67 protein-coding genes and 2 pseudogenes (1 of these 69 running past the window's edge) are annotated in these 57671 nt (G+C 45.2%); 62 read left to right on the top strand and 7 right to left on the bottom strand.

Translation table 11 applies throughout. From position 1 onward, the window contains the following. The 55 genes and pseudogenes from rpoC to carB all read left to right on the top strand — a co-directional run. Window positions 1-1604, top strand: the 3' end of a protein-coding gene (gene rpoC / locus DOT_RS09565) for a DNA-directed RNA polymerase subunit beta' (protein WP_040411752.1). It extends 1831 nt beyond the left edge of the window; 1604 of the gene's 3435 nt are visible here — the last part of the coding sequence; the start codon falls outside the window, past its left edge; the stop codon is at window positions 1602-1604. 65 nt (window positions 1605-1669) lie between these two features. Then, window positions 1670-1921, top strand: a complete 252-nt coding sequence (locus DOT_RS09560; protein WP_009617615.1) for a ribosomal L7Ae/L30e/S12e/Gadd45 family protein — start codon at window positions 1670-1672, stop codon at window positions 1919-1921. Between the two features lie 110 nt (window positions 1922-2031). Next, the gene (rpsL, locus tag DOT_RS09555; protein ID WP_009617608.1) at window positions 2032-2451 is read left to right on the top strand and encodes a 30S ribosomal protein S12; all 420 of its coding nucleotides are present in this window, start codon (window positions 2032-2034) and stop codon (window positions 2449-2451) included. Between the two features lie 53 nt (window positions 2452-2504). Further along, entirely contained in the window at window positions 2505-2975 is a 471-nt protein-coding gene (rpsG, locus tag DOT_RS09550) for a 30S ribosomal protein S7 (protein ID WP_009617606.1), read from the top strand. Window positions 2976-3014: 39 nt separating this feature from the next. Beyond that, on the top strand, window positions 3015-5093 hold the full coding sequence (gene fusA, locus DOT_RS09545; RefSeq protein WP_009617604.1) for an elongation factor G: 2079 nt from the start codon (window positions 3015-3017) through the stop codon (window positions 5091-5093). A gap of 80 nt (window positions 5094-5173) precedes the next feature. Then, entirely contained in the window at window positions 5174-6376 is a 1203-nt protein-coding gene (gene tuf / locus DOT_RS09540; RefSeq protein WP_009617602.1) for an elongation factor Tu, read from the top strand. 307 nt (window positions 6377-6683) lie between these two features. Next, entirely contained in the window at window positions 6684-6989 is a 306-nt protein-coding gene (gene rpsJ, locus DOT_RS09535) for a 30S ribosomal protein S10 (RefSeq protein WP_009617600.1), read from the top strand. Window positions 6990-7186: 197 nt separating this feature from the next. Further along, window positions 7187-7816 (top strand): 50S ribosomal protein L3, encoded by a 630-nt coding sequence (gene rplC, locus DOT_RS09530; RefSeq protein ID WP_009617598.1) that lies wholly within the window; start codon window positions 7187-7189, stop codon window positions 7814-7816. A 23-nt stretch (window positions 7817-7839) separates the two neighbouring features. Then, window positions 7840-8463 (top strand): 50S ribosomal protein L4, encoded by a 624-nt coding sequence (rplD, locus tag DOT_RS09525; RefSeq protein WP_040411750.1) that lies wholly within the window; start codon window positions 7840-7842, stop codon window positions 8461-8463. Next, window positions 8463-8750 carry a 50S ribosomal protein L23 gene (locus DOT_RS09520; protein WP_009617595.1) on the top strand — a complete coding sequence of 96 codons (288 nt, stop codon included), beginning with the start codon at window positions 8463-8465 and terminating at the stop codon, window positions 8748-8750. Before rplD ends, DOT_RS09520 begins: the two co-directional genes overlap by 1 nt. Before the next feature lie 33 nt (window positions 8751-8783). After that, window positions 8784-9611: a 50S ribosomal protein L2 gene (gene rplB / locus DOT_RS09515; RefSeq protein WP_009617594.1), complete on the top strand. Its 828-nt coding sequence runs from the start codon at window positions 8784-8786 to the stop codon at window positions 9609-9611. A gap of 18 nt (window positions 9612-9629) precedes the next feature. Continuing rightward, window positions 9630-9911 carry a 30S ribosomal protein S19 gene (gene rpsS / locus DOT_RS09510; RefSeq protein ID WP_040411748.1) on the top strand — a complete coding sequence of 94 codons (282 nt, stop codon included), beginning with the start codon at window positions 9630-9632 and terminating at the stop codon, window positions 9909-9911. A gap of 22 nt (window positions 9912-9933) precedes the next feature. Further along, window positions 9934-10275: a 50S ribosomal protein L22 gene (gene rplV / locus DOT_RS09505; protein WP_009617593.1), complete on the top strand. Its 342-nt coding sequence runs from the start codon at window positions 9934-9936 to the stop codon at window positions 10273-10275. 3 nt (window positions 10276-10278) lie between these two features. Beyond that, the gene (gene rpsC, locus DOT_RS09500; protein WP_009617592.1) at window positions 10279-10941 is read left to right on the top strand and encodes a 30S ribosomal protein S3; all 663 of its coding nucleotides are present in this window, start codon (window positions 10279-10281) and stop codon (window positions 10939-10941) included. Then, window positions 10942-11379: a 50S ribosomal protein L16 gene (rplP, locus tag DOT_RS09495; protein ID WP_009617591.1), complete on the top strand. Its 438-nt coding sequence runs from the start codon at window positions 10942-10944 to the stop codon at window positions 11377-11379. Further along, window positions 11369-11572: a 50S ribosomal protein L29 gene (rpmC, locus tag DOT_RS09490; protein ID WP_009617590.1), complete on the top strand. Its 204-nt coding sequence runs from the start codon at window positions 11369-11371 to the stop codon at window positions 11570-11572. Before rplP ends, rpmC begins: the two co-directional genes overlap by 11 nt. Window positions 11573-11595: 23 nt before the next feature. Continuing rightward, window positions 11596-11856, top strand: coding sequence for a 30S ribosomal protein S17 (rpsQ, locus tag DOT_RS09485; protein WP_009617589.1), 261 nt, complete (start codon window positions 11596-11598; stop codon window positions 11854-11856). Between the two features lie 36 nt (window positions 11857-11892). After that, a pseudogene (rplN, locus tag DOT_RS09480) lies at window positions 11893-12257 on the top strand (50S ribosomal protein L14). 13 nt (window positions 12258-12270) lie between these two features. Then, window positions 12271-12639: a 50S ribosomal protein L24 gene (gene rplX, locus DOT_RS09475; RefSeq protein WP_050809855.1), complete on the top strand. Its 369-nt coding sequence runs from the start codon at window positions 12271-12273 to the stop codon at window positions 12637-12639. Between the two features lie 20 nt (window positions 12640-12659). Next, a complete protein-coding gene (rplE, locus tag DOT_RS09470; RefSeq protein WP_009617579.1) occupies window positions 12660-13199 on the top strand; it encodes a 50S ribosomal protein L5 in 540 nt (179 codons plus the stop codon). A 20-nt stretch (window positions 13200-13219) separates the two neighbouring features. Further along, a complete protein-coding gene (locus tag DOT_RS09465; protein WP_014182804.1) occupies window positions 13220-13405 on the top strand; it encodes a type Z 30S ribosomal protein S14 in 186 nt (61 codons plus the stop codon). Window positions 13406-13433: 28 nt separating this feature from the next. Next, window positions 13434-13832, top strand: coding sequence for a 30S ribosomal protein S8 (rpsH, locus tag DOT_RS09460; RefSeq protein ID WP_040411741.1), 399 nt, complete (start codon window positions 13434-13436; stop codon window positions 13830-13832). A 23-nt stretch (window positions 13833-13855) separates the two neighbouring features. Continuing rightward, on the top strand, window positions 13856-14410 hold the full coding sequence (gene rplF / locus DOT_RS09455; protein ID WP_009617573.1) for a 50S ribosomal protein L6: 555 nt from the start codon (window positions 13856-13858) through the stop codon (window positions 14408-14410). Between the two features lie 55 nt (window positions 14411-14465). Further along, window positions 14466-14834, top strand: a complete 369-nt coding sequence (rplR, locus tag DOT_RS09450) for a 50S ribosomal protein L18 (RefSeq protein WP_009617571.1) — start codon at window positions 14466-14468, stop codon at window positions 14832-14834. A 27-nt stretch (window positions 14835-14861) separates the two neighbouring features. Beyond that, on the top strand, window positions 14862-15362 hold the full coding sequence (gene rpsE / locus DOT_RS09445; protein ID WP_009617570.1) for a 30S ribosomal protein S5: 501 nt from the start codon (window positions 14862-14864) through the stop codon (window positions 15360-15362). Window positions 15363-15374: 12 nt separating this feature from the next. Next, a complete protein-coding gene (gene rpmD, locus DOT_RS09440) occupies window positions 15375-15557 on the top strand; it encodes a 50S ribosomal protein L30 (protein ID WP_009617568.1) in 183 nt (60 codons plus the stop codon). An 18-nt stretch (window positions 15558-15575) separates the two neighbouring features. Beyond that, window positions 15576-16016: a 50S ribosomal protein L15 gene (rplO, locus tag DOT_RS09435; protein ID WP_009617567.1), complete on the top strand. Its 441-nt coding sequence runs from the start codon at window positions 15576-15578 to the stop codon at window positions 16014-16016. A gap of 1 nt (window position 16017) precedes the next feature. Continuing rightward, window positions 16018-17304 carry a preprotein translocase subunit SecY gene (gene secY, locus DOT_RS09430; RefSeq protein ID WP_009617565.1) on the top strand — a complete coding sequence of 429 codons (1287 nt, stop codon included), beginning with the start codon at window positions 16018-16020 and terminating at the stop codon, window positions 17302-17304. Window positions 17305-17317: 13 nt separating this feature from the next. Next, window positions 17318-17956, top strand: coding sequence for an adenylate kinase (locus DOT_RS09425; protein WP_009617563.1), 639 nt, complete (start codon window positions 17318-17320; stop codon window positions 17954-17956). Window positions 17957-17961: 5 nt separating this feature from the next. Continuing rightward, the gene (gene map / locus DOT_RS09420) at window positions 17962-18708 is read left to right on the top strand and encodes a type I methionyl aminopeptidase (RefSeq protein ID WP_009617561.1); all 747 of its coding nucleotides are present in this window, start codon (window positions 17962-17964) and stop codon (window positions 18706-18708) included. 39 nt (window positions 18709-18747) lie between these two features. After that, the gene (gene infA / locus DOT_RS09415; protein WP_007778476.1) at window positions 18748-18966 is read left to right on the top strand and encodes a translation initiation factor IF-1; all 219 of its coding nucleotides are present in this window, start codon (window positions 18748-18750) and stop codon (window positions 18964-18966) included. A 21-nt stretch (window positions 18967-18987) separates the two neighbouring features. Then, window positions 18988-19101, top strand: a complete 114-nt coding sequence (rpmJ, locus tag DOT_RS09410; RefSeq protein WP_009617550.1) for a 50S ribosomal protein L36 — start codon at window positions 18988-18990, stop codon at window positions 19099-19101. Window positions 19102-19193: 92 nt separating this feature from the next. Continuing rightward, window positions 19194-19565 carry a 30S ribosomal protein S13 gene (gene rpsM / locus DOT_RS09405; protein WP_009617546.1) on the top strand — a complete coding sequence of 124 codons (372 nt, stop codon included), beginning with the start codon at window positions 19194-19196 and terminating at the stop codon, window positions 19563-19565. 18 nt (window positions 19566-19583) lie between these two features. Continuing rightward, window positions 19584-19973, top strand: coding sequence for a 30S ribosomal protein S11 (rpsK, locus tag DOT_RS09400; protein WP_009617544.1), 390 nt, complete (start codon window positions 19584-19586; stop codon window positions 19971-19973). Between the two features lie 13 nt (window positions 19974-19986). Next, window positions 19987-20616, top strand: coding sequence for a 30S ribosomal protein S4 (gene rpsD / locus DOT_RS09395; protein WP_009617542.1), 630 nt, complete (start codon window positions 19987-19989; stop codon window positions 20614-20616). A gap of 69 nt (window positions 20617-20685) precedes the next feature. Next, the gene (locus tag DOT_RS09390; protein WP_009617540.1) at window positions 20686-21633 is read left to right on the top strand and encodes a DNA-directed RNA polymerase subunit alpha; all 948 of its coding nucleotides are present in this window, start codon (window positions 20686-20688) and stop codon (window positions 21631-21633) included. Window positions 21634-21659: 26 nt separating this feature from the next. Further along, window positions 21660-21998: a 50S ribosomal protein L17 gene (gene rplQ, locus DOT_RS09385; RefSeq protein WP_009617538.1), complete on the top strand. Its 339-nt coding sequence runs from the start codon at window positions 21660-21662 to the stop codon at window positions 21996-21998. A gap of 111 nt (window positions 21999-22109) precedes the next feature. Next, window positions 22110-23585: an ATP-binding cassette domain-containing protein gene (locus tag DOT_RS09380; RefSeq protein ID WP_009617536.1), complete on the top strand. Its 1476-nt coding sequence runs from the start codon at window positions 22110-22112 to the stop codon at window positions 23583-23585. 57 nt (window positions 23586-23642) lie between these two features. Beyond that, entirely contained in the window at window positions 23643-24368 is a 726-nt protein-coding gene (locus DOT_RS09375) for an energy-coupling factor transporter transmembrane component T (protein ID WP_009617534.1), read from the top strand. Window positions 24369-24405: 37 nt separating this feature from the next. Further along, the gene (gene truA / locus DOT_RS09370; protein ID WP_009617532.1) at window positions 24406-25197 is read left to right on the top strand and encodes a tRNA pseudouridine(38-40) synthase TruA; all 792 of its coding nucleotides are present in this window, start codon (window positions 24406-24408) and stop codon (window positions 25195-25197) included. Window positions 25198-25417: 220 nt separating this feature from the next. Then, window positions 25418-25849 (top strand): 50S ribosomal protein L13, encoded by a 432-nt coding sequence (rplM, locus tag DOT_RS09365; RefSeq protein WP_009617530.1) that lies wholly within the window; start codon window positions 25418-25420, stop codon window positions 25847-25849. A 23-nt stretch (window positions 25850-25872) separates the two neighbouring features. Beyond that, window positions 25873-26268, top strand: coding sequence for a 30S ribosomal protein S9 (rpsI, locus tag DOT_RS09360; protein ID WP_009617527.1), 396 nt, complete (start codon window positions 25873-25875; stop codon window positions 26266-26268). A gap of 1163 nt (window positions 26269-27431) precedes the next feature. Continuing rightward, a complete protein-coding gene (locus DOT_RS09355) occupies window positions 27432-28163 on the top strand; it encodes an N-acetylmuramoyl-L-alanine amidase (protein ID WP_009617521.1) in 732 nt (243 codons plus the stop codon). Window positions 28164-28460: 297 nt separating this feature from the next. Beyond that, a complete protein-coding gene (locus tag DOT_RS09350) occupies window positions 28461-28928 on the top strand; it encodes a response regulator transcription factor (RefSeq protein ID WP_009617517.1) in 468 nt (155 codons plus the stop codon). After that, window positions 28925-29407 carry an endolytic transglycosylase MltG gene (locus tag DOT_RS09345; RefSeq protein ID WP_009617516.1) on the top strand — a complete coding sequence of 161 codons (483 nt, stop codon included), beginning with the start codon at window positions 28925-28927 and terminating at the stop codon, window positions 29405-29407. Before DOT_RS09350 ends, DOT_RS09345 begins: the two co-directional genes overlap by 4 nt. 619 nt (window positions 29408-30026) lie before the next feature. Beyond that, on the top strand, window positions 30027-30929 hold the full coding sequence (gene rocF, locus DOT_RS09335; protein WP_009617514.1) for an arginase: 903 nt from the start codon (window positions 30027-30029) through the stop codon (window positions 30927-30929). A 166-nt stretch (window positions 30930-31095) separates the two neighbouring features. Then, a complete protein-coding gene (locus tag DOT_RS09330; RefSeq protein WP_009617512.1) occupies window positions 31096-31674 on the top strand; it encodes a sigma-70 family RNA polymerase sigma factor in 579 nt (192 codons plus the stop codon). Then, the gene (locus DOT_RS09325; RefSeq protein ID WP_040411734.1) at window positions 31628-32089 is read left to right on the top strand and encodes a hypothetical protein; all 462 of its coding nucleotides are present in this window, start codon (window positions 31628-31630) and stop codon (window positions 32087-32089) included. Before DOT_RS09330 ends, DOT_RS09325 begins: the two co-directional genes overlap by 47 nt. Before the next feature lie 89 nt (window positions 32090-32178). Next, a complete protein-coding gene (locus tag DOT_RS09320) occupies window positions 32179-33345 on the top strand; it encodes a M20 family metallopeptidase (RefSeq protein ID WP_009617510.1) in 1167 nt (388 codons plus the stop codon). Window positions 33346-33606: 261 nt separating this feature from the next. Further along, window positions 33607-34632, top strand: coding sequence for an N-acetyl-gamma-glutamyl-phosphate reductase (gene argC / locus DOT_RS09315; protein WP_009617509.1), 1026 nt, complete (start codon window positions 33607-33609; stop codon window positions 34630-34632). 24 nt (window positions 34633-34656) lie between these two features. Further along, window positions 34657-35916, top strand: coding sequence for a bifunctional glutamate N-acetyltransferase/amino-acid acetyltransferase ArgJ (argJ, locus tag DOT_RS09310; protein ID WP_009617508.1), 1260 nt, complete (start codon window positions 34657-34659; stop codon window positions 35914-35916). 17 nt (window positions 35917-35933) lie between these two features. Further along, the gene (argB, locus tag DOT_RS09305) at window positions 35934-36827 is read left to right on the top strand and encodes an acetylglutamate kinase (protein WP_009617507.1); all 894 of its coding nucleotides are present in this window, start codon (window positions 35934-35936) and stop codon (window positions 36825-36827) included. A 90-nt stretch (window positions 36828-36917) separates the two neighbouring features. Then, window positions 36918-38123, top strand: coding sequence for an acetylornithine transaminase (locus DOT_RS09300; protein ID WP_009617506.1), 1206 nt, complete (start codon window positions 36918-36920; stop codon window positions 38121-38123). Window positions 38124-38266: 143 nt separating this feature from the next. Next, window positions 38267-39367 carry a glutamine-hydrolyzing carbamoyl-phosphate synthase small subunit gene (gene carA / locus DOT_RS09295; protein WP_009617505.1) on the top strand — a complete coding sequence of 367 codons (1101 nt, stop codon included), beginning with the start codon at window positions 38267-38269 and terminating at the stop codon, window positions 39365-39367. Further along, window positions 39357-42554, top strand: coding sequence for a carbamoyl-phosphate synthase large subunit (gene carB / locus DOT_RS09290; protein WP_009617504.1), 3198 nt, complete (start codon window positions 39357-39359; stop codon window positions 42552-42554). The genes carA and carB overlap by 11 nt, the downstream gene beginning before the upstream one ends. 262 nt (window positions 42555-42816) lie before the next feature. Here the strand turns inward: carB and DOT_RS09285 are convergent, their stop codons facing one another. The 3 genes from DOT_RS09285 to DOT_RS32655 form a co-directional block, all read right to left on the bottom strand. Continuing rightward, the gene (locus tag DOT_RS09285; RefSeq protein WP_009617502.1) at window positions 42817-43995 is read right to left on the bottom strand and encodes a zinc ribbon domain-containing protein; all 1179 of its coding nucleotides are present in this window, start codon (window positions 43993-43995) and stop codon (window positions 42817-42819) included. Window positions 43996-44030: 35 nt separating this feature from the next. After that, window positions 44031-44222, bottom strand: coding sequence for a Uma2 family endonuclease (locus DOT_RS32660; RefSeq protein ID WP_009617500.1), 192 nt, complete (start codon window positions 44220-44222; stop codon window positions 44031-44033). 158 nt (window positions 44223-44380) lie between these two features. Next, window positions 44381-44506: a hypothetical protein gene (locus DOT_RS32655; protein ID WP_009617496.1), complete on the bottom strand. Its 126-nt coding sequence runs from the start codon at window positions 44504-44506 to the stop codon at window positions 44381-44383. 453 nt (window positions 44507-44959) lie between these two features. Between DOT_RS32655 and argF the strand changes: the two genes are divergently transcribed. The 7 genes and pseudogenes from argF (at window position 44960) to DOT_RS09250 (ending at window position 52732) form a co-directional block, all read left to right on the top strand. Continuing rightward, entirely contained in the window at window positions 44960-45904 is a 945-nt protein-coding gene (gene argF / locus DOT_RS09280) for an ornithine carbamoyltransferase (RefSeq protein WP_009617494.1), read from the top strand. 150 nt (window positions 45905-46054) lie between these two features. Continuing rightward, on the top strand, window positions 46055-47263 hold the full coding sequence (locus DOT_RS09275) for an argininosuccinate synthase (protein ID WP_009617492.1): 1209 nt from the start codon (window positions 46055-46057) through the stop codon (window positions 47261-47263). Window positions 47264-47478: 215 nt separating this feature from the next. Further along, window positions 47479-48858: an argininosuccinate lyase gene (gene argH, locus DOT_RS09270; protein WP_009617491.1), complete on the top strand. Its 1380-nt coding sequence runs from the start codon at window positions 47479-47481 to the stop codon at window positions 48856-48858. Continuing rightward, window positions 48855-49268, top strand: a complete 414-nt coding sequence (locus DOT_RS09265; protein ID WP_040411732.1) for a hypothetical protein — start codon at window positions 48855-48857, stop codon at window positions 49266-49268. Before argH ends, DOT_RS09265 begins: the two co-directional genes overlap by 4 nt. 635 nt (window positions 49269-49903) lie before the next feature. Further along, window positions 49904-51351, top strand: a pseudogene (locus DOT_RS09260) (nicotinate phosphoribosyltransferase). A gap of 18 nt (window positions 51352-51369) precedes the next feature. Next, the gene (gene nadE / locus DOT_RS09255; RefSeq protein WP_009617476.1) at window positions 51370-52143 is read left to right on the top strand and encodes an NAD(+) synthase; all 774 of its coding nucleotides are present in this window, start codon (window positions 51370-51372) and stop codon (window positions 52141-52143) included. 1 nt (window position 52144) lies between these two features. Beyond that, window positions 52145-52732, top strand: coding sequence for a hypothetical protein (locus DOT_RS09250; RefSeq protein WP_009617474.1), 588 nt, complete (start codon window positions 52145-52147; stop codon window positions 52730-52732). Between the two features lie 33 nt (window positions 52733-52765). On the opposite strand, the gene murC is transcribed toward DOT_RS09250, so the two are convergent. From murC to DOT_RS09230, 4 genes are all read right to left on the bottom strand, one after another. After that, window positions 52766-54118: a UDP-N-acetylmuramate--L-alanine ligase gene (gene murC / locus DOT_RS09245; protein WP_040411730.1), complete on the bottom strand. Its 1353-nt coding sequence runs from the start codon at window positions 54116-54118 to the stop codon at window positions 52766-52768. Between the two features lie 97 nt (window positions 54119-54215). After that, the gene (locus DOT_RS09240) at window positions 54216-54869 is read right to left on the bottom strand and encodes a cytochrome b/b6 domain-containing protein (protein ID WP_009617470.1); all 654 of its coding nucleotides are present in this window, start codon (window positions 54867-54869) and stop codon (window positions 54216-54218) included. A 169-nt stretch (window positions 54870-55038) separates the two neighbouring features. Continuing rightward, window positions 55039-56442: a nickel-dependent hydrogenase large subunit gene (locus DOT_RS09235; RefSeq protein ID WP_009617467.1), complete on the bottom strand. Its 1404-nt coding sequence runs from the start codon at window positions 56440-56442 to the stop codon at window positions 55039-55041. 37 nt (window positions 56443-56479) lie between these two features. Further along, window positions 56480-57604 carry a hydrogenase small subunit gene (locus tag DOT_RS09230; RefSeq protein WP_009617465.1) on the bottom strand — a complete coding sequence of 375 codons (1125 nt, stop codon included), beginning with the start codon at window positions 57602-57604 and terminating at the stop codon, window positions 56480-56482. Window positions 57605-57671 lie beyond the last annotated feature (67 nt).

Here is a 57671-nt window from a genome sequence, read left to right as displayed (position 1 = left end):
TGACCGTCGGTTTGACGGACATTACGGTTCCCGAGGAGAAGACTCAGATTCTCGCTGACGCGGACGCAGCGGTTGCCAAAACGGAGCAACAATATCGCCGCGGTTTGATTACAGATGAAGAGCGTTATAACTTGGTCATTGATACATGGGCTAAAGCGACTAAAACTGTGACGCAGGCTTTGATGGATACACTTGATCAGTTTAACCCGGTGTATATGATGGCGACTTCAGGGGCGCGGGGTAATATTCAACAGCTCAGACAATTAGCAGGGATGCGGGGACTGATGGCTGACCCATCAGGACGGACAATTGAGTTGCCAATCAAGGCGAATTTCCGGGAAGGGTTAACCGTTTTGGAATACTTTATTTCCTCTCACGGTGCTCGGAAAGGTCTGGCGGATACTGCTTTGCGGACAGCTGACTCTGGTTATCTGACTCGTCGTTTAGTTGATGTATCTCAAGATGTGATTGTTCGTGAAGAAGATTGCGGAACTTTAGCAGGTATTATGGTTGAAGATATCAAAGACGGTCCTGAAATCATTGAACCTTTAGTAGAGCGTCTTGTCGGCCGATTTGTTCTGGAAGAGATTCGCCATCCAGAGACAGGAGAGATGCTCGCTACACCTGAGTCTGAAATAACAGAGGAGCAGGCAGCCGAGATTGTCAGGGTATTTGATTCAGCTATAATCCGTTCGGTTCTCACATGTAAGTCACGTTATGGTGTTTGCAAAAAGTGCTACGGGCGAAACCTTGCAACCGGACGCCCGGTTGAGATGGGTGAAGCTGTTGGTATCATTGCGGCTCAATCCATTGGTGAACCTGGGACCCAATTAACCATGCGTACGTTCCATACAGGTGGTGTTGCGGGGGATGACATAACCCAGGGTCTTCCACGGGTAGAAGAGCTGTTTGAAGCCCGTAAACCTAAAGGGCAAGCGATCATCGCAGAGACAATTGGTAAGGTGTCGATCAGTGAAGTTAAGGGACGACGTGAAGTAGATCTACTCACTGACACCGACGAGCATATAACCTATTCCATACCTTATGGATCACGCCTTTGTGTAAAAGAAGGGCAGATGGTCGAAGCGGGTGACGAGCTGACAGAAGGAAGCATTAATCCCCATGACATGTTGAAAGTCAAAGGTCAACGTGGGGTGCAAGTCTATCTGGTTGGCGAAGTTCAACGAGTATATCGACTTCAAGGGGTGGATATTAACGACAAGCACATTGAAGTTATGGTTCGGCAGATGCTGCGGAAGGTGAAAATTGACGATGCTGGAGATACAAGCTTGCTTCCAGGCGGTCTAATTGACGTCTTTGACTTCCAAGACGAGAACGCGCAAGCTATTATTGAAGGTGGGGAACCGGCCGTAGCTCACCCAGTACTTTTAGGTATTACTAAAGCTTCTCTGGCGACGGATTCCTTCCTCTCCGCGGCTTCTTTCCAAGAAACGACCCGAGTTCTTACAGAAGCAGCTATTAAAGGAAAAGTTGATCCGTTACTTGGCTTAAAAGAAAATGTAATTATCGGGAAATTAATTCCCGCTGGCACAGGCATGACGAGGTATCGGACAATTAAAACTTTGGATCCGAAATTAATTTGAATTATTGACACCTCTGAATGCAAATGATAGACTACAATAGTGTGATTAAGGGGGAAAGCATTTTGATGCTTGATGAAACCTTGAAACGCGCCAAACAGAAAACAGTTGGGTTGAAACAAACCCAACGAGCCCTAGAAAAAGGGCTCGTTCGGCGTGTGTATGTTGCCAAGGATGCTGAAACACATGTTCTTCGTCCAATTTTAGAATGGTGCAGTAACCATCATGTTGAACACATTGAGGTTCCGACTATGAAGGAATTGGGAAAAGCGTGTGGGATCGAAGTAGGCACAGCAGTAGCAGCTGTGTTGGAAGATTAGTGGTTTACAAGAGTTCTAAGTTTGCCAAAATGCAGGTTTTGGAATTGCTTGCATAATGCTGCTGCAAGCAATTCCTTGTATATTGATTTGATTAGAAAGGAGGTGGAGATATGCCGACAATTAACCAACTCATCCGTAAAGGTCGTGCCACAATTGAGCAAAAATCGACAGCTCCAGCTTTACAGTGGGGCTATAACTCACTTAAACGTAAGCAATATCCATCAGGAGGATCACCTCAAAAACGGGGAGTTTGCACCAGGGTTTATACTACAACTCCTAAAAAACCTAACTCTGCACTGCGAAAGGTTGCTCGTGTGCGCTTGACTAATGGGCTTGAGATCACCTCTTATATCCCAGGAATTGGACACAACTTGCAAGAACACTCCGTGGTTCTCGTCCGTGGTGGTCGTATTAAAGACCTTCCTGGCGTACGATATCACGTCGTTCGTGGAGCTTTGGACACAACTGCTGTTCAAAAACGCGCTCAAGGGCGCTCGAAATATGGAGCAAAACGTCCGAAAAAAGCCTAGGTTTATGAGCCTATTAAAAGCTAATAGAAATACGCTACAAAGGAGGGAAATAAATGCCACGTAAAGGATATATTGCGAAACGCGAAGTTCTGCCCGATCCGATTTACAAAAATCAGACCGTAACGAAGTTTATCAATCAAATTATGTTAGATGGTAAAAAAGGTACGGCAGAGGCTATTTGCTACAACGCATTTAATATTATTCAAGATAAAGTCGGTAAAGACCCACTTGAAGTTTTTGGCACTGCGTTGAAAAATGTTATGCCAGTATTAGAAGTGAAGGCCCGCCGTGTTGGTGGTGCAAACTATCAAGTTCCTATCGAAGTACGAGCTGAGCGTCGCTCGACACTAGCTCTGCGTTGGCTTGTTGCCCAGGCGCGTAAGCGCGGCGAGAAGACCATGCAGGAAAAGATTGCCGGAGAATTGCTCGATGCCTCTAACAACACTGGTGGTTCTGTCAAGAAGAAGGAAGATATGCATAAAATGGCTGAAGCGAATAAGGCTTTTGCGCATTACAAATGGTAGTTTGAGGCACACTGATTTTGACAGAAAGGGGGATTCACAGTGGCAAGGCAATTTTCGCTAGAAAAAACGCGTAATATTGGAATTATGGCCCACATCGATGCTGGTAAAACGACCACAACGGAACGCATACTTTTTTACACTGGACGAGTGCATAAAATTGGAGAAGTTCACGATGGTGCGGCTACAATGGACTGGATGGTTCAGGAGCAAGAGCGTGGTATAACTATTACTTCTGCGGCGACAACCTGCCAATGGAGAGATAATCGTATCAACATCATTGATACACCAGGGCACGTGGACTTCACTGTAGAAGTTGAGCGTTCTCTGCGGGTACTTGATGGTGCAGTAGCGGTATTCTGTTCTGTCGGCGGAGTTGAACCACAATCCGAAACCGTCTGGCGTCAAGCGGATAAATACAAAGTTCCACGGATTGCTTTCATTAATAAAATGGACCGGATGGGCGCTGACTTCTTCCGTGGTGTTTCGATGATAGCTGACCGGTTAGGTGCTAATCCTGTTCCGATCCAATTACCAATTGGCGTCGAGGAAAACTTCAAAGGTATCGTGGATTTAGTAACGATGACGTCCACTGTCTATATGGATGACTTAGGCACAACTGAAGAACACAGTGCGATCCCTGAAGACTTGGCCGAATTAGCCACCGAGTATCGTGAGAAGCTGATTGAAGCTGTCGCTGAAACAAGTGAAGAGCTCATGATGAAGTATCTCGAAGGGGCAGAAATCTCTGAGCAAGAAATTCGGGACGGTATACGTCGCGGAGTTGTCGGGAACAAATTTATCCCGGTTCTTTGTGGTTCAGCGTTCAAGAACAAAGGGGTACAACCCCTGCTTGACTGTGTCGTCGATTACATGCCGTCTCCGCTTGACGTGCCACCAATTAAAGGGGTACATCCGGATACAGGCGCAGACGATCAAAGAACAGCTTCGGATTCAGAACCATTTTCAGCACTGGCCTTCAAAATCATGGCTGACCCATTCGTAGGTAAATTGGCCTTCTTTAGAGTGTATTCTGGTGTGTTAAGCGCAGGTTCTTATGTTCATAACTCGACTAAAGGTAAGAAAGAGCGTATTGGACGTATTCTGCAAATGCACGCTAATCACCGTGAAGATATCCAAGAAGTACGTTCAGGGGATATTGCAGCTGCAGTTGGTTTGAAAGACACCACAACCGGAGATACCTTGTGCGATGAGAAAACGCCTATTATCTTAGAAAAAATGGTGTTTCCTGAGCCTGTAATTGATGTGGCGATTGAGCCTAAGACGAAAGCTGACCAGGAAAAAATGGGCGGCGCGCTATCTCGTCTTGCTGAAGAAGATCCGACGTTTAGAATGCGCACGGATATAGAAACTGGGCAAACGATTATTGCTGGGATGGGTGAGCTCCATCTGGAAATTATTGTTGACCGCTTACAGCGGGAATTTAAAGTACAGTGCGACGTAGGTCGTCCACAAGTTGCTTATAAAGAAACCATTCGTAAGACGGTTAAAGCTGAAGGGAAGTTTGTTCGCCAATCTGGTGGTCGTGGACAATACGGTCACTGTTGGGTCGAACTAATGCCTCTTGAGCCAGGCAGCGGTTTTGAGTTTGTCAACAAAGTGGTTGGGGGAGTTATTCCTAGAGAATACATTAACCCGATTGGTGCTGGTATAGAAGAAGCCTTGCAAAATGGTATTCTGGCCGGCTACCCTGTTCTTGACATTCGTGCTACCGTTTATGACGGTTCTTACCACGATGTAGACTCTTCAGAAATGGCCTTTAAGATTGCCGGATCGATGGCCTTTAAAGCAGGTGCCCTCAAAGCTGACCCTGCAATTATTGAGCCTGTCATGAAGGTTGAAGTGACAGTTCCTGAGGAATACATGGGGGACGTCATTGGGGACATCAGTTCACGCCGAGGACGTATAGAAGGAATGGAAGCACGTGGTAATACTCAAGTTGTGCGCGGATTTGTTCCTCTTTCTGAAATGTTTGGTTATTCTACTGACTTGCGTTCAGCCACTCAAGGCCGTGGCGTCTATGTTATGCAGTTTGACCACTATGAAGAAGTACCCAAAGGCATCGCTGAAGGTATTATTGCCAAGCGTCAAGGTGCCTAAGTTGGGTTTGAAGTTCGAATTCGAAGTTCAAAACCTTAATGAATTATACAGTCACTATTATTTTAAAGGAGTGAAGAAAAATGGGAAAAGCGAAATACGAACGTACCAAACCACATGTTAACGTTGGAACCATTGGTCACGTCGACCATGGTAAAACCACCACGACAGCGGCGATCACCGTTGTTCTTTCTAAAGTCGGAGGCGCGGTAGCAACTGCGTTTGACCAAATCGACAAAGCTCCTGAAGAGCGTGAGCGTGGAATTACCATTTCTACAGCCCATGTAGAGTATGAGACAGAGAACCGTCACTATGCACACGTTGACTGCCCAGGCCACGCGGACTATGTTAAAAACATGATCACTGGTGCTGCTCAAATGGACGGCGCGATTCTATGTGTTTCTGCAGCTGACGGCCCAATGCCGCAAACCCGTGAACACATTCTCTTGGCTCGCCAAGTTGGTGTTCCTAGTATTGTTGTATGGCTTAACAAAGCAGACATGGTCGACGATGAAGAACTCTTAGAGTTAGTTGAAATGGAAATTCGCGAACTCTTAAGTATGTATGAATTTGATGGTGACAATATCCCCATCGTTCCTGGTTCAGGTCTCAAAGCCCTTCAATGCGGTTGTGGATCACGTGATTGCGAGTGGTGCGGTAAGATCTGGAATTTGATGGATGCTGTTGACTCTTATATCCCAACTCCAGAACGTGACACCGACAAACCATTCTTGATGCCTGTCGAGGATGTTTTCACGATTACTGGTCGTGGTACTGTGGCAACTGGTCGTGTAGAGCGTGGACGGGTTAAAGTTGGAGACGAAGTCGAAATCGTTGGCTTATCAACAGACTCCCGTAAAACAGTTGTAACTGGAGTTGAAATGTTCCGTAAACTTCTTGATTCTGCCCAAGCCGGTGATAACATTGGTGCGCTACTGCGTGGCGTTGAGCGTAAAGACATCGAGCGTGGTCAAGTTCTAGCCAAGGCTGGATCGATTAAACCTCATACGAAATTCTCAGGTGAGGTTTACATCTTGAATAAAGAAGAGGGTGGACGTCATACACCGTTTTTCCACAACTATCGCCCTCAATTCTACTTCCGTACAACCGATGTAACTGGTGTAATCACTCTTCCAGAGGGAACTGAAATGGTTATGCCGGGAGACCGTGTGACGATTGATGTTGAACTCATCACTCCAATCGCTATGGAAGAAGGACTCCGCTTTGCTATCCGTGAGGGTGGTCGAACCGTTGGTTCAGGCATTGTTGCCAAAATCAACGCCTAATTGAAAACTGAGAGCATTTCGTAGAGAGGAAGAGGTTCTTCTTCTCTACAAGCGAAGGTCGGATACCAAGGCGTCTGATGATTGAGTCCCGTACTCAGCTATCCGCCGTCTGGCATCTGGCCTCTGATTTCTGGCAGGTCGGATAATGGTGTGTCGGATCATTGAGTTCAGTACTGGTCTGGCCTCCGGCATCTGACCTCTGATTTCTGGAACGGCGTAAAAGGTTGCTGGGCAGGTGACTCCCCTTGAACCAGGGAATTTTTACGTCCTAAACCCGTATAACGGGAATTATGAGGAGGTTTAACTTATGAGCCAAAAAATTAGAATCCGGCTTAAAGCATTTGATCACAAAACACTTGACCAATCAGCCGAACGCATCGTAGAAACTGCAAAGCGCACTGGCGCACAAGTCAGCGGTCCGATACCCCTTCCGACTGAGAAAAGCGTCTACACGATTTTACGCTCGCCTCATGTCAACAAAGATTCTCGAGAGCAGTTTGAGATGCGCACTCATAAACGATTGATTGATATTCTTGAGCCTACGTCTAAAACTGTAGATGCGCTTATGCGTTTAGACTTGCCCGCTGGTGTGGACATCGAAATCAAACTCTAATTGGCTCATGAGTAAAAAACATTGCGAACATGAGTAGCTAAATATTATGTTCTGTGATATACTGTCGTTATGTTTGTTGCGAGAAACGCCCGGTAACGTGGAGTAGTTGCCGGGGATTCGCGACAAGGTAAATAAATCGACGCTCTCGTGCTCCAGAATAGTCTGGCGCACTTCAAAGCGTTCAGGAGGTGGCATTCGTGTCAAAAGGAATTTTAGGTAAAAAAATTGGCATGACTCAGATCTTCACAGCAGAAGGTCGTGTTGTTCCAGTCACTGTTGTCGAGGCAGGTCCTTGCCCAGTGGTACAGAAGAAAACTGTTGCGACAGATGGCTACAACGCTATTCAGATTGGCTTCTCGGTGCTTCGGGAAAGCTTAAGCAACAAGCCGAGAAAAGGACATTTCCAAAAGGCTTCACTTAAGCCGATGCGGTATGTTCGTGAGTTCAAGGTCAACGATGTTGATTCTTATGAAATCGGCCAAGAGATTCAGGTTAATCTGTTTGCTGTTGGTGACAAGATTGATGTTGTCGGTACCGCTAAGGGAAAAGGCTTCGCTGGAATGATTAAGAGACATTCTGCAAGTCGTGGACCGATGGCTCATGGTTCAAAGTATCATCGTCGTTCAGGTTCCCTTGGCGCGAAGGGTCCGGCTCGCGTATTTCAAGGTCGTAAGCTGCCAGGACGTATGGGTGGCCAGCGTGTAACAGTACAAAACCTGGAAGTTGTCCGGGTTGATGCAGATAAAAACTTGATCCTGATCAAAGGGGCTCTACCAGGAGCGAATAAATCGTTGCTCATTCTTAAGCCTGCTGTAAAGGCGAAGTAACACTGAGAAAGGAGGAATAAGCAATGCCGAAAGTTCAAGTATTAAATATGCAAGGCACAGCAGTCGGAGAAATCGAACTAAGTGAAAGTGTGTTTGGGATTACCCCAAATGTTCACGTTCTTCATTCAGCGGTTGTGTCACAACTTGCGTCAGCAAGGCGGGGAACGCAATCTGCGTTGTTACGCGGTGAAGTACGCGGAGGTGGACGTAAACCATGGCGTCAAAAAGGAACGGGCCGTGCGCGTTCTGGAAGCAGTCGCTCCCCCGTGTGGAGAGGCGGCGGTGTTGTTTTCGCACCTAAACCACGCAAATATGGCTTCAAATTACCTAAAAAAGTTCGTCGATTGGCTTTGCACTCGGCACTCTCTTCGAAGGTTATGGAGCAACAACTGATTGTCCTTGATGCTTTGAACATGGGTGAAGCCAAAACCCGTGAAATGGTAAAAGTACTCAAAGCTCTTAATGTTGACAAGAAGGCTATGATCGTAATGGATGCTATGGATGAAGCTGTGCAACGTTGCGCTCGCAACCTCGAGGGTGTTAAAACAACGGATGTTGCAGGGATGAATGTGATGGATATTCTTCGCCATGACATTCTTGTAATGACCAAAGCGGCGGTATCAAAAACTGAGGAGGTGTTAGCGTAATGCGCGACGCACGAGATGTCCTCAAAAGTCCGGTAATTTCAGAGAAGTCTGTAGGGCTTGTCGAGGAAAATAAATACTCCTTCTGGGTAAATCCTGCTGCGAACAAAATTGAAATTAAAGCAGCGGTTGAAAAGATGTTTAAAGTAACGGTTGTCGAACTGCGCACCATTAATGTAAACGGCAAAATGAAGCGGGTCGGTAAGTATGTCGGAAAAACATCAAACCGCAAAAAAGCGATTGCTACGCTTAAAGCTGGAGATAAGATTGAAAACTTCGCGGGTCTGTAAGCATCTTGAAGCAAAGGAGGAAAATGAAAATCTATGGCCTTAAAAACATTTAAACCTACATCGCCAAGTCGTCGTAACATGACTGTGTCAACCTTTGAAGAGATTACAAGAACAGAGCCAGAACGTACTTTGTTGAAGCCGTTGACCAAAAAAGCCGGTCGTAATAATGATGGACGATTGAGCGTGCGCCATAAAGGCGGCGGGCATAAGCGAATGTTCCGCGTCATTGATTTCAAGCGGAACAAAGATGGGATCCCTGCTCGTGTAGCAAGCATTGAATATGATCCTAACCGCTCAGCCAATATCGCTTTATTGTATTATCAAGACGGGCTTAAAACCTATATCTTAGCACCAAATGGCTTGCAAGTGGATCAAATGGTTGTTTCTGGTCCAGATGCTGACATTAAAGTTGGCAACACATTGCCACTTCAAAATATTCCAGTGGGTACTCTGCTTCACAACATCGAGATGAAACCAGGTAAAGGGGCACAGATGGTTCGCTCAGCTGGTGGCTCAGCGCAACTAATGGCTAAAGAAGGTTCGTATGCAACGCTCCGACTTCCTTCCGGTGAAATGCGCATGATTCGCATTGAGTGTCGGGCAACTATTGGGCAGGTCGGAAACTTAGACTATGAAAACATCAACATTGGTAAAGCGGGAAGATCACGTTGGTTGGGCATTCGTCCGACAGTACGTGGTTCAGTAATGAACCCTTGTGACCATCCACATGGTGGGGGCGAAGGCCGTAACTCGATTGGTCGTAACCCATGTACTCCTTGGGGAAAACCGGCTCTAGGGGCAAAAACTCGCAAGAAAAAGAATCCGTCGAATCGCTTTATTGTGAAACGGCGCAGTAAGTAGTCGAAAGGAGGCCCATGAATGAGCAGATCTCTAAAAAAAGGACCTTTCGTCGAATCTCGTTTACTCGAACGTGTCGAAGCGATGAACGAATCAGGTGAAAAACGCGTCATCAAGACGTGGTCCAGACGCTCAACAATATTTCCGCAAATGGTCGGACTCACCATTGCGGTTCACGATGGACGGAAACATGTTCCGATATATGTTACCGAAGATATGGTAGGTCATAAATTGGGAGAGTTTTCTCCTACTCGCACCTATAAGGGCCATGCTGGTAGTGAAAAATCCAGCGGCTTACGTTAATTCGAGAGGAGGTTAAAGGCACATGCAAGCAAAAGCAGTGGCAAAATATGTACGTATCTCTCCTCGTAAGGTGCGCCAGGTTGTCAATCTGATCCGCGGCAAAAAGATCAGTGATGCGTTCGCTATTCTTCAATTTACACCCAATGGTTCCACAGACGATGTGACTAAGGTGCTGAAGTCAGCAGTCGCTAATGCAGGACACAACTATGACATGAATGTTGATGATCTGATTATTACTGAAATTTGTGTGGATGAAGGACCGACCTTAAAACGCATCAAGCCTCGAGCCATGGGACGTGCAGACCAAATCCGGAAACGGACGAGTCACATTACTGTGGTTGTGGGCGAGAAGAAGGAGGGCTAAACAGTGGGTCAAAAGGTTAATCCCAAAGGCCTCCGCGTCGGAATTATCCGGGACTGGGAAAGCCGTTGGTATGCAGACAAGAACTACATGGAACTTCTTCATGAAGACTTGAAGATCCGTGCATTTGTAAAAAATAAACTCAAGCAAGCTGGATGCCCAAAAGTTGAGATTGAACGAGCAGCTAGTCGTGTTAAAGTATCGGTTCATGCAGCTAAGCCCGGTATTGTTATCGGTCGAGGTGGTACTGAAGTTGAAAACTTGCGCAAGCAACTTGAAGCAATCACTGGCAAACAAGTTGCAGTCAATATTGTAGAAATCAAGAAGCCGGAAATGGATGCTACCTTAGTAGCAGAAAACATTGCCTTGCAACTTGAAAAAAGGGTGTCCTTCCGTCGGGCAATGAAACAAACTGTTGGCCGGACAATGAGGACAGGTGCACAGGGGATTAAAATTCAATGCAGCGGCCGTTTGGCTGGAGCCGAAATTGCCCGAACTGAATGGTACCATGAAGGGAAAGTACCCCTTCACACACTGCGTGCGGATATTGACTACGGTTTTGCTGAAGCCAATACTACGTATGGAAAGATTGGTATCAAGGTTTGGATATATAAAGGTGAGGTTCTTCCCGCCAAGAAGGTCGTCGCTCAGGTGGAAGGAGGAAACTAGATGTTAGTCCCAACCAGAGTGAAACATCGTAAACAACATCGTGGTCGGATGCACGGTAAGGCTACACGCGGAAACACCATTACATTTGGTGACTTCGGACTTATGGCCTTAGAATGCGGCTGGATAACGAATCGCCAAATTGAGGCTGCTCGTATTGCTATGACCCGTTATATTAAACGTGGTGGTCAAGTTTGGATTAAAATTTTCCCGGATAAGCCAGTTACGGCTAAACCAGCTGAAACTCGGATGGGTAGTGGTAAAGGTTCACCAGAATACTGGGTTGCAGTTGTGAAACCTGGTCGCGTAATGTTTGAGTTGAACGGCGTTACGGAGGAGCAGGCTCGTGAGGCCCTGCGTCTGGCTATGCATAAGCTCCCGATCAAATGTAAGTTCGTTACCCGTGCTGATCAAGAAGGAGGTGACGCAAATGAAAACTAAGGATTTTCGTGACCTGACAAATGATGAAGTATTAAAGGAAATCGACGATTTCAAAACCGAACTGTTTAATTTGCGTTTCCAATTGGCGACGGGTCAACTCGATAACCCAATGCGAATTCGTGAAGTTCGCAAAGGTATTGCTCGCGGTAAAACGATTCTTCGCGAGCGCGAGTTGAAGATTGAACGTGTCTAAGTTGAGAAAGGAGGCTTCTTAGCGTGGAAAGAGCCCTACGTAAAGTTCGGATCGGCAAGGTAGTCAGCGACAAGATGGATAAAACTGTCGTTGTAGCGGTTGAAATTACTGAGCGTCACCCGATTTATAAAAAATCAATTACTCATACGAAAAAATATAAGGCTCATGACGAAAACAATGAAGCGCATATCGGTGACACTGTCTCGATCATGGAAACTCGCCTTTTGAGTAAAGATAAATGCTGGCGTGTCGTTGAAATACTTGAAAAAGCAATTGCCATCTAAAATTCGTTATATTAGTTCGGAAGGGGGTCAAATGGAATGATCCAAGTACAAACTAGGGTTAGAGTTGGAGACAACTCAGGCGCTAAAGAGCTAATGTGTATTCATGTACTCGGCGGTTCAATGCGCCGATATGCATCGATTGGTGATATCATCGTTGCTTCCGTTAAACAAGCAACACCAGGGGGCGTTGTCAAAAAGGGGAAGTTGTCAAGGCTGTTATCGTGCGGACAAAAAAAGAGATTAGACGTCAAGACGGTTCATATATCCGGTTTAGCGAAAATGCTGCAGTCCTCATTAAAGATGACAAAAGCCCGCGCGGAACCCGTATCTTCGGACCAGTTGCTCGCGAACTGCGTGATAATTTTATGAAAATCATATCCCTGGCACCGGAAGTTATCTAAGACCCCATGACGTATGGAGGTGAAGAAAGTGGCTGCTACTAAGCATAAGGTACAACCTGATAAGATACATGTAAAAAAAGGCGACTATGTCATGGTCATCAGCGGTAAGGATGCCGGTAAAAAAGGCAAAATCATCGATGTGATTCTCAAGAAGGGTCGCGTGGTAGTTGAGAAGGCAAACATCGTCAAACGGCATACAAAACCTTCTCAAAGCATGCCTCAAGGTGGCATCGTTCAAAAAGAAGCTCCGATGGCCAGCTCGAATGTTATGTTATACTGCCAAGAGTGTAATTCTGTGACTAGGGTCAGTGTCAAGGTGACGGAAGACGGAAAAGTGCGCGTCTGCAAAAAATGCGGCGTGAATCTACCGGATAAACACTAATCGCGAAAGGAGGGACCCCAGTGGCTCGTCTGAAAGATAGATACCAAAACGAAATCGCTCCTGCCTTACAGCAGAAGTTTGCTTATACAAATGTCATGCAAATTCCTAAAATTGATAAAATCGTAATCAATATGGGTGTTGGTGAAGCGGTTCAAAACTCCAAAGCGATCGATTCTGCTCTTGGAGACTTAATGAAGATCACAGGTCAAAAACCTATTGTCACGCGGGCAAAAAAATCCATTGCAGCATTTAAACTACGTGAAGGGATGCCGATCGGTTGTAAAGTTACCCTGCGTGGTCAACGGATGTATGAATTTATGGATCGCCTTTTAAACGTAGCTTTACCTCGCGTTCGGGACTTCCGTGGTGTTTCAGCGAAAGCGTTTGACGGACGTGGAAATTATACCTTAGGAATTAAGGAACAGTTGATCTTCCCTGAGATGGAGTATGACAAGATCGACAAGCTTCGTGGAATGGATGTAGTCTTTGTAACAACGGCAAAATCGGACGAAGAAGCGCGCGAGTTGCTTCGTGGGTTCGGAATGCCGTACCGTGATTAGAGAAAAGGAGGTTCAAGAGCGTGGCTAAGACATCAATGGTTGTCCGCCAAAACCGTGGACAAAAATTCGCCGTTCGTTCGCATAACCGTTGCAAGCTTTGTGGACGTCCCCATGCTTACATGCGTAAATTCGGAATTTGCCGGATTTGCTTCCGGGAGTTGGCTCACAAAGGGGAACTTCCAGGAGTCACGAAGGCCAGTTGGTAATACATTGTAAGGAAGGGGGACGACTGAAGTGTCAATGTCAGATCCGATTGCAGACTTTTTAACACGTATCCGCAACGCGGGAATGGTTTATCATGATAAAGTCGAGGTGCCAGCATCTCGTATTAAGAAAGAGCTTGCGGAACTGCTTAAAGCAGAAGGGTACATCAAGGATGTAGAATACATTGCCGACGACAAACAAGGCGTGATTCGGATGTATTTGAAATATGGTCCAAACCGTGAGCGTGTTATTACCGGGCTAAAGCGGATAAGCCGTCCGGGACTACGCGTTTATGCGAAGAAGGACGAAATGCCGAAAGTTCTTGGTGGACTCGGAATCGCAGTGATTTCGACATCTAAGGGGATAATGACAGATAAAAAAGCCCGGAAAGAGGGCCTTGGCGGAGAGGTAATCTCCTACATTTGGTAGATATCACAACGGAGGTGCAGTGAATGTCCAGAATTGGCAAGCGCCCCATTGGGATCCCCAGTGGTGTGGACTTCAAAATAGAGGAAAATGTGGTCACTGTTAAGGGTCCTAAGGGTACCTTAACGAGAACAATGCATTCATTGATGAACATTGTTGTCGATGGCCAACAAGTTATTGTTAGTCGACCGAACGATGAGCCGTTGAGCAGATCTTTACATGGCTTGACTCGCACCTTAATCGCTAACATGGTGGAAGGTGTTTCGAACGGATTCACAAAGGGCTTAGATATGGTTGGGGTAGGATATCGTGCTGCCAAGCAAGGAAACAAGCTGGTTTTGACGGTTGGCAAGTCTCACCCCGTTGAACTTACTCCCTTTGAAGGAATTGACTTTGAAGTCCCTGCTCCGAATAAGATCTTAATTAAAGGGATGGATAAAGAACTTGTCGGTGCTTTTGCCGCAGTCGTTCGTTCAGAGCGTGAGCCTGAACCGTATAAAGGCAAAGGAATTCGGTATGAAGGCGAAGTCGTCCGTCGTAAGGTTGGTAAGACCGGCGGTAAAAAGGGCGCTAAGAAGTAATTAAATTGAGGCAAGGGCCAAATCTCTTGCCAGTCGTGAAAGGAGTGAGTTCCCTTTGATTAAGCGCATGGACCGAAAAGCTATCCGCGTTAAAAAGCATAAGAGCATCCGTAAAGCTGTTATCGGAGTTGCAGAGCGACCACGTTTGGCAGTTTTTAGAAGCTTGAATCATATTTACGCTCAAGTAATCAATGATGAGCTCGGTGTGACAATTGTTGCTGCTTCTTCCCTCGATCCAGAGTTCAAAGCTGCCGATTTATCTGGCGGGAATACCGCTGGTGCTCAAAAAGTTGGCGAATTGGTTGCGAAGAAAGCCCTTGAAAAAGGAATTACGCAAGTGGTATTCGATCGTGGAGGAAATGTATATCACGGCCGAATCTCAGCATTGGCGGAATCAGCACGAGAAGCTGGACTCAGCTTCTAAGCTTGAGTAAAGGAGGGAAAAATCAAATTGGCGAAATTCGAAGCTAATAAGTCGGACATGAATGAAAAAGTCGTTCATATAGCCCGTGTTGCCAAAGTTGTTAAAGGTGGACGTCGCTTCAGCTTTAGCGCGCTCGTAGTGGTTGGAGACGGTCACGGTCGTGTTGGCGCAGGACTAGGTAAAGCCGGTGAAGTGCCTGAGGCTATTCGTAAAGGAATCGAAGATGCAAAGAAAAACCTCTTCAGTGTTCCTATGCACGGAACCACAATTACACACCCTATTCTTGGGGTGTTTGGTGCGGGCCAAGTGTTGTTAAAGCCGGCTTCAAAAGGGACTGGAGTTATTGCTGGTGGCGCTGTTCGGGCGGTACTTGAAGCTGCTGGTGTGCATGATATCCTCGCGAAGTCTTTAGGCTCTGCAAACGCACACAATATGGTCAATGCGACGATGGAGGCGTTAAAATCTCTAAAGCGTCCAGAAGAGATTGCCAAACTCCGAGGTAAGACCGTAGGAGAAGTTCTAGGTTAAGGAGGGTTGGTCATGAAAATAAAAGTGACACTAACTAAGAGTCCGATCGGTTATTCAAAAGCACAACACAAAGTGTTACAAGCACTTGGCTTAGGAAAAGTCGGATCAAGTGCAGTTCATGAGGACACCCCTGGGATTCTAGGGATGATTCATAAATGCATGCACTTGGTTACTGTAGAGACACAAGCTCAATAGAAGGAGGTGTGGGCAAGCATGAAACTGCATGAACTAAAGCCTGCTGAAGGATCAACACATGCACCTAAGCGTTTGGGCCGTGGAGTTGGATCTGGACATGGTAAAACTTCCGGTAAAGGACACAAAGGACAAAACTCGCGGGCTGGCGGCGGCGTTCGTCCAGGTTTTGAAGGCGGACAAAATCCACTGTTTCGCCGGATGCCGAAGCGAGGATTTAATAATATCTCAAAGAAAAACATTGTCGTTTTGAATGTCCGGGATTTGGAACGTTTTGAGAATGACACTGTAGTGACAATTGAAAGCCTCTTGGAAAGCGGCCTCATTAAGGCTGTCAAAGATGGCGTTAAGATTCTTGCAACGGGAGAATTGACCAAAGCACTGACTGTCAAAATTGACAAAGTCAGCCCAGCCGCGGCAAAGAAGATTGTTGCGGCGGGTGGAAAAGTAGAGGTGGAATAGGATGATTGTCGATTCCCTGAAGAATGCGTGGAATGTAGCGGATCTCAGGAAAAAAATCGGTTACACCCTTTTGATGTTTCTGATCTTCCGTATCGGAGCACATATTCCAATTCCCTTTATTGATCATGACACACTGAAGAAAATGTTAGGAACCGGCGGTATGTTCGATTTCATGGACACACTTTCCGGAGGTTCCTTTAAAAGGCTGTCTGTTTTTGCATTGAGTATTACGCCATATGTTACAGCCTCCATCATTCTTCAGCTTCTGACAATCGTCATTCCCTCTCTTGAACGCCTTTCTAAAGAGGGTGACTATGGACGCAAAAAGATTACTCAGTATACGCGGTACAGTACCGTGGGCTTGGGATTTATACAAGCCTTCGGGCTGACCTATGGGGTTCGTGGGGCGCTGAATATTCCCAGTCCAGCTTTAAAATGGCCGATTTATCTACTCGTGGCCCTCGTTTTGACCGCTGGAACTGCGTTTCTAATGTGGCTTGGGGAAGCGATCACTGAGAAGGGAATCGGAAACGGCATCTCCCTAATCATCTTTGCAGGAATCGTCTCACGAGTCCCCGATGCTATCAAGTCTCTGTGGAACATGCTAAGAGTTGGTGAAATCAATGCTTTCTCAGTTATTGGTTTGGCTCTGCTCGTGGTTTTTATTACCGCAGGCGTCATTTACGTTCAAGAAGGGACGCGTCGAGTGTCGGTGCAATATGCTAAGAGAGTTGTCGGACGGCGGGTTTATGGAGGGCAAAGCAGTCATATCCCCCTGAAAGTGAACCAAGCTGGAGTAATTCCCGTCATCTTCGCAATTTCTTTACTGGCATTCCCTCAAACTATCGCAACTTGGATACCAACTTCGGCTTTCGCAAGATTTGTAAATACATGGTTTAGTATGAATGGCAGCATAACCTCGATCCCTTATCTATTAGTCTACGGTGTGCTCATTATATTCTTTACTTACTTCTATACTGCAGTTACATTCAATCCTGTTGATGTGGCTGATAATTTAAAGAAGTATGGTGGTTTCATTCCTGGCCTTCGTCCTGGGCGCCCGACGGCTGAATATTTGTCAAAAATATTAAGTCGGATTACGCTAGCCGGTGGTTTATTTCTAGCTTTGATCGCAGTCTTGCCGACACTAGTTATTGGACTCACTGGACTCAAAAACATCTATTTTGGTGGAACATCCCTACTAATTGTGGTTGGGGTTGCGCTCGAGACGATGAAACAAATTGAATCCCAACTTATGTCGAGGCATTATCAAGGTTTTATGAAATAAAGGAGGAAGAGATATGAGAATAATATTAATGGGTGGCCCCGGAGCAGGTAAAGGAACGCAGGCTAATCCACTTGTTGAACGCTTTCATATTCCGCATATTTCTACGGGAGATATGTTTAGGGCAGCTATTAAAGAAGGAACAGCAATGGGCCTAAAGGCTAAGTCATTTATGGATGCTGGAGGTTTGGTTCCTGATGAAGTGACCATTGGGATTGTTGAGGAGCGTTTAGCACAACCCGATTGCGCGGCTGGCTTTCTTCTTGATGGATTTCCACGTACACTAGCGCAAGGTAGTGCATTAGCGGAAATACTTGATCGTCTAGGGATTAAGCTCGATGGTGTAATCAACATTGAAGTCGCGCATGAGGTTTTAATACCTCGCTTAACTGGACGACGGATATGTCGAACATGTGGATCATCTTATCACATGGTCTTTAACAAGCCTGAAAAAGAAGGGGTTTGCCAATGTGGTGGAGAGCTTTATCAGCGTTCCGATGACACGATCGAAACAGCCGAGAATCGTTTAAACGTTTATAATAAGCAAACCGAGCCTTTGATTGCTTTCTACGAAGAAAAAGGATTGGTTAAGCGCATTAATGGGGACCAACCCATTGATAAGGTATTTCAGGATATCCTTCAGGCCTTGGGCTAAACGGCATGATTGAGCTTAAAAATGCGAACCAATTCAGCCGGATGCGTAATGCGGGTCGAATCGTAGGTGAAACCCTTGCCTTAATGCGTGAGCTCGCAAAACCCGGCGTCACGACACTTGAATTGGATCGCATGGCTGAAGAATATATCCGCGCGCAGGGCGCCATACCAGCGTTTAAAGGGTACAATGGTTTCCCGGCGACGCTCTGTACCTCTGTAAATGAACAGGTAGTTCATGGAATACCCGGTTTAAGGTGTTTAGAATCTGGGGATATTATTAGTATTGATTGCGGTGCGGTCATAGACGGGTATTTTGGTGATGCTGCTGTGACCTTACCCATTGGAGAAGTAAGTCCCGATCTCCAGAAACTCTTAAGGGTGACTGAAGAGTCCCTGATGTTGGGTATTGCGCAGGCTAAGATAGGTAATCGTCTTTATGACGTCTCTTACGCGGTCCAATCGCATGTGGAAGCGAACGGGTTTTCTGTCGTGCGGGATTATGTTGGGCACGGGATTGGAAGGGCCATGCATGAGGATCCCCAGATCCCTAATTTTGGCAAACCTGGCCGGGGACCACGACTCGAGGTAGGTATGGCCTTGGCTATTGAGCCCATGGTGAACATGGGTACGTATGAAGTGCAGACGTTAAAGGATCACTGGACTGTAGTTACGAAAGATAAAAGGCCATCGGCCCATTTCGAACACACAGTTGCGATTACGGAAAATGGCCTGGAAATTCTAACTCGATGTTAGGTACGTGCCAAAGGATTGTCAGAGGAGGGGTGAATGAGTATGTCAAAAGAAGACGTTATAGAAGTTGAAGGTAAGGTCTTGGAGCCACTACCTAATGCCATGTTCCAAGTTGAGTTAGCGAACGGACACAAGGTTTTGGCACACGTCTCCGGTAAGATTCGAATGAACTTTATCCGGATTCTTCCCGGTGATCGGGTCACGGTGGAGCTTTCCCCCTATGATCTATCACGAGGACGAATCACATATAGGTTTAAGTAATGACCAAAGGGAGGGATTACGGTGAAAGTAAAGCCTTCTGTTAAAAAGATCTGTGAAAAATGTAAAATTATTCGTCGCCATGGTAAAGTCATGGTCATTTGTGAAAACCCGAAACACAAGCAAAGACAAGGCTAAAAGTTTCGGTTGCGCGGCTGATTGGAGTAAGTCCTCCAATGCACCGATTTTATATTGATACAGAACTTAAATAGTGGAGGTGTAAATTTTAGATGGCACGTATCGCTGGAGTTGACTTACCGCGCGAGAAACGTTTAGAGGTTGCCTTAACCTATATTTATGGGATTGGGCTGCCAACTTCACATAAGATTCTCGCTAAAACGGGCGTAAGCCCGGATGTCCGAGTGCGTGACTTGTCAGAAGACGAAGTCGGCAAGCTTCGGGAAGTTATTGATAAAGAGTTTAAGATTGAAGGCGACCTGCGTCGCGAAGTTTCCCTCAATATCAAGCGTCTTATGGAAATTGGTTCCTATCGTGGCCTGCGCCATCGTCGTGGACTTCCAGTTCGAGGTCAGCGCACGAAAACCAATGCCCGAACTCGTAAGGGTCCGGCTAAGACTGTTGGAGCAAAACGTAAAAAGTAATAAGGGGGGATAACTTAGATGGCACGTAAAGTTGTCCGGACAAAACGCCGGGAACGTAAGAATATTGAAAGTGGAATTGCTCATATCAAATCCACATTTAACAATACCATGGTAACTATCACGGATACCCATGGTAACGCACTCTCCTGGTCCAGTGCAGGTTCCCTTGGCTTTAAAGGTTCTCGTAAAAGCACGCCATTTGCTGCGCAGATGGCTGCCGAGACCTGTGCTAAAGTTGCGATGGAACATGGCTTAAAGGATGTTGAATGCTTTGTAAAAGGACCAGGTGCAGGTCGTGAAGCGGCTATTCGCGCACTACAAGCTGCTGGTTTGGAAGTAAACTTAATTAAAGACGTGACACCGATTCCACACAATGGCTGTCGGCCACCGAAACGCAGAAGGGTATAGGAGGTGTGTAATCATGGCTAGATATACTGGTCCAGTTTGTCGCTTATGCCGACGTGAGGGATTAAAATTATTCCTCAAAGGAGAGCGTTGCTATACTGGAAAGTGCGCGATTGATCGTCGTGCCTATGCTCCCGGACAACACGGCCAAGCCCGTGCGAAGAAGCCCACTGAATATGGTCTTCAGTTACGAGAGAAACAAAAAGCACGCCGTATGTACGGTGTTATGGAAAAACAATTCCGTCACTATTTTGACGAGGCAGCTCGGCGTAAAGGGGTAACCGGTGAAAATCTGCTCTCGCTGTTGGAACGACGACTAGACAATGTTATTTTCCATTTGGGCTTTGCTTCATCCCGCCCGGAAGCTCGTCAACTCGTGAATCACGGACATTTTACCATTAATGGTAAAAAAGTTGACATTGCATCTTATTCCGTGCGTGCAGGAGAAGTTATTGCTGTTAGAGAAGGCAGCAAGAGCTCCCCAAGGATGAAACAACTTCTTGAAAATCTGGGTTCACGTACTGTTCCTGTATGGCTGAGCTTGGATGCCAATACTGCTGCTGGAACTGTTGTCGCACTACCTACTCGTGAAGATATTCAACTGCCCATCCAAGAACACCTCATCGTGGAGAAATACTCCCGTTAATGTTGACGTTCTGCCCAAGTGGGTTGGATGGTTTGTATATCAAGTTCTCGAGAAAGAAGGTGCATACCGATGTTAGAAATCGAGAAGCCCAGAATCGAGTGTATCGAGCGTTCTGAAGACGACTCCTATGCTAAATTCGTCGTTGAGCCTCTTGAAAGGGGATATGGGATTACCTTAGGGAATTCTTTAAGGCGCATCCTGTTGTCCGCTCTTCCGGGATCAGCGGTGACATCGGTCAAAATCGAAGGGGTGCTCCATGAGTTTTCTACAATACCGGGCGTTTTAGAAGACGTTACAGACATTATTCTTAATCTGAAGTCCTTAGCCCTGAAAGGTTATACGGATGAGCCGCGGATTATTCGTATAGAGTCTCAGGGTGAAGGAGTTGTTAGGGCCGCTGATATTATTAGTGACCCAGACATTGAGATTCTGAACAATGACTTGAAGATTGCTACATTAGATAAAGATGGCCGGCTATTTATGGAAATGACGGTGGAACGCGGTCGTGGCTATGTTTCTGCGGACAAAAACAAGAAGCCAGACCATGTCATTGGAGTTATCCCTATTGACTCCATCTTTGCCCCGATTTATAAGGTCAACTATACGGTCGAGGATACCCGGGTTGGTCAGATCACGGACTATGACAAGTTGACTCTTGAAGCATGGTCTAATGGCAGTATCTCACCAGAAGAGGCCACCAGCTCGGCAGCCAAAATTCTGAGTGATCATCTGCGCCTTTTCATAGGACTAACTGATAAGCTCAACAATGTTGAGGTTATGGTGGAAAAAGAAGAGGAAGCCAAAGATAAAATCCTCGAGATGACGATTGAGGAACTTGATCTGTCCGTTCGTTCTTATAACTGTCTCAAAAGGGCAGGAATTAACTCGGTTGAAGAGTTAACTCAAAAAACGGAAGAAGACATGATTAAAGTGCGTAACCTTGGTCGCAAGTCTTTAGAAGAAGTGGAATTTAAACTCAGAGACCTAGGTTTAATATTTCGCCCGGCTGAGGACTAATTCGGTGCAAAAGGAGGGGAATGTAATTGGCTTACCGCAAGTTGGGAAAAAACATGGGTCATCGCGGGGCAATGTTGCGTAACATTGTCACTTCCCTGTTAAAACATGAGCGTATTCAAACGACAGAAGCACGTGCCAAGGAACTAAATGCCATTGCTGAAAAGATGATTTCACTTGGCAAGCAAGGCGATTTGGCTGCCCGTCGTTTAACGATGGCTTATCTCATGGACGAAGATGTTGTTACAAAATTGTTTGATACTATTGCGCCGAAATATGCTGACCGTCAGGGAGGCTATACTCGTATCATGAAACTCGGCTTACGTCGGGGAGATGCTGCCACAATGGTAATCATCGAACTCGTATAATGCGAGTTGCTAAAGGCCGGGTTGCTTAAAACAAAGTTTTAAGCATGCCCGGCCTTTGCTAATGGCGTTTGGATGGACCTTTCGCTATGGTAAAGGGAGTGATTTCGGTCGATGAAAGTGCTCCAAGTGCAGAACATTCATTATGGCAATATATTGAACGGAGTGGATTTTGACTGGCACCAGGGTGAGATCATCGCGCTTATGGGTGCCAATGGCTCCGGGAAATCAACCTTGGCTAGGGTCTTGAACGGATTGCTGGAACCCAAAGAAGGGGAGATCCGGCTCACGTTTGACGACACTGTTTGTGATTGGAACACAGTGAAAAGGTGGCAAGAAATCGGGCTTGTAGGGCAACATCCTCGTCGGCAAACAATTGGCGCAACGGTAGCAGAAGAGTTGGGCTTTGGACTTTTAAACCTGGGATGGGATAGACAATCCGTGGTAAATAGAGTGCTGGAGCTGGCTGCGTCTGTGGGCTTAGAGGGTAAGGAAGACCAGTCTCCTGCGACACTTTCAGGCGGAGAAAGACAACGCTTGGTTACTGCTGCTATTTTAGCATTGCAGCCATCCTTTCTTATATTGGATGAGTCCTTAACCATGCTCGATATGCACGCTCAAGCGAACGTGCTGAAACTCTTATTTAAAGTCCATGCTCAAACCGGGCAACTTTGGATTACTCATGACCCAGAGTTAGCAAGACAAGCGGATCGTCTCTTGGTTATCAAAAACGGAAAAATCTCAGACTTGGGTAATCCCAGTGAGGCATTTGTCAACGGTGAGATGTATTCTCCAGATGGTCTTAGGAAGGTATACATTAATCCGATCTCGCTAGACCCAAAACAGAAATATTCACAGATAATGGACTCAGGAAAACCAAGAGCAAAAGATTTGTTAGAACAACCAGCTGCTCTGGAATGGAGACAGGCTAACTATGATTCCCGTCTACACCTGAATAACGTTGTAAGGACGGGCGAATTTATTGGCATAGTTGGTCCTTCTGGTTCAGGCAAGACAACACTTTTAGAAAGTGCTGTTGGCCTAATTCTGCCCAATGAGGGGCAACTAATAGTTGGCGGAGAACAGATTACAAAAGCGAATTTGAATATACTGCGTACAAAAATCCGTTTAGTTCTTCAAGAGGCAGGAGAATATCTGATTGGCCGCAGCGTCTATCATGAGATTTTTTATGGAGAGTCTCAGCAAGACTTGAAGATAAAAAATAAAGAGAGATTAGCAATATTGGAGAATTTTGGTCTCCCTGTAAGCATGGCGGATGTTGCTCCTGAGCGTTTGAGTGGTGGAGAACGCCAAAAGGTCGCCCTAGCAGCAGCTTTGCGAACTCTCCCAGAGATTCTTCTACTGGATGAACCGTTACTTGGACTAGACGCAACAAGCCGAGTAGGGATTCAAACAATGATTTCGGCATGGGATATGACGATACTATATGTTACACACGATCTAAGAGAAGTCCTACAGGATGCTGATCGGATTTGGTTGGTAGAGAACGGGAACGTGGTCTTAGATTGCTCGATCCAGAGTTGGCAAGAGCATCAGGAGCAATTTCGAGCAGCTGGTGTCCGCTGCTAAGAGGAGGGAGGGCAAAGTATCAAAGCTTTTGAACTCTATTACCCAGGTAATAGCCTGTTGCACCGTTTTGATCCAAGGATAAAGGTCGGGGGGTTAGCTATTTTGTCCCTTCTAATAACAATGACCCGCTGGCAGGGGCTTCTCTTAACCTCCTTTGCCCTCCTGGGACTTGTGTTATTAAGTCGTGTCCCAATTAAAATATATGGTTCGCTCATAGTTGTCCTTTTTTGGGTGGGATTGTTTTATGGACTAGTGACAGGGTGGGTCTGGCCAGAAAACAGAGCCATTTGGTTTGGGCATTGGTCAATGGGTGGTTTAGCACAAGCTGTTGACATGGTTTGGCGTATATCCCTGATCTTTGGATTAACTCGTCTTTATACGGCAGTAACAATGCCTCTCGCGCAAGGGGTAGGAATAGCGTATTTTTTTAACCCGCTCATCCGTATTACACCCAAAGCTGCGGACTTTGCACTTTTACTTACCTTAACACTGCGCTTTATTCCGCTTATTGTGGAGGAGGCCATCCTGATATGGAAAGTTAGATTGTTAAAAAGCGAGTGGCCTCACTCCAAGATTAAACGATTCTGGGAAATAATTCAGCTCATAGTACCGCTCATTTTACTTAGTTTGAGGCGAGCAGAAGAACTTTCTGAAAACCTGATGTCTCGAGGATATGGTTCGGGCAACTACCGAACCCTCACCCTTCATGAGCAGACTTCCAAGGATCGCTTAGGAGTTCTGATTGTGGGAGTTTGGGGAATATTACTTTTGGTATGGAGATAGACTTAAATCTATACGTAGCGGAGGCTAGAAGTATCAAATGAGAAACATTAGGCTAACAGTAGCATATGACGGAACAAACTATCATGGGTTCCAGCGACAGGATCAAACTTATGGTCCCACAATTCAGGGAACTTTAGAAGCAGTATGGAAAAAATTAGTCGAGGAAGAGGTAACCCTAGCTACTGCAGGTCGGACGGATGCGGGAGTGCATGCATCTGGGCAAGTCGTGAACTTTATGACAGCAGCAAGAATTCCGGAAGAAAAAATCCCGAAGGCCTTTAACAGTTTGTTGCCCAGGGATATACGTATCCTTCAGGCAGAAAGTGTACCGCATGACTTTAATGCCAGGTGGTCAGCAAAGTGGAAACGCTACGATTATCAGATTGACAACCATCGCATTCCTAATGTATTTCTGCGCCTATATGCCTCTCATGTGCCCATTCCCTTAAATGTAAATCAGATGCAGGCGGCAGCCAGTTTATTCGAAGGACATCATAATTTTAAAACCTTTGCAGCGGCTGGTGGAGCAAGTAAGACATTTGAACGAACGATTTATCGTTGTCAAGTGAAAGAAGATAAAGGTATAATTAGGGTCTCTTGCGTGGGGAATGGATTTCTATACCATATGGTTCGTATTATGGTCGGAACACTAATGGATGTGGGAAAAGGTCGGATTCTCTCTCAAGAGATCCCAGAAATTATAGCCAGCCAAGAACGGAAACGGGCCCGTATAATTGCGCCTGCCCATGGTCTAACTCTTGCTTATGTGAATTATACGGAACAAAGTCCATTTGAAGTTTTTAGAGATCTTTTGCCGGATAACTATTAATCTAGGTACGAGTATCAATTAACAAATATCGAATCGTATAGTGAATATCCAATATTAAACACGAAAATACTTGACAAAGAATAGAAATTTAAATAAAATATCAATATGAGTTTTTATGCCTTGGTTATGATTGAGCCCCATGCCCCTGGCATACCACAAGCATGATTGAGCCCCATGCGCGTGAGGAAAAACAAAAAACTGCTAAATTGGAGGGAAAGTCATGACCACGTTTTTTGCGAAAGCGCAAAACCAAGAGCGCAAATGGTTTATCATTGACGCTGCGGGAATCCCCTTGGGTCGTATTGCTACTGAAGCAGCACGTCTCTTAAGAGGTAAACATAAACCGACATTTACCCCTAATGTTGATACTGGGGATCATGTCATTATTATTAATGCAGAGAAATTGGTTCTAACTGGTAATAAACTAAATGACAAACTCTATCGTCGTCACTCAGGGTTTCCTGGTGGGTTAAAAGAAATCCCCTATAAAAAATTAATGCAAATTATGCCTGAACGAGCTATGGAACATGCCGTGAAGGGAATGCTTCCTCATAACAAGTTGGGCGCCCAAATGTACACAAAGTTAAATGTGTACAAGGGAGATTCGCACCCGCATCAAGCTCAACAACCTGAAATCTGGACGATTCAGTAGTTTAAGGAAGGAGGAAGTAAAACATGGCAACTCAATTACAATATGCTGCGACAGGACGACGTAAAAATGCAATTGCTCGCGTTCGTTTAATTCCGGGTGAAGGAAAATTCATCATCAACAAGCGTGAAGTAGCAGAGTATTTCGGCAAGAAAACATTAGAAATGATTGTGCAACAACCATTTAACATTACAGATACGCTTGCTAAATATGATGTTATCGCTCTCGCCCACGGAGGTGGCACCACAGGTCAAGCTGGTGCGATACGCTTAGGTATTGCCCGTGCTTTACTGAAGGCGGATGCCAGTCTTCGTCCAAGCCTTAAGAGAGCCGGTTTCCTTACGCGTGACCCACGTATGAAGGAACGTCGTAAATATGGCTTGAAGAAAGCTCGTAAGGCTCCCCAATTCTCCAAACGTTAAGAAAATACAAATCCCCAAACCCTTGTGGTTTGGGGATTTCTCATTTAGTAAGACTCTGGGAAAATCTATGAATTTTGACTCGGTAACAGGCACTGTTTCAATCACAGGTGTATGAGCCCGCTCTTGATACATTGTTCAATAAATTACTCCTTAATATCGACTAGAGAATGTTATTCGTATTGGTCGATTGAAGGCAATGTCCTTACGGCAGAGAGTAGAATACCGATAAACACTAAGATAATAATTAATTTCATTCTTTAAACAACTCTTTCTTTAAAAATAGTAAATCATACAGGTTTTCGATATTAAAAAGGATATTCCTTCCATGTGACATTCTTAATGGTTTTACGACTTTATAAAAATACATATTATTAGTTGCAATATAAGTAGAAAATCTAGCTGATTTAAGGGAAAATGGAATTTGATGATGGATTAATATCAGTTGAAGAGTGTCTCTATCAGGGAGTTAGGGAAGAGGATGTTTCATGTTTAAAAATGCACAAGGACGGATATACTTATATGTAATACATAATATAAGTATGACTAAGAAAGGATGATTACAATTAAATTAGTTTGGGCCAGTGTCGACCTAAGAAACCCCGTGAATAAGGAAAGACTGCAATTTAGAGAACTTAAAAATCGTGGCTTTTGGACGCGATTATTTGGGAAATAATCTTTTTGCAAAAAGATTCCCATCACGGTGGGGATCTTTTTTTATCCAGGTTGAAATTCTTAATCAATTCTTGACATATTCATCCTTAAATATCTACAACTCTATTGTATTCTAAGAGCAGAAGATCTTAATTAGATATAAACAACATGAAAAAGACGAAAGACCGCCCTTGCTGTGGGGCGGTCTTTCAGTACTAGTCTAGCCATCCATGGCGATGCTCTAACCTCGAACGTCCTGTTCGAGTCTTGGCCAGCGCATAAGTTAACTACGGCAGTCGCGTTCGCCGAGGCTAACAAGTAGGCGGATACGTGCTAAGACAGTGTCTGCAAGAAGGGTTAATACGTGCGAAGACAGTGTCTTCGTGTGGGTGCAAGCAAAGTATTGTTTATGTACTTAATTTTTTTCTTGTACTTTTTTGACAAGCCAAATGCATATTCCGAAGGTCTCCCCCATAAGGTAAGACGGAATAGACTGGGGGAGGCGGATGCGAATGAGACCAATCTGGGTAGTAAGTTTGAAGCGACGTAAGGGAGCTATTCTGGGAATTACGCTGGCACTTCTTATGATGTTAGCTCTAGGATGGGGAATTCGTGGGCAAGATGAAGAAATATGGAGTTGGACTTTAGGCAATAGAGTTGTTGTGATCGATGCTGGTCACGGGGGCGTGGACCCAGGCGCTGTGGGTAAAGGTAAGGTATTAGAGAAAGATGTGACTTTGGCCGTATCTAAACGCCTACAGGCCTTAGTTCAGCAAAGTGGAGCTAAGACAATTATGGTCCGCGAGGATGATAGAGACTTAGGAACTTCACAGGGCCTATTAAAGCGAAAACGAGAAGATTTAGCACAACGTATCCAACTTGCTATGGACAGTCAGGCTGAAGTTTATATTAGCATTCACGCCAATAGTTTTCCTGACCCAAAACTGACTGGCGCCCAGACGTTTTATCATTCGGATTCGCCGGAAGGCAAGTTATTGGCTCAATCAATTCAGCAGGAGTTGAATAAGATGACGAATGGCAAAAGAGTGATTAAGGCAAATCAAGATATATATGTTTTGAAAAAAGCACATCAAGCAGCAGTAACCGTTGAACTTGGCTTCCTTTCAAACCTTGAAGAAGAACAACTCCTAACAACGCCAGAGTATCAAGAAAAGCTAGCTATTGCTATTTATCAAGGTTTAAGTGTCTATTTTAGCAAACAAACGGAAGGGCCCAAGAGTTAAAGTAAAGAAGATGTAATTGGAAAATAATACTGTTGCAGGAGAACTATTTTTCTTTAGCGAATACTTAAAAATGAAAAGAAAGCTAGACTTGTGCCCACACGAAGAAACTGTCTTCGCACGGGTTAGCACAGCGGAGAAGTCTTTTAAAATTGGTAGATGTCTTAGTTGTGCTTTACGCCGGTCATAACTTGAATAGGATTTCAGGGTTTGAGCATTGTCATGACTCAAACACGAATGTTAGAAGTTGAAAACTTCTACGACTCAAAACAGAACGGTTGAAGGAAAGGAGGAATAATTGTGGACATCTTACCAATCATTTTATTTCTTCTTGGAGTTATTTTTTTGTTGTTGGGTTGGCGCTGGCAGAGTTCACCCAGCGAAGAGTCCATGTCTGCTTTAAAAGGACTTGCATATTTGAAAAGAGAAATTCTTAGAGTTCAAGATCAGGTTCATGTTCTAGAAGAGAAACTACAAAGAACTAATCAAAATGAACTTAAAGAAGTTGACCTTAAGGAAACTGATGAAGCAATCAATAAAGTATCCGAAGGTAAGGGAAAAAGTAAACTGTATAGGTTAAATGCCAAAGAACAGAGAGAAAGTTGCAGTGAGAGTGAACAGCAACGCCATATCTCACCGAAATACCAAGAAGTATTGGAACTTGCTGCCAACGGGCAACGGATACATGAAATTGCCCAACACTTATCACTAAGTCAAGATGCAGTAAGGATGGTTTTGCGGACGCAGTCCAAAGGAGGGACTCTATGAAAGTTACGCGTTCCTATTGGCTAGGTTTGGGTTCAGGGCTTATTTTGAGTGCGATGTTGGCTTTGGTTATCACTCCATTGCAGGGACAAGCGGTAGGATCGCAAGAAACATCTTCTGCATCCCTCGCTAAGCAGCAAACAACAACTCAGCCTTTCGTAGCGGGGGCGAAACAAACCGATTCCCTTTCAGAGCCTCAACCTTCTGCAGCTATTCAACCTCCAGCATCGACTCAACCATCGCAAGGTCAATCGCCTAATCCCCAAACCTCCACGCAAATTGAGCAGAAATTTATCGTTCCAAAAGGAGCCAGTTCCGAACAGATAGCAGAATTGTTACTCGCACAGGGCTTTATAAAGGACAAAGATTCTTTCTTAGTGGTCGCTCATCAATTGGGAGTAGAAAGTAAGTTTAGAGCAGGAGCGTTTACTTTGTCGCCGGGCCTTACCTCGGAGGAATTGATTCACCGATTGACAAAGTAGGAAGGACTTGTTTGACACAGTGCTCGGTGCTTACGACGCAGAGCAAACTAACCGTTCAAACTCCTGGCTTTAGGGAGCGGGGTTCATCCTTCGGCGATAGCATTATTTTAAAGAGCCCCCTACGGCGATAATCTCCACAGGAGACTATCGTGCCAAAAGCGCCATCCTTGGCGCATTGGCAGCAGCGCACGTCCTTGTGCGCTGCCCCGTATTTGGGGTCGGTCGCTTGAACGGAAGTTTGCTAGGCTGCTTACGTAAAGACGTCGCGCTCGTGTCATACTGCGTCTCGGGGGAACGCTTAGTCTTGCTTTGGAGATTGTTGAGGATTCGTGACAGGTGACGAGTGTTTGGGGGACGGCACATTCATGTGCACCGTCTTACTGGGGTCTTTTTTACAGATTTCGTTATTCTGGGACGGGAGTGGGGACGGAAGTTTGCTTTTCCGCTTACGTAAGACGTCGCGCTCGTGTCATGCTGCGTCACTGGGTTTGGAAGAATCGGGAGACACGGGTCGGTTCCTGACTTGTGTACGAAATATATGCTTGCAAATTATTTGCAAGCTTTTTTCTTTTTCGGGGCACATTAAAGTGAAGATTGGTCAAAGTGAGGTAGTAAGTGTATGAATAAAAAAGTCATCCGAATTATTGGGGTACCTATTGATTTAGGGGCTGGCCGGCGTGGGGTGGATATGGGCCCTAGTGCAATTAGATATGCTGGATTAAACGAGCGTCTACAGAGGTTAGGATGGGACATTGAGGATCATGGAAATTTAGAGGTTCCGGTCCCAGAGACACGAGAAATCAAGGACAAGCGGCTAAAGTATTTACCGGAAATTGTAACGATCAATGAATTGCTCTATCTGAAGGTGTCGGAGGCAATAAAGGAAGGGGTCGTTCCTTTAATCCTCGGTGGAGACCATAGCCTGGCAATCGGAGCTCTTGCAGGCTTGGCAACAGAAGGCCGTAGTTTTGGTTTGATTTGGTTTGATACACATGGGGATTATAACTCACATGATACCACGGACAGCGGAAATATTCATGGGATGTCCTTGGCGGTGTCCAATGGAATTGGTGCGCAGGAATTAATATCTATTGGAGGACAACAAAAAAAGATACGAGAGGAAAACACGGTAATTATAGGGGCCCGTGAAATAGATTCCAAAGAGCGTGAAATGCTTCACCAATCTAAGATCACAGTGTTTACTATGCGGGATATTGATCAAAGAGGAATGAAGGAAGTGGTTGCTCAGAGCATAAAAATTGCCTCCCAGGGAACGGATGGAATTCATGTTAGTTTTGATGTAGATGTCATTGATCCAGAAGAGGCACCAGGTGTTGGAACTCCAGTTATCGGAGGAATTACATATCGGGAGGCACATTTGGCAATGGAACTCCTAGCAGATTCTGGCTATCTATCGAGTATGGATATTGTTGAAGTGAATCCGATCTTGGATCATCAGAATAAAACAGCCGAACTAGCGGTAGGGCTGATTTGTTCTGCGTTTGGTAAGCGTATTTATTAGTCAATGAAACTTCCCCTCCAAATGGGCCTTTCTTATAAAACGATTGTGGGTTAAAATGGAAGGGTACCATGTCAATTAACTGAAACTTTTGTGGTTAGCCTTACGTATTGAGAGTAGGAGAATTAATGAGAGCTTAAAAGAGCCTTGGGATGGGAGCCGGAATGGTATGGAAGATGCCGAGATCATTCGGCAAGTACTAGCTGGTCATCACGAACAATATGCTGATCTTGTTCGACGTTATCAGGAGCCTTTAATTTATTTTTTGCGACGAACGCTTGGTTCGGAGGAGGATGTTTTGGATTGTGCGCAGGAGGCGTTTCTAGCCGCTTACCGCAACTTGTATCGATACTCGGAGGCTCATCTGTTTCGGGCTTGGTTATATGCTATCGCTCGTAACAAAGCCCTTGACCTCCTTCGTAAACGGCGTAGAGAAGTTCCGTTGATTCTGAATGAAAGCCTCGTTGATCATCAACCTAGGCCTGAGGAAGTTTGGATAGCGAAAGAACAAGCTTCCATGCTTTCTGAGGTGTTAAATGAGCTTCCTGAACATTATGCACAAACACTCTATTTGCGTTATAAACAAGAACTTTCGTACGAAGAGATCGCCTTAGTATTGCAGGTTCCCGTAAGCCGGGTCAAGACCTACCTCCATCGGGGAAAAGAAAAACTACGCCAGCACTTGGAGAGGAGGAATATCTATGATGGAGACGGAGAACGAGTTGTGGACTCAACTATTTCAGGATAAACCAATTCCCCAAGCAGCATTAGAAAGTTTTCAAGCTCAAATCATGGCTCAGATTGTGGTACACCCTGTGAATTTTAGAGTGAAGGTCCTAGCTGAGCGCAGAAAATGGGGGCTTGGGTTAGCTATAAGCTTACTGACCATTGGATTTGCTTTTGGAGCATTTTTATGGTTTGAAGGAAATCTGCTCTATCCAGGGTTGCAGGTGTTACTGGTCATACTCGCTGGCTTGCCGTTCACCTCCGAGTTGCAGTATGTCGGACACCAAATCTTACAGGGTATGTTACTTTTCCGTGAGCTGAAAACAGGTCTAATTCTTCTATGGGGTGTGGTTTCCTGGCCAATTCTGGGGGTGTTATCCGTGATGGTAATATTCAGAAGGTTTAACCCTGTTCACAATGGAAAGCACTTTACTTAAAAGTTAAAATAACTGATTGTAGAGTTTAGCCGTGGTTTAAACAGATGAATAAATAGAGAAAGAATTTAAGAAGAGAGATGGGATATCCCATGGATGCGATTAAAGCGTTTTTCAAAGATCAGGCACAGCATCTGCGCAAGGAAGTATGGGAGGTTGCCCGCCAAATCGGGGAGCATCCAGAGCTCGGATATAAGGAATTCTTTGCGTCCGAGGTGTTAAGCCGTTTTCTTCAGCAACATGGGTTTGAAGTAAAACGTGGGATTGCCGGAGTAGAGACAGCTTTTTTGGCTCGATTCTCGGGTACACGTCCAGGTCCTCGGATTGCTTATTTGGCGGAATATGATGCGTTGCCAGAGGTGGGGCATGGCTGTGGACACAACTTAATAGGAGCAGCCAGTGCTGGTGCGGCAGTTGTTTTAAGTAAGAGTTTAGAACTTTCAGGTGAGATTTTAGTCATCGGCTGCCCGGCAGAAGAAACTAGTGGAGCGAAAGTGACCCTCGTTGAGCAAGGAATTTTCAAGAATGTCGACGCTGCAATAATGTTTCATCCAGGAAGTCAAAATGTTCCGGTTATTTCCAGTCTTGCTCTGGATGCGTTGGAATTTACTTTTCACGGACGTGCTGCTCACGCTGTTGCAGCGTCATCTTTTGGGATTAATGCTTTAGATGCAGTTATAAATTTTTTTGTCGGAATCAATGCACTTAAAAAGCAGATCTCGCCGGATATGAAAATTAACGGAATTATTACAGAGGGAGGATCCGTCCCGAATATTATTCCAGAACGTGCTGTAGCACGTTTTTATCTGAGAGCCCGCAAACGCAAGGATTTGGATGAATTGAGAGGAAAAGTGATTCGTTGTGCTGAAGGAGCTGCCTCGATGGTTTCGGCAAAGATGACTTGGCAGAAATTCGAGTTTTCATATGATGAGATGCATACAAACCAGTCATTGGCTGAATGTTTCACGAAAAACCTTCGCGAGTTAGGGGTCAAGCAGATATCTGCCCCTCAAACTGCTATGGGATCTGTGGACATGGGAAATGTCAGTTGGACAGTTCCGGCAATTCATCCGTATTTAACGTTAGGAGCAGGTACAGAAATCCCGCATACTCGAGATTTCGCCCAAGCGGCGCTCTCGTCAGATGGGGAAAACCTTGTGATGCTAGCAATGCAGGTGCTTGCCTTTACAGGTTCGGATGTATTAAGTGATAAAAAACTTTTGCAACAAATAAAGCGGGAGTTTCGATTAGATAGGTGAAATATTGGTTATCCAATGACCATTAAACGAGGTTCGAGGTTCCAATCCCCCAACGATAAGTTCAACATACTTCAGGTTAGTTAAATACTCCACTTGAAGTATGTTTCCTATATCGAATGCTATACGCGGCTAATTGTGGTTCGAAGATTGAAGAACGAAATCTGGGGGGACCCCCTCTTTTTTGTGGCAAAGGATTGTATTTTTATGCGACGATATGTATAATTATAGAAAGAATTAATCCAGAGAATGGAGGGGCACGATATGAAGGTCGGTGTTCTTGGGGCCACAGGTTATGCGGGGCAGGAATTGGTGCGTTTGTTGCAACGTCATGAAGAAGTCAATGATTTGTATCTCTCTTCGTCTAGCGTAGCTGGAGAGGATTATGATTCGGTTTATCCACATTGGAATGGTCAAAATGTAGGGGTTCTGCAGGATGAAAATGTACCGGATCTGGATGTGCTTTTTTGCGCGCTTCCGCATGGGTTAACAGCGGCAAGAACAAGTACTTTCTTATCTCGCAATATAAAAGTCATTGATCTAGGAGCAGACTTTCGATTGAATTCATTCCAGGTTTATGAGGAATGGTATAAGATCAAGCATCCCGCATCAGAGTTACTTAAAGATGCAGTATACGGTTTGCCAGAACTTTATCGCGAGCAAATTAGAGGTCAATCTCTAATCGCCAATCCGGGTTGTTATCCAACAGCGACCTTACTTGCGTTGGTCCCCTTGCTTCGCAAGAATTTGCTTCATACACGAAATGTAATTATTGATGCCAAATCTGGTGTATCCGGGGCAGGGCGAGGGGTCTCATTAGGCTTTCATTATTCTGAGGTTAATGAAAATTTTAAAGCGTATGGGGTGGCTACTCATCGTCATACCCCAGAAATAGAACAAGAACTGTCCCGGGCTGCAGGACAGCCGCTCATCGTTAATTTTACGCCCCACTTAGTTCCTATGACGAGAGGGATGTTGGTTACGATCTATGCTGGGGTTCAGCAAGGAGTTAAAGAGGAAGATCTTCGCGGCTGTTGGCTGGAACAGTATGAAAATGAAGAGTTCATTCATGTTTTGCCGCAGGGGACTTGGCCGCAGACGAAGTTTGCCAGTGGAAGCAATAATGCTTTCTTACAATTGACCGTAGATCAAAGAACAGGAAATGCTGTCTTAATCGCTACGATTGATAATCTAATCAAGGGCGCAGCAGGGCAAGCTATTCAAAATATGAATCTTGTGATGGGATGTACTGAAAGCCAAGGAATTACTGGAACGGCCCTTTGGCCCTAATCCAAAAAAGGAGAGTGTGAATTCGTGGGTAATGTTGATGAATCTTGGAAGTCAATTGAAGGCGGTGTAGCTGCTCCGAAGGGGTTCTATGCGGTCGGCGTCCAGGCAGGAATAAAGTATAAAGATAAATATGATGTTGCGTTGGTTTTTTCGCAAGTTCAAGCGCAAGCTGCTGGCGTATACACTCGAAACCTAGTTAAAGCACACCCTCTTTATTTAACCCAGCGTCATTTGCACGATGGTCTGGCCCAGGCTATTGTAATCAATAGCGGGAATGCCAATGCTTGTGTAGGGGAATCTGGTGATCAAGTCGCGTTGGCGATGGCTGAAGTTGTAGCCATGTATACGGCTATTCCAGTTGAGGATGTTCTGGTGGCCTCGACTGGTGTGATCGGAGTTGAAATGCCCATAGAACGGGTCTTAAATGGAATTCGAACGGCGAGTGCAGAGCTCCTTGGAGATATGGTCAAGGGCATTCGCGGGCAGAAGGACACGACAGATGACGGAGCACATCGGGCCGCGCTCGCTATTATGACGACGGATACGACGGTCAAAGAACATGCCTATGAATTTCCTTGTTCTCAAGGAGGCGTGATCACGATTGGCGGGATGGCTAAGGGGTCAGGCATGATTCATCCGAATATGGGAACCATGTTAGGTTTCTTGACGACGGATGCGAGTATTCCCTCAGCGGAATTGCAGCGTATCTTACGTGAAACAGTCGATGAAAGTTTCAACATGGTGACAGTTGATGGAGATACCAGCACCAATGATATGGTTCTCTTTTTGGCGAATGGGGCCTCTGGGATGACTTTGAGCGGGGAAGATTTGTTGAACTTTGAGAAAATGGTGAAGATGATCTGCACCCAGCTAGCCCAAGATATTGCCCGAGATGGGGAGGGCGCCAGCAAGTTTATGGAAGTCATGGTATCTGGAGCTAAAACAAAAGACGATGCCCGGAAAATTGCCCGGAGTATTTGTGGTTCCAGCTTAGTAAAAACCGCACTCTTCGGTGAAGATGCGAACTGGGGGCGGATTTTTACGGCCGCAGGGTATGCCGGGGCGGAGTTTGACCCCCAAAAAGTGGATATCTTCTTAGGGGATTTAGTCGTCGCTCAAGCAGGAAGAGGGGTTGCATTTTCGGAAGAAAAGGCTAAGGAGATTCTTCAGTTTAAAGACGTTCATATCAACTTGAACCTTCACCTTGGGGAAGAATGCGCAACTGCCTGGGGGTGTGATCTGACCCATGAGTACGTCACAATAAATGGGAGTTATCGAACTTAAGAGTGGAGGTGTTGAAGATGACCCCAATGGAACAGGGCTTAAGCAAAGCTCGGGTTTTAGTGGAAGCCCTTCCGTATATCCAAAAATTTGCAGGCAAGACCGTTGTGATTAAGTATGGCGGCCATGCCATGATTGATCCTGTCTTGAAAGAATCGGTTATCATGGATGTCTTGCTCTTGCATTCGGTTGGGATTCGGCCCGTAGTAGTCCACGGCGGTGGACCGGAGATCAATGCCATGCTGAAGAAAGTTGGGATTGAAAGCCAATTTGTACGGGGATTAAGAGTCACTGATGCGCAAACTATGGAGATTGCGCAAATGGTTTTGTTAGGAAAGTTGAACACCGAGATGGTCTCTCTCCTCAATCGCTTTGGAGGGAAGGGTGTTGGTTTATCCGGTAAAGACGCACAACTACTCATAGCAGCTAAGAAACCCATGCAGATGGCGAATAGCCAAGGCAAGATGGAAGATATTGATCTGGGGTATGTTGGAGAAATCCAAAGCGTTACACCAGATATTTTGCACACTTTACTGGGACAGGGATATATCCCCGTCATTTCTCCAGTCGCCAGTGGAGAAAACGGGGAAACGTATAATGTGAATGCGGACACGGTTGCCGGAAAAGTAGCAGAGGCATTGAAGGCTGATAAGCTGCTTCTGCTGACGGACGTGCGAGGAATACTACGCGATGTAACCGATCCGAACTCTCTCATTTCGACGATTTCCAGAGGAGAAGTGGCCACACTTGTAGACGAAGGAATTCTAAACGGTGGAATGCTACCCAAAGTAGAATGTGCGGTCTCAGCTTTAGAGAGCGGTGTTGGAAGTGTGCATATCCTAGACGGTCGGTTAAGCCATGCTATTTTACTTGAATTGTTTACCGATGGGGGCATTGGAACGATGTTTGCTTGACAGAAGTCAGTGATCAGATGCCAGAAGCCGGAATTAGTGGTTCGTGGTTTGAAGGACGAATAGCGAACTCGAAAATGGGGGTATAAAGAGATGTTAGAAGGCATATCAACTGAAGAAATCATTGAACGCGGAAAAAATGTAGTAATGAATACCTATGGCCGCCTAGCAATGACGATGGTCAAAGGGGATGGCGTATGGGTCTGGGATTCTGAAGGAAAACGTTATTTGGATTTTCTGACGGGTCTAGCGGTCAACTCACTTGGGCATAGCCATCCGGCGATTGTCCATGCTGTGCAAGAACAGGCCACAGAAATTCTGCACACTTCAAATCTATACTGGATACCGAATCAAGTCGCTTTAGCGGAGCGCTTAGTGAAACATTCTTTCGCTGATAAAGTGTTCTTTTGCAACAGCGGGGCAGAGGCTAATGAGTCGGCGATCAAGCTTGCTCGGAAATATGCTAAGAAAAACTTTGGGGCGCACAAATGCGAGGTAGTCTCGTTCAAGAATTCATTTCATGGACGGACCTTGGCAACTCTCACCCTTACAGGACAAACAAAATATCAGGAAGGGTATGATCCGCTTCCTTCAGGATTCTCTTATGCCGCCTTGAATGATATCGAGGACTTAAGATCTAAGGTCAATGAAAATACAGCAGCAGTCTTCATCGAGCCTATTCAGGGTGAAGGGGGAGTAATTCCGGCTGAGACAGCGTTTCTTCAAGCGGCGCGTGCTTTGTGTGACCAATATGGAGCACTATTGATTTTTGATGAGGTGCAGTGCGGCATAGGTCGGACCGGGAAACTCTTTGCTTGTGAATGGAGTGGAGTGGCTCCGGATGTTATGACCTTAGCTAAAGCCTTGGGTGGTGGTGTGCCAATCGGAGCGATGTTGGCCAGAGATGAAGTTGCGCAAGCTTTTCAGCCGGGTGATCATGCTTCAACCTTTGGGGGAAACCCTCTGGCGACTGCGGCAGGGTGTGCCGTCTTAGATGTGATACTCGAAGAAGGATTTTTGGCAGGGGTTCAAGAGAGGTCCTTGTATTTTCGAAAAGGACTCGAGAAACTGGCCCAGAAGTATCAAACAGGTGACCCTGTTCGAGGACAAGGGTTTATCTTAGGATGGCCCGTTTCTAAGCTGGGTCCGGAGATCGTAGAAGCTTGTCGGCAAAAAGGACTTCTGATCAACTGCGTTGGCGGGCAGGTCTTGCGTTTCCTTCCTCCCCTGATTGTTGAGAAACCTGAAATGGATAAGGCCTTGGAGATCTTGGATGAAGTCTTTCAGGAGCTTTGGTAATTCCAGAGTTCAGAGGGCGGAAGCCAGGGTTCAGAGGTAAAACCGAGAACAGGGAGCCAGATTAGACGGTAAGGTCAAAAACTAATGGCAAGAGATATAGGGGATTATAAAATGAATAAGGATTTTTCCCGAGGAGGGATGAAATGAAAGCAGCACTCGTACTTGAGACTGGGAAAGTTTTACTGGGAGAGTCTTTTGGAGCAGCAGGAGAGGCCTTTGGAGAAGTGGTTTTCAATACAGGTATGACGGGCTATCAAGAGGTTCTGACGGACCCCTCTTATGCCGGACAAATGGTATGCATGACTTATCCTCTCATTGGAAATTATGGGATAAACAGACTAGATGACCAATCGGAAAAGGCCCAGGTTCAGGGGTTTATCGTGAAAGAGGCTGCACGTAATCCTAGTCATTGGCAGATGGAGAAGAATCTCTCGAGGACATTGGCTCAAGCCGGAGTTGTCGGTATTAAAGGGATCGATACACGTGCTTTGACGCGGATTATCCGAGAACACGGTGTTTTGCGTGGGGTTATTACAACTGAGACTGAGAACCTAAATGAATTAATTCCAAAGTTGAAAGAATGGCTGGTTCCAGCAGATGTTGTGGCTAAGGTCAGTACCCCGAAAATCTACACCTTACCTCCTGCTCAAGCTGAAATAGATCCGTTTCATGTTGTGGTCATTGATTTCGGAATTAAGAAAAACATTTTACAGGCGATGCAAGAAAGTGGGTTCCGTCTGACAGTCGTTCCGCATAGTGCCTCGGCAGAGCAGATCATAGATCTGCAGCCAGATGGCGTCTTTCTGTCCAATGGGCCAGGAGACCCTAAGGAGGTTGGAGTGGGAATAGAAACGATTCGAGGTTTGATGGGCAAACGACCCATTTTCGGTATTTGCCTTGGGCATCAACTTTTGTCACTCGCTTTGGGGGGGGACACGTATAAGATGAAGTTTGGGCATCGGGGTGGAAATCAACCGGTCCAAGATCTTCAATCCAAAAGAGTGACGATTACCTCCCAAAATCACGGTTACGCTATTGCCGAAGAAAGCTTGGATCAGACTCCCTTGCACATCACCCACCGCAACCTCAATGATCAAAGCGTCGAAGGAGTTAAACATCGGGATTTTCCTGTATTTTCAGTTCAATACCACCCAGAGGCTGGACCAGGACCGAGCGAATCCCTTTATCTTTTTGACGAGTTTGCGCAATTAATGCAGGAATGGAGGGCTAATAATGCCTCTTAACCCGGCGTGGAAAAAGGTCCTGGTCATCGGGTCCGGCCCGATTGTGATTGGGCAAGCCGCAGAATTTGATTATGCCGGGACCCAAGCGTGTAAGGCCCTTCGTGAAGTGGGGATTGAAGTCGTCCTGGTCAACAGTAATCCAGCAACCATCATGACGGATGTAAAAACAGCCGAGATTACCTATATCGAACCTTTGTTGCCTGAGTATTTAGAGAGGATTATCAGCAAAGAACGCCCAGATGCTCTGTTACCCACTCTAGGTGGGCAAACAGGACTTAATCTGGCTATGGAACTCGTCCATAGTGGGGTCTTAAAGCGTTATGACGTGGATCTCATTGGCTGTGATGCTGAAACGATTTACAAAGCAGAAGATCGCGATGCGTTTAAAGAAACGATGCTTTCACTCGGAGAACCTGTAGCCGAGAGTATCATTGTGACAACATTGGAAGAGGGGGCGCTCTTCGCCGAAAAACAGGGATTTCCGTTAATTATTCGCCCAGCTTACACTCTTGGAGGGACGGGCGGAGGAATTGTAAAAAACACCAAAAACTTAGAAGAAATTTTACCAAGAGGGTTGCAGGCCAGTCCGATTGGACAATGCCTCGTGGAGCGAAGTGTGGCAGGTTGGAAGGAAATTGAGTATGAAGTCATGCGGGATGCCGCTGATAACTGTATTACGATTTGCAACATGGAAAATATTGACCCCGTGGGAATTCACACTGGGGATAGTATCGTCGTTGCCCCGTCACAAACGTTAAGCGATGTTGAATATCAGATGCTTAGGGCGTCATCCTTAAAGATTATTCGAGCCTTGGGGGTTAACGGTGGCTGTAATGTTCAATTTGCTTTAAATCCAGTGAGCCGGGAATATGTTGTGATTGAAGTCAATCCTCGAGTAAGCCGCTCAAGTGCGCTCGCTTCGAAAGCGACCGGATATCCAATTGCCAAAATGGCGGCACTTCTGTCCGTAGGATTTACCCTTCCAGAGTTGACAAACCCGGTTACCGGAAATACCAGCGCTTGTTTTGAGCCTGCCCTTGACTATGTGGTTGTCAAGTTCCCTCGTTGGCCTTTCGATAAGTTTCCAGCCGCAGATCATCGTCTCGGTACGCAAATGAAAGCGACCGGAGAGGTGATGGCCATGGAACGAACCTTAGAAGCGGCGCTGCTTAAAGCCGCGCGTTCTTTAGAGATTGGCAGTGTAGGTCTTCGAATTGCAGCCTCTGGAGGCTGGACCGAGATGGAGATCGAAGACAAGCTGTCCATCACGGATCATGAACGTTTTTTTGCAATCGCTGAAGCGTTCCGCCGGGATTGGACAATTATCGAAGTACAAATGCTCACGCAGATAGACCCCTTTTACCTATTTAAAATCAAAGACTTGGTTCTACTTGAACAGCGGTTGCAAAATGAGTCGTTGACGACTGAGTTATTGCATTTCGCTAAAGTCCAAGGATTCTCAGACTTAGCTATTGCCAAACTTACGGGGCGCTCGGAAGAAATGGTTCGTAAGATGCGCTTTGCTGATGGGATTATTCCGGTTTATAAGACCGTGGATACATGTGCAGCAGAGTTTGCCTCTTCAACGCCTTATTACTATTCTAGCTATGAAGAAGAGGATGAGGTGTTGACTGGCACCGGTTCTAAAGTCGTTGTCTTAGGTTCCGGACCTATCCGTATCGGGCAAGGGATCGAATTTGACTATTGCTCCGTCCATGCCCTTACGGCTTTGCAAGAAGCAGGTGTAGAATCTATTATGGTCAATAATAACCCAGAAACGGTATCGACGGATTTTGATACAGCAGACAAATTGTATTTTGAGCCTTTGACGTTGGAAGATGTGCTTCATGTGTTGAATAAAGAGAAGGCTGATGGAGTATTGGTTCAATTTGGAGGACAAACGGCTATTAATTTGGCAGGGCCACTGAATCGTGCCGGAGTTCGAATTTTAGGTACCCAAGTCGACGCGATCGATATGGCAGAGGATCGGGAACGTTTTGCTCAGCTGTTAAGCCATTTAGGAATTCCTCAATCCGAAGGGCGAAGCGTTACAGCTGTAGAGCAGGCTCAAAGAGTTGCAGAGGAACTCGAATTTCCGGTTATCGTTCGCCCTTCTTACGTTATCGGAGGACGTGCTATGCAAGTGGTGGAGAATATTAATGAGCTGGAAGACTATTTGAGGCGGGCGATCCACTTATCCCCTGAACATCCGATTTTGGTGGATAGGTACCTGGAAGGTAAAGAAGTTGAAATCGATGCCGTCTCAGACGGAGAAACCACTGTGATAGCGGGTATTATGGAGCATATTGAGCGGGCGGGAGTCCACTCGGGGGATAGCTTGGCGGTATATCCGCCGCAAAGTTTAACACCAGCTGAAATCGATCAGATTCAAGATTTCACCTGTCGTATTGCCGAAGGAAGCGGCATCAAAGGACTTATCAATATCCAATTTGTAGTCGTTCGAGGCAAGGTGTATGTGCTTGAAGTGAACCCAAGGGCAAGTCGCACAGTGCCGATTCTTTCCAAAGTCACGGGGATTCCCTTAGTTAACCTGGCGGTTCAAGTATCCCTTGGGAAAACCTTGAAAGATTTGGGTTATACGCGGGGCCTTGCACCTGAGGTACCGTTTGTCGTAGTTAAAGCTCCGGTTTTTTCCTTTGAAAAGTTGACCAAAGTCGAAACATCGCTGGGACCTGAAATGAAATCGACCGGTGAGGTCTTAGGGATGGACACTCAATTCGGGCACGCTTTGGCGAAAGCCTTTGCTGCCTCCCATATTCCACTTCCGAACGAGGGAAACATTTTGGTGTCGGTAGGTGAAAAGGACCGCCCAGAGGCGATTACCTTAGCTCGACAACTAGCTCAGCTGGGGTTTGGCGTCAAAGGGACAGGCGACACAGCCAAGGCCCTAGCCTTGTGCGGGGTGAAAGTTGAAGAGGTTAGTGAGTCCAGCGAAGCTCTTCGAGAAGCTGTTCGGCATCGAGAATTTGCCTTTATACTTAGTACGCCTACTAAAGGCAAAACCCCTGAAGTTACAGGTTATTTATTGAGAAGGCTAGCAGCAGAACACAAGGTTCCCTGCTTTACGTCAATGGATACCGCGAAAGCGGTTGTCCGAGCGTTACAAGAGATACGGAGCCAAACCACTCCTCAGGTTCTTTCGTTGCAGGAGTATTTGGAGCTGTAGAGGAGTTTGTAGGGCGGAAGTCTCTCTAGCATCCTACATCGTCGATAGTGTTTATTGTAGGATGCGGCTTCAGTGATAGTCATCCTACGCCGATAGGTATACTCTAGAGATTAGCGACTTCTGCGTAGTCTCCACTGGAGACTATCGTGATTAACACACGCTAAGAAACTCCCATTTGCTTGGGATGAAAAGACTGGGCGCTAATTATTGTAGAAAAAACTCCTGCTGGACGATTTGTCGAGCAGGAGTTTTATTGATCAGGTTAGAGCTTTGTCCCACATTGTGGGCAATAGGCTGTACCCGTATTAGCCCTTCCACAAGAAGGACAATATCGGGGTGAATCTTCAGGGGAGGGAGCAGCAGGAGGCAAAGGCTCTGGTTCTGACTTATGTAAGTCAATCTTGGGTTGGGGAGAGGGGGAATCTATGGCTAATGATTCAGAGGACGGTGGAGTAATTATTGTTTCTTGTGTTACTTGTGCCTCTTGGTAAGGTACGGTCGAATAAGCGGTTGAATAGAGTTGCGGTTCTACATCATCTCTACGGTCATCATCTTCAATTGACAGTACCCAAACAATTGCTAAGACGGCAATAAAGGGGCTGACTACTAGGGAGGCTATTCCTGTGAGGGCGTGTGAAATTCGGCCAAGAATTTGCAGTGCTATTTCAATCAGAATAACGGTTCCAATGTATCCCCAAAGTATCCCCAGGTGCCTCTGGAAGAATCTCCAACTGCCTCTAAGTGCATCCCAAAATCCTTCGTTGCTGTGGGCTAAAAGGTATATGGTAGATGTGATAAGCCAGGGTAATGCATATAAGCCGATAGCAGTAATAAAAAGCCCGTAAACAATTAAGAAAGCCACGAGCGTGTAGTGAGAGTGGCTCATGGTATAGGCGCCAAACAGCCCAATGATTAAGAGGAGCAGCTTGATCAGAAGAAGAAAACCTTGCCAGCCAAGGATACGGAAAAAACCTTTAAACTTAAAATCTTTGAAAGTTACCTTTTCTCTATAGGCCTTAGCGGTCAAGTTGAATAGTCCAGTATAAAAAGCGGATCCGAATAACCAACCGACAATAAGTATCAACAAAAAAATTCCGGCTACGCTTTCAGCAGCCGATAGAAGATTGGGTAAACTACTCAATGGCCCGCCGAAGAAGTTAAAGGGACCTAGATTTGATGATCCGAACGGGCCAACAAAGGGACTTAAATCTGGGGTTGGAGGTATCCCGGGGACAGGCATCCCAGATGAAAATGAGCTACCATTGCTATGAGGAATAGCCCAGCCAAATTGGCGCAATTGGGCTATAACACCCATAACCGTGGCAACTATTAAAACAACACCAATGCCTAAGAAAATGAAGGACCAGCCATACAAGGGGAGAGCTTCTCTCTTAAATGTTGTCCAAGCCAATTTAATACGTTCGGACCAGGTCAAGGTCATGTGCATTCCTCCCTAAATACCTTCAGATACTGGTTTCAAATCAAAACAATAAGATCAGTAAGAATAGAGCCTCTTATCTTGTCATCCTCGGTATATATCTCTGGGCGACCATATCTTCGATCATTTTGGAGTACAAAGACACTTACCAGTTTTCCCTCGGGTTCAACAATCCAATATTCTCTAACGCCTGCTTTTTCATAACTATTGAACTTTATGAATCGGTCCATTTTAATTGAGAAAATGGCGATAAGATTTCAAACTGATCATATCAGGAGCACCATTACAGCCCTTTTCGTCAAGTTTAGATTATCGCATACAATAGTAATATCCGGCTCAACGACTCTTTTAGTATTCTCATTTTCTTTTTCATCATCCATCGTTAATCTTACACAAAATAGCGCAGGATAGACTTTGCAGGGTTTATCTGAAAGGGAATCTCCCAGCTTTCATCTTCCTGCCAAGTGAGATAAGAGTATGAATATTCTTCTCCCTCACCTTGTGATAACGGCATAAAATAACTCCCATTATTCTACTGTAAGAAACCAGGAAGTCTGAATGGTTCTGGTTTTTGGTTTCGCTGAAACTGTTGGTTGTGAAAGAATGCTATCCCTCAATCGAGGTAAAGACTTGTTTGAATAAAGTAATTATGAGTGTGACTGTGGGTGTCAAATCAAGGGTTATGGATCGAACTTTCCTTAATTCTTATATTATACCAGATTTTAGATCTGCTTTCATCTCATAACTTGACAGATTCTTGAAGCTTATGCCTTGAAGGTACTTTTGCAGCATTGTATACTAAGTAAGATTCAAGAAATATAACTGTATGTACTAGCTCACAGAGGTATCGGAATTTTATGGAATTTGGTTATGGTATAATCCTAACCATGTGAAAAAAGTGATTTTAAGTATTGTATTATTATACATAAAAAAGTATAATAATTCATAACGAAGGGATGGGTGACACATGAAAACAATAGAGCGATCAATATTCAAAGGACGGGACTTTATATCGCTTCATGATTTTTCTCAAGATGAATTAAGTTGCATTTTAGATGTAGCTAGAGAAATTAAAGCAGAACAAAAAGCCGGACGGCCCCATACAATTCTTCAAGGTAAGACCTTGGGGATGATTTTTACGAAGTCCTCTACACGGACCCGGGTTTCCTTCGAGGTAGGAATGTACCAACTCGGAGGGCATGCGCTCTTTCTTAGCGGACGGGATATCCAATTGGGAAGAGGAGAAACGATTGCTGACACGGCGCGTACTCTTTCTCGAATGGTCGATGGAATTATGATACGGACCTTTAGTCATCAAGAAGTCTTAGATTTGGCGAAGTTTGCTACGATTCCGATTATCAATGGATTGACTGACTTACTTCATCCCTGTCAGGTTCTGGCAGATCTCATGACCATTCAGGAGTATAAAGGTCGCTTAGCGGGCTTGAAGCTAGCCTACATTGGAGATGGTAACAACATGGCTCATTCGCTGCTGTTTGGCGGAGCGAAGATGGGATTGAATGTAGTTATTGCTTCTCCTCAGGGGTACAAGCCGGATCCATCGGTTGTTGCCTTGGCCCAGGCGGACGCCAAAGAAAACGGCGGTTCTGTAGAAGTGATTGATGATCCTTTAGAAGCTGTTAAAGGTGCAGATGTGCTTTATACGGATGTTTGGGCCAGCATGGGTCAAGAAGAAGAGGCAAAAGTGCGTATGACGGCTTTTGAAGGGTATCAGATTAATTCAGATGTAATGAAACGAGCGGACCAATCCGCCATCGTTATGCATTGCCTTCCAGCTCATCGGGGAGAGGAAATTACAGATGAAGTAATTGAAGGGCCCCAATCTGTAGTATTTGATGAAGCAGAAAATCGTCTGCATGCTCAGAAAGCGATTATGGCGTTAGTGATCTAGGCAGAAGGCAAGTCAAGGATCATTTCCAACTTGCATGCCTCTTAAATCGAAGGATTTGAGTCAAAACAAATAGTTTTTAGGTTAAATGTGTACTATAATCAGTAGATTAACACGACGATATTAATACAAGGAAAAAAGGGAGATCGGACAATGAAAAAAGTCGTTTTGGCCTATTCCGGTGGGTTGGATACTTCTATTATTATTCCCTGGCTTAAGGAAACTTATGGGTATGACGTAATTGCCATGGCAGCAGATCTCGGGCAAGGGGAAGAGTTGGCTCCCCTTCAGGAAAAGGCTACCAAAAGTGGGGCAAGCAAACTGTATATCGAAGATCTGAGAGAAGAATTTATCACGAAGTTTATCTTTCCGACTTTAAAGGCCGGAGCAGTTTATGAAGGAAAGTATCTTTTAGGGACTTCCTTTGCCCGTCCTCTGATTGCTCGTCGTTTAGTGGAAATTGCTGAGCAGGAAGGTGCCGTTGCGATAGCTCATGGCGCAACGGGCAAAGGAAATGACCAGGTTCGCTTTGAAGTGAGTGTTAAAGCACTTAATCCCGATTTGGAGATTATTGCTCCCTGGCGGATTTGGGATCTCAAGTCCCGAGAAGATTGCATCGACTATGCTGAAGCACGTGGAATTCCTGTCCCAGTGACCAAAGATCGTCCTTATAGCATGGATCGCAACCTATGGCATTTAAGCCATGAGGGTGGGGACTTGGAAGATCCGTGGAATGAACCGATTCGTGACCTTTATTTACTGGGTGTTTCCCCAGAGGATGCGCCCGATGAGGCGACTTACCTCGAACTTGGGTTTGAACAAGGGGTGCCCACAACTTTAGATGGTAAGACGATCGCTCCTGTCGCTTTATTGGAAACCCTCAACGAAATGGGTGGAAAAAACGGGATCGGAATTGTCGATATGGTAGAAAACCGCCTCGTTGGGATGAAATCGCGTGGCGTGTATGAGACACCGGGCGGAACAATTCTTTATATGGCTCATCAGGCTTTAGAACATCTTACACTGGATCGTCTTACGCTCCATTACAAAGAACAAATAGCCTTAAAGTATGCGGAAATTGTTTATGATGGAGTATGGTATTCCCCGCTTCGTGAAGCTTTAGATGCCTTTGTCGATGTGACCCAGAAAAACGTTACAGGTACGGTACGAGTGAAATTATACAAAGGTAATTGTACATTAGCGGGTGTAAAATCCCCCTATTCGCTCTATAATGAAGCGTTCGCAACGTTCGGTGAAGACGGCGTATATGATCAAAAGGATGCGGGCGGATTTATTAATCTCTTTGGTTTACCATTAAAAGTAAGAGCTTTAATGGAGAAACAGTCAGGGTTGCGTAAATAAGAGCGAAGATTAGCCAGCGCCGGTATCCGGCGCTTTCTTTTATATAGTCAGAATGCATAACTTTGCAGGGGCAATTTTGAATCGCTTCTACGGAATAAGTTCAGATAAGAGATCCGTCCCCCTGTTTCGCCTAGACAGTTAGCTGAATTAAAGGTATAAAAGATAGAGAAGACGTACAAAGATACAAAAAGCAACGAATGAAAGGAAGATGCAACGTGAAACTCTGGGGAGGACGTTTTGAAAAGACTACGGATGCATTGGTGGAAGATTTTCATTCCTCAATTCGCTTCGACCAACGCTTGTACAAACAAGATATCCTAGGGAGTATCGCCCATGCTAGAATGCTCGGTAGTGTTGGGGTTATCTCTGAGGATGAAGCAAAACATCTAATTGAAGGACTTAGAGAAATTTTAGAAGATATTCAGGCAGGAAATGTGGAGTTCGAGATTGGTGCTGAAGATATCCACATGAATGTTGAGAAGCTTTTAACTGAGCGAATTGGACCAGTGGGAAAGAAACTACATACGGGACGTAGCCGGAATGACCAAGTTGCCTTAGATCTAAGACTCTATTTGAGGGAGGAGATTGACCAAACTAAGAATTTAGTGGAACAGTTGCTGCAAACGCTTCTTCATTTAGCGGAAGAGCATCTTGAAACCTGGATGCCCGGATATACGCATTTACAAAAGGCACAGCCGATCACGTTGGCCCATCATTTAATGGCCTATGTGCAAATGTTTTTGCGTGATCTCGGTCGACTCAAAGATACACGGAAACGTTTAAATAGTTCTCCGCTTGGATCAGGGGCTATGGCCGGAACGACGTTCCCGCTTGATCGTGCTAAAGTGGCTCAGGAACTGGGTTTTGATGGGGTGACCTTAAACAGCTTAGATGGGGTGAGTGATCGGGATTTTGCCTTGGAATTTTTAGCAGCCGCATCCATCCTAATGATGCATCTTAGCCGTTTGTGTGAGGAACTTGTTATTTGGTCCAGTGGGGAATTTCAATTTATCTCCATGGATGATGGGTATTCCACAGGGTCAAGTATCATGCCGCAAAAGAAAAACCCTGATGTGGCAGAACTGGTGAGAGGAAAAACGGGACGGGTATATGGTGATCTGGTTGCACTCTTGACCGTTATGAAAGGGCTTCCGCTCGCTTATAACAAAGATATGCAAGAAGACAAAGAACAGGTCTTTGATGCGGTGGATACGATTCAAAAGTCTTTGTTGGTGGTAGAACCGATGCTGAGAACGATGCAAGTACACAAGGATACGATGGCTTATGGAGCTAAAGGTGGGTTTACTAATGCAACGGATCTTGCAGACTATATGGCTAAGAAAGGGGTACCTTTCCGTGAAGCTCATGAGTTAGTCGGTCGGATCGTATTACACTGTAGTAAAAAGGGAATTGGGTTGGAAGAGTTGAGTTTAAGTGAATATCAGGAGCTTTCCCCTATTTTTGATGAGGATCTGTTTGAATCCATCGGGATTGAGCATTGCGTCCGCGCTCGAAGGATCACTGGAGGTCCTTCGCCAGAAACTGTTGCTGAGGGAATCAAGGTTAGTTGGGAAATAATGAAGGGACTTGTGTGAGGGACTTGTGTGTCACAGCGCTCAGTCTTACGACGCAGAGCAAACTAGCCGTGAAAGCTCCTGTTTTTGGGGAGCGGGGTGCATCCTTCGGCGATAGCATTATTTTAAAGAACCCGCCTACGGCGATAATCTCCACTGGAGACTATCGTGCCAAAAGCGCCATCCTTGGCGCATTGGCGGCAGCGCACATCCGCTGGCCCGAAGACACTGTCTTCGCACGAATTAGCCTTCTTGCAGGATGGCCGAGTGTCCCTGAAGCCCACGAAACGCATGGATTACCCTTCTTGCAGACACGGTCTTCGCACGTATTAACCTTCTTGCAGACACGGTCTTCGCACGTATTAACCTTCTTGCAGGATGGCGAGAAGGGACCTTGTGCGCTGCCCCGTGTCTGGGGTCGGTCGCTTTAACGGAGTTTGCTGATTCTGCTAACGTAAAGACTTCACGCTCGTGTCACACTGCGTCCTAGGCTGGGGTCGGGGAACGAAATGTTGGGAGGACGGCACATTTTATGTGCACCGTCTGTTTTGAGTTGGGTGCTTTATTTAACAGAGTTTGCTGATTCTGCCAACGTAAAGACTTCACGCTCGTGTCACACTGCGCCCTAGATTGGGGTCGGGGAATGAAATGTTGGGAGGATTGGCACATTTCATGTGCGCTGTCTAGTGCAGATTGATAGGACCTGTGTCACACTGTGTATTTAGACTTAAGAACAGTGAATGTTGAAAAAACTGTGCATAATGTGGATAAGTTTGTGGACAATATCAAAATAAATCGGTTTTTGACGTGGATAAACCTAATTAGACAATGAATAAGTGAACATAACCTGTGGATAACTCGTTGAGAAACTTTTTGGAGTGCAGTCTTTTAAGTTCTTAACTTCGGGAAATTTCACTTTAGGTTTTTATTTTGTATTAAAAGAAGGAAATACTGACTGAAAGGTCGAAATTCTCACGCATGATTTTATTAAGATATTACATGCTATAGATTAAGAGTTAAGTAATTCAAACTATGGAGTGTGAGTGTGAAGCGAGGCTATTGATCAATGGAAAATCTAACAATGTTAACAGATCTTTATCAATTAACGATGATGCAGGGTCATTTAGTCAACGGATATCAGCATAAGGAAGCCGTATTTGATGTCTTCTTTCGCACACTTCCGTTTCAAGGGGGGTATGCTCTAGCTGCAGGGCTTGAACAGGTTGTAGAATATATTGAAAAGCTAACGTTTAGTGAAGAGAATTTGGTGTATTTAAGAAGTCTGAATCTTTTTAATGAGGATTTCATCGAAGAACTGCGTAACTTCCGTTTTACAGGGGACATAGATGCGGTTCCGGAAGGGACGCCAGTTTTTCCCTTTGAACCACTTATTCGGGTCAAGGGGCGCATTTTTGAGACGCAGCTTCTTGAGACTGCTATTTTGAATTTGGTTAACTTTGAGACCTTGATTGCAACGAAAGCTTCTCGTGTGATGGCAGCGGCAGACGGGGCATCGGTTATGGAGTTTGGTTTGCGAAGGGCGCAGGGACCAGATGCGGGAATTCTGGGAGCACGAGCGGCGTTTATCGGAGGATGTCAATCTACGTCAAATGTTTTGGCAGGAGAACGTTATGGTATACCCGTTTCAGGAACCCAGGCACATAGCTGGATTCAGTGTTTCCCATCGGAATTAGAGGCATTCCGAGCGTTTGCACGTACTTTTCCAGATAGCTGCTTGTTATTGGTGGATACCTATAGCGCACTTGAATCTGGTGTCCCCAATGCTATTAAGGTCGGGCTTGAACTGGAAGCAGAAGGGCATCATTTTCAAGGAATACGTTTAGATAGTGGGGATTTAACATATTTGTCCAGAGAAGCCCGTCGTATGCTCGACGAAGCAGGACTCAAGAATGCGATTATCGTAGGATCTAATGATTTAGACGAAGAGACTATTTTCGCCGTCCGTGCTCAAGGAGCGAAAATTGATGCTTGGGGCGTCGGAACCCATCTCATTACTTCTAAAGATAGCCCCTCATTAGGAGGAGTATACAAACTGGCAGCTGAAGGAGAGCAAGGCGTTTTTCATCCTCGTTTAAAGGTCTCTGAAAACATATCTAAGATCACAAACCCGGGAATAAAAAAATAGTACGTTTTTATGATCAAGCTGGAAAATCAATGGCGGATCTCATTGCTTTAGAAGATGAAGTGTTCGTCGAGGGAAAACCGCTAACTATTTTCGATCCCATTCAGACGTGGAAACGAAAAACCCTAACAAATTTTCAGACGCGAGAACTTTTAATTCCAGTATTTAGAGGTGGAAAGCGGGTTTGTGAATTACCAAAGCTCAAAGATATTCAGACCTATGCTAGAAAGGAATTAGATACTTTCTGGGATGAAGTTAAACGCTTAACGAATCCGCACCGCTATATTGTTGATTTATCAACTAATCTCTTTGAATTGAAACAACAGTTACTCTTAACGATCCATAAAGATATTAAAGCAAGCAAATTATAATTAGGAGGTTGAGTAAAGATGTGGACAGATGATCAATTAACAGAGCGTATTAATCAAGCAGTGGACTGGTTGCGAGAAAAGGTCACTGAGGCAAATGCAAAAGGTGTAGTGGTAGGGATCTCCGGGGGAGTTGACTCTGCTGTGGTTGCAGGGCTTTGTCAACAAGCATTTCCGGATAATTGTATCGCAGTAATTATGCCTAGTCATTCTAATCCAGAAGATAAAGAAGATGCATTTTGGGTTGCTGAAGGCTATGATTTAAGACCTTTGGAAGTGGACCTAAGTGATGTTCATACGAAGATATTTGAACAGGTCAAGAGAGGTTTGGAAAATCAAGGATGCAATTTAGTGGGAGAAAAAATGAGCCAAGGAAATTTAAAGGCTCGTTTACGTATGTCCACGTTGTATACCGTCGCAAATGCTCTGAATTATGTCGTGGTAGGGACAGATAATGCCCCCGAGAGTTATACCGGGTATTTTACTAAATATGGCGACGGCGGTGTGGATCTCTTGCCGATTAGTTCGCTCACCAAAACAGAGGTGCGCGCTTGGGCGAGGATGTTGGGACTTCCTGTGAACATTGCTACCCGTGTTCCTACAGCAGGACTATGGCCAGGACAGACGGACGAATCAGAAATGGGGCTAACCTATGATTTGATTGATCGTTACTTATTGGGAGAAGAGGTCCCGCCTGAGGAAAAAGAACGCATCGAAACCTTACATCGTCAGAGTGAACATAAACGCAATCTTCCTCCCAGTCTTGAACTTCCTAAACTAGAGAGGTTGGACTGACGTGCGTATTGGAGTAGATATTGACGGCGTCGTTTCCGATAGTTACCCGGTTTGGTTGCAAGAATTGAATCTGCACTATGGAAAGAATATTACGGTCATCACCGATTATCAATTGCATTTAGTTTTTGATGTTCCGAGTGATGATATGAACAACTTTTTTGTGGGTAATGTGGAACGCTTGCTTATGACGCCTAATCCTGTTCCCGGCGCTAAAGAAGGGATTGAATCCCTTCTCAGAGAGGGGCATGAGGTTATTTATGTTACGGCTCGAACACCTGAAGAGAAAGAAATCACAGTGCAGTGGCTTAGTAAGCATGAAATTCCTCACGAACACGAACGTGTTCTTTTCTCAGGGTTTAAGAGTAAAGTAGATTTAGTTAAGCAATGGGGAATCGAGGTTTTTATCGAGGATTATCAAGTGAATGCTAAGGCGATTGCTGAATGCGGAGTTCCTGTATTATTACTGAATGCCAGTTATAACCAAGAGAAGCAACTCTCATCGGGTATAACACGTTGTCAAAGTTGGAATGAGATTCTAGAAAGAATGCGGGCAGTTCAATCCAAAGAAAAAGGGTCAGCCATTAAATAATGGTTAACCCTTTTTCTTTGGGAATACAGCGACTTAACCGACAATTCCTAATCCGACTTTATAAATATCTCCTGCTCCTAAAGTAAGGACAAGATCTTCGGGGGCAATTGTTTCGGTAAGGTAAACTTTAATTTCATCCAATGTCCCAATGTAACTAGCCTGAATGCCTTGTTGTTGGATCAACGTGGCTAAGGTAACGGGAGAAACGGTGTGATGTTCCTGTTCACGGGCTGAGGAGAAAATGTCAGCAATAACAACTTCATCTGCTCCTTGAAAAGCTTGCGAAAATTCTAGTAAGAGCTTCTCAGTTCGGCTAAAAGTATGGGGTTGGAAAATGGCGCGAATGCGGCGATCAGGGAAGGAGAGTCGGGCGCCTTCTAAAGTAGTACGGATTTCTGTTGGATGGTGAGCATAGTCATCAACGATTAAAGCGCCATTTTGGTTACTGCCAATATGCTCAAAGCGACGTTTCGTCCCACTGAACAGGCTCAGGCTACTTAAGATTTGTTCAATGGGGATACCAATCTCATGGCATACGGCAATCGTTGCTAAGGCATTAATAATATTATGTCTGCCCGAGACATTAAGAGCTAGATCTCCAACATATTGCCCTTTAAGCATAATTTTCATAGAACTTCTTTCGTCCTTGAATACGATCTCCGTTGCTCGAACATCTGCAGATTCGGAGAGGCCAAAGGTCGTAATCGGTGCGGATCCTATAATAGATTGTAGGCTCGGCTCTTCGGTCCAGATGTATATATGCCCGTGTGTAGGTACCTTTTTTGCCAATTCAGCAAACGCTGAAATAACATCTTCCAGGTCATTAAAATAATCGGGGTGATCAAATTCGATATTGGTTATAATCAAGTGCTCAGGGGAGTAATTAAGAAAATGGCGTCGATATTCACAGGACTCTGCTAAGAAAAATTCCCCTTTTCCGGAGTGAGCATTTCCACCAATACTCGGGACGTCACTGCCGACAACGATGGTTGGATCTAATTCTGCTTGGAGCATGACCAGACCTATCATGGCGGTCGTCGTAGTTTTACCATGAGTACCAGTTACGGAAATACCACGTTTTTTGGAAAGTAAACGGCCGAGATATTGGGGATAAGTCAAGACTGGAATATTTAGTTCCATAGCTCGGGCAATCTCGGGATGTTGATTTGTATAGGCTGCAGAGGTGACCACTAAGTCCACGTTTTCTATGTTGCTAGGAGAAAAACTCAAAACGGGAATTTGGGCACGTTTAAGGACACTGTCTGTATAAAAACTTTCTTCGACATCAGATCCGGTAATGATCGCATCTTCGATTTGAGCGCTGATTTGAGCTAAAGCACTCATCCCGGTACCTTTTATTCCAACAAAATGAATATGTAATGCCAAAACATATCGTCCCTTCCGTGTATAAACTCTACCCCCCATTATACCCAAACTTAAAGTAAAAAGTATCATTTTATACGAGGAAAATTTTTACTAGCTGTTATTTAGGAGGGGGTTTCCGCTCGTAGCCAGTGATCATGGCCTGAAGACGGCTGATATCTTCGGTTAGACTTAAATAAATGTGGACAGGGATTGTCGCCAGAAAATAGATTGTAATGGTAAACTTTATCCAACGGAGGACTTGAAAACCACCTACCAACCGCCAAACCCAAATAAGATGTTGCCCTTGCCAATAAGAGGCTAAGCCGAGTAGACTTGCAATCAGAAAAAGAAGCACCCATGAAAAATAGATCAAAAGCTGCCCGCTATTATATTTTTTGCTTGGCGGAGGAGTAGACCGAAGGAAGAAATAATAGGCCATGAGTTTCGGGAATCGCTTAAGATCATGAATTCTTGGGATTAGAGAATAATCATGCCTGAGCAGAGTATCTACAATGCGTATAGCCATAAATCCCAATGCAAACCAGGCAGAGGCGATATGAGCTATCAAAACTTTCCCATAGTTTAAGGCTAAGAAGCTTGCGGGTTTGTGTAATTCTAGGCCAGTCAAAATGAGCACAGTTAGACTAGCAGCGAAGCCCCAATGAAAAACTCTAACCCAAATTGGCTGAAATGGGATAATCTTTCCCTTTATATTTCCCTGTTTAAGTTGTCTTATGACAGCTTTTCTCATTTTCACATGTCGTTGCTTCATGTTTTACCGTGCCCTCAAAAAAGATTTATCCGATGACTAACCGCCACTAGGACTTGTATTTCTTAAGTGCCAGACAAGTGACGCTAAGCCCCTCGATAAGTTCAACTGAACTTCAGATGGAGTTGAAACTCCACTTGAAGTAAGTGTCCTATATCCGATGAATTCTTGATTAGACGGGTATTTTTAAGGCGCGTAAATTTTCTCCGTCAATGAGATGAACACTACACGAGAAGCAAGGATCATAGGAGCGAATGACTCGGCCAGCTTCTTTAAGGTCCTCGGATTGTATTTTTAAGCCGAGTAGAGATGATTCCCCGACGCTGCGGGTTCCTTTTTCATCACGTGCACCAAAATTTAGAGCAGAAGGCGTAACAATTTGGTAGTGCTTAACTCGTTGGTTCTCTACAGCGACCCAATGCCCTAAGCTCCCGCGCATGACTTCATGAAGCCCAATTCCTACCCCAGAATCCTGTCCTATTTTTGTATCAAGCGTCTCCGCCCCAGGCTCCAGACGATTGAGCCAATCTAGAGCAGTTATAGCTATTTTTTTGAGTTCAAGTGCACGTGCCCATAACCGAGCGATTGCGCCATGACCGATGACCTTTTCCTTGTTGATAATAGCCCGTGCCAAAGGGCCTACTTCCACAGGTTGACCGCGGTAACGAGGAGATTTAACCCAGGTGTATCCTTTGGGTTGGCTGCGGTCGGGGATTGTATCCTCTTCCATGGGATGAAGGGGACCATGAGGTTTATACCAAGCATTTGTAACATCTTCCGTTACTTGTTTTTCGTCAAAGCCTTCTCGTTTCCCTTCAAGGATTACGCCATGGGAAAAAAGTGTACTTCCTTCTGCATTTGGAAACCCTCCGACGGACATATAATTCCCTACCCCTTTACCCAGGTCAATGTACTCGGGATAGCGCTCCATAATCAGTACAATATCAGGGAGCAAGACATCATCAATAAATTTTATGACCTCCATCAGATACCCGCGATAACGATTCACCTTATCGGCATCAACCTCCATAGTGGCACCACCGGGAACAAGCCCATGACCATGAGGTGCCTTGCCTCCAAAAACTGCAAAAGCAGCATGGGCAACACGAGAAATATCGATAGCCTTGAAATAGTGATCAGTCAGAGTTATATTCTCTTTGCTGGATAAACGTAGGTCTGATTCTGAATGAGGAATAAATGGAGCAATATCTGGGCCACGAAAATAGTCTGGCAGGGCATATAGATAAAGGTGACGAAGATGGTTCTGGATTAAATCACTGGCCAGAATCAGATTCCGAATTAAGAGCCCATTGGGGGGGACGTTCATCCCTAAAGCCTTTTCTATCGCCAGCGAGGCTGTTACAGCATGAGCAGATGAACATATGCCACAAATACGTTGAGTATAATAAGGCATATCCATGGCAGAACGTCCAATTAATATCTGCTCGAACCCTCGATAGAGTGTATCCGAAATAAAAGCATCTTTTATTTCACCGCCTTCAAGCCAAGCCTCCAATAACATGGGATTGTGAATTCGGGATACAGGAAAGATCGTTTTCTTCTCCAGAATAGTCACTCCTTGTTTGGCACATGCCAGCTAGTTTTTTTCGAATTTACCTGGTTTTTTTCTTTAATCGATACTGATGGAAGGTTTTAACCTTTTTAAGGGAAGGTCGATGTTTAACCTTGACGGTAGATCTTAGTAGATTTTTTTGGATTCGTCCTTTAGAGAGGGACGTGGTAATATGTCCAACAATAGCTACGGATGTCACTCCTAAGACTCCAAGTCCAATTTTGTCTGTAGCAACTTTTGTCCCACCAGGAAAAGGAATGTCGGGTGAGTGAGCAGTAAATGGTGACATTAAATCGGGGTAACCAGGTTCAGTACACCCTATACAAGGCGTATTACAGCCGATTGGCCAATTGAAACGGTCATTCCAACGGCGGACCGGGCAGTCGGCATAGGTAACCGGTCCTTTACAGCCAACACGAAAAAGGCATTCCTTCTGTCCGATCTCTGTGGCAAAAATCCCTTGGTCATAATAGCGTCGGCGAGGGCAGCGGTTATGGACGGTTTCTCCATAAAATAGTTTGGGTCGTCCATATTTTTCAAGTTCAGGTTCACCATATAAGGCTAAATGAAGTAGAGTCCCCATAATCCAATCTGGATGAGCGGGACATCCGGAAATGTTAATGACCCTCCGTTCAGGAAGGATGTTTTGTACGCCCGTTGCCTGGCTTGGATTAGGGTAACCGGAAACTGGGCCGCCATATGTGGCACAGCTCCCAATGGCGACGACGTATTTTGCTTTAAGCGCAATGCGGCGAACAAGGTCTAGCCCTGTAATTAGTTTTCCATTATCATAAGCAACATGGTTATAATGACCGCCGTCGCGCTGGATCATAGCGCCTTGGACAATGAGAATATATTCGTTGGGCATCGTTTCGTATGTTTCTTGAAGAACTTGATAGGCAGCATCTCCCTGGGTTTGCATCATGCTCCAATCATAGCGCCAATCAGTAATGTTTGAGAGGATATCTGAAAAAGTCGGCGTCCAAATATTATCAAGGGAGATACTGTCCCCAGTACAAGTGCCTGTCTCAATCATCACCACCGGAAGTTTATTAACTTCACCTGCTGCTACTGCTTGTGCTAGAGGAGGGGTAATGAGCTGATAAAAGTTACCAAGAATAGCTCCTTTAACGACTAATTTTAAGAAATCGCGTCTACTTAGCATTTCACTCCCCCTTGAAAGGGTATTATTTCCACAAAGGGCCAGATAAACACAGACTTTTAGTTATAGT

It is taken from the genome of Desulfosporosinus sp. OT, assembly GCF_000224515.1.
Taxonomy (GTDB): domain Bacteria; phylum Bacillota; class Desulfitobacteriia; order Desulfitobacteriales; family Desulfitobacteriaceae; genus Desulfosporosinus.
This window is presented reverse-complemented; position numbering and strand designations above follow the sequence as displayed.

Bases quoted from the DNA above. Each gene is read 5' to 3' on its own strand.
- DOT_RS09330 (WP_009617512.1), top strand. From the start codon at position 31,096: ATGGAAGATGCCGAGATCATTCGGCAAGTACTAGCTGGTCATCACGAA.
- DOT_RS09275 (WP_009617492.1), top strand. From the start codon at position 46,055: ATGAAAAAAGTCGTTTTGGCCTATTCCGGTGGGTTGGATACTTCTATT.
- DOT_RS09355 (WP_009617521.1), top strand. From the start codon at position 27,432: ATGAGACCAATCTGGGTAGTAAGTTTGAAGCGACGTAAGGGAGCTATT.
- rplD (WP_040411750.1), top strand. From the start codon at position 7,840: ATGCCGAAAGTTCAAGTATTAAATATGCAAGGCACAGCAGTCGGAGAA.
- argF (WP_009617494.1), top strand. From the start codon at position 44,960: ATGAAAACAATAGAGCGATCAATATTCAAAGGACGGGACTTTATATCG.
- carB (WP_009617504.1), top strand. From the start codon at position 39,357: ATGCCTCTTAACCCGGCGTGGAAAAAGGTCCTGGTCATCGGGTCCGGC.
- DOT_RS09390 (WP_009617540.1), top strand. From the start codon at position 20,686: ATGTTAGAAATCGAGAAGCCCAGAATCGAGTGTATCGAGCGTTCTGAA.
- rocF (WP_009617514.1), top strand. From the start codon at position 30,027: ATGAATAAAAAAGTCATCCGAATTATTGGGGTACCTATTGATTTAGGG.
- rplO (WP_009617567.1), top strand. From the start codon at position 15,576: ATGAAACTGCATGAACTAAAGCCTGCTGAAGGATCAACACATGCACCT.
- DOT_RS09230 (WP_009617465.1), bottom strand. From the start codon at position 57,604: ATGCTAAGTAGACGCGATTTCTTAAAATTAGTCGTTAAAGGAGCTATT.
- carA (WP_009617505.1), top strand. From the start codon at position 38,267: ATGAAAGCAGCACTCGTACTTGAGACTGGGAAAGTTTTACTGGGAGAG.
- rpsI (WP_009617527.1), top strand. From the start codon at position 25,873: ATGGCAACTCAATTACAATATGCTGCGACAGGACGACGTAAAAATGCA.
- rplF (WP_009617573.1), top strand. From the start codon at position 13,856: ATGTCCAGAATTGGCAAGCGCCCCATTGGGATCCCCAGTGGTGTGGAC.
- rpmC (WP_009617590.1), top strand. From the start codon at position 11,369: ATGAAAACTAAGGATTTTCGTGACCTGACAAATGATGAAGTATTAAAG.
- rplP (WP_009617591.1), top strand. From the start codon at position 10,942: ATGTTAGTCCCAACCAGAGTGAAACATCGTAAACAACATCGTGGTCGG.
- rplX (WP_050809855.1), top strand. From the start codon at position 12,271: ATGGAGGTGAAGAAAGTGGCTGCTACTAAGCATAAGGTACAACCTGAT.
- rpsG (WP_009617606.1), top strand. From the start codon at position 2,505: ATGCCACGTAAAGGATATATTGCGAAACGCGAAGTTCTGCCCGATCCG.
- map (WP_009617561.1), top strand. From the start codon at position 17,962: ATGATTGAGCTTAAAAATGCGAACCAATTCAGCCGGATGCGTAATGCG.
- DOT_RS09380 (WP_009617536.1), top strand. From the start codon at position 22,110: ATGAAAGTGCTCCAAGTGCAGAACATTCATTATGGCAATATATTGAAC.
- argC (WP_009617509.1), top strand. From the start codon at position 33,607: ATGAAGGTCGGTGTTCTTGGGGCCACAGGTTATGCGGGGCAGGAATTG.
- DOT_RS09300 (WP_009617506.1), top strand. From the start codon at position 36,918: ATGTTAGAAGGCATATCAACTGAAGAAATCATTGAACGCGGAAAAAAT.
- DOT_RS09560 (WP_009617615.1), top strand. From the start codon at position 1,670: ATGCTTGATGAAACCTTGAAACGCGCCAAACAGAAAACAGTTGGGTTG.
- DOT_RS32660 (WP_009617500.1), bottom strand. From the start codon at position 44,222: ATGGACCGATTCATAAAGTTCAATAGTTATGAAAAAGCAGGCGTTAGA.
- DOT_RS32655 (WP_009617496.1), bottom strand. From the start codon at position 44,506: ATGCCGTTATCACAAGGTGAGGGAGAAGAATATTCATACTCTTATCTC.
- secY (WP_009617565.1), top strand. From the start codon at position 16,018: ATGATTGTCGATTCCCTGAAGAATGCGTGGAATGTAGCGGATCTCAGG.
- DOT_RS09345 (WP_009617516.1), top strand. From the start codon at position 28,925: ATGAAAGTTACGCGTTCCTATTGGCTAGGTTTGGGTTCAGGGCTTATT.
- rpsK (WP_009617544.1), top strand. From the start codon at position 19,584: ATGGCACGTAAAGTTGTCCGGACAAAACGCCGGGAACGTAAGAATATT.
- nadE (WP_009617476.1), top strand. From the start codon at position 51,370: ATGTGGACAGATGATCAATTAACAGAGCGTATTAATCAAGCAGTGGAC.
- argB (WP_009617507.1), top strand. From the start codon at position 35,934: ATGACCCCAATGGAACAGGGCTTAAGCAAAGCTCGGGTTTTAGTGGAA.
- rpmD (WP_009617568.1), top strand. From the start codon at position 15,375: ATGAAAATAAAAGTGACACTAACTAAGAGTCCGATCGGTTATTCAAAA.
- infA (WP_007778476.1), top strand. From the start codon at position 18,748: ATGTCAAAAGAAGACGTTATAGAAGTTGAAGGTAAGGTCTTGGAGCCA.
- DOT_RS09240 (WP_009617470.1), bottom strand. From the start codon at position 54,869: ATGAAGCAACGACATGTGAAAATGAGAAAAGCTGTCATAAGACAACTT.
- rpsJ (WP_009617600.1), top strand. From the start codon at position 6,684: ATGAGCCAAAAAATTAGAATCCGGCTTAAAGCATTTGATCACAAAACA.
- DOT_RS09520 (WP_009617595.1), top strand. From the start codon at position 8,463: ATGCGCGACGCACGAGATGTCCTCAAAAGTCCGGTAATTTCAGAGAAG.
- DOT_RS09285 (WP_009617502.1), bottom strand. From the start codon at position 43,995: ATGACCTTGACCTGGTCCGAACGTATTAAATTGGCTTGGACAACATTT.
- rplM (WP_009617530.1), top strand. From the start codon at position 25,418: ATGACCACGTTTTTTGCGAAAGCGCAAAACCAAGAGCGCAAATGGTTT.
- DOT_RS09425 (WP_009617563.1), top strand. From the start codon at position 17,318: ATGAGAATAATATTAATGGGTGGCCCCGGAGCAGGTAAAGGAACGCAG.
- rplV (WP_009617593.1), top strand. From the start codon at position 9,934: ATGCAAGCAAAAGCAGTGGCAAAATATGTACGTATCTCTCCTCGTAAG.
- rpsM (WP_009617546.1), top strand. From the start codon at position 19,194: ATGGCACGTATCGCTGGAGTTGACTTACCGCGCGAGAAACGTTTAGAG.
- DOT_RS09320 (WP_009617510.1), top strand. From the start codon at position 32,179: ATGGATGCGATTAAAGCGTTTTTCAAAGATCAGGCACAGCATCTGCGC.
- truA (WP_009617532.1), top strand. From the start codon at position 24,406: ATGAGAAACATTAGGCTAACAGTAGCATATGACGGAACAAACTATCAT.
- rplB (WP_009617594.1), top strand. From the start codon at position 8,784: ATGGCCTTAAAAACATTTAAACCTACATCGCCAAGTCGTCGTAACATG.
- rpsS (WP_040411748.1), top strand. From the start codon at position 9,630: ATGAGCAGATCTCTAAAAAAAGGACCTTTCGTCGAATCTCGTTTACTC.
- rpsD (WP_009617542.1), top strand. From the start codon at position 19,987: ATGGCTAGATATACTGGTCCAGTTTGTCGCTTATGCCGACGTGAGGGA.
- tuf (WP_009617602.1), top strand. From the start codon at position 5,174: ATGGGAAAAGCGAAATACGAACGTACCAAACCACATGTTAACGTTGGA.
- rpsL (WP_009617608.1), top strand. From the start codon at position 2,032: ATGCCGACAATTAACCAACTCATCCGTAAAGGTCGTGCCACAATTGAG.
- DOT_RS09325 (WP_040411734.1), top strand. From the start codon at position 31,628: ATGATGGAGACGGAGAACGAGTTGTGGACTCAACTATTTCAGGATAAA.